Here is a 57,671-nt window from a genome sequence, read left to right as displayed (position 1 = left end):
ATATTTTCTGATGACTTTAAGCAATACAAGAAAAAGCTATAATGAATCTTGACTAATGATTGCGATGTGAGTTAAATGTATTTGTGCTGATTGCCAAAATAAGTCTTTAATGTTAAAAGCATATTACGGTCCTGAGTATAACATTTAGTATTGAACCTATAGCGTATATATTTAAGTTAAGTTAGTTATCGTAGGGTGTTTTTGAGTAATCACAATGAATTACAAAAGATTTCTATTTTGATTACCAATTAAAAATTAGATTCTATATCTAGAATTAACCTAAAGTATAGATCTGTAAATCTATACAATGTACTTCGCAATTCATGCTCAATGTTTATCAAACAGGTCAATAGATACTTATCTATAAAATAAGTAAGATTTAACATCTTACATAAAATAACAGTATATAAAGTATATTATCATCTATATAACGCATAACATTACACACCATGGTTATTTCAGCAGATACGCTTATAAGTTATAGAATATCACGTATAGAATACTTATAGCATTTTTAGATAATAATCATTTTACAAAACTATGACTATACTATGTAGTTACACGATTCGAGCAGTTGTGCGATTATAGTGGTGCGATTATAAATGAAGATTCTGGGCTTATTAGGTATATTTATTCATGGAATAACTGATATTAGGTCACTATCATTATAGATCTATTTCTATATATCTTTTGCTATCTCGATTATAAGAGATATAACAGTCTGGGATGTGTCATCCATCATCATAAAGATAAAATTGTATATCCTGTATGTATTATGCGTATCTTGTGTTTTTAAAATTATAACGGTTTCAGATTAGCGAGAGGCGTTAAAATATCAGAGATACAGAATATAGGAGATACAGAGAAATACTGGTATATAATTTAATAATTAGATATAAAAATCGTTGGTATACTACACAAGGCGTAACTAGTACTTTTTGTTATAGATGATATTCAATTTAGTTAAAAGTAATGATATAGAAGTTCGTTCATAATACTAGTGAGGTTGAATAACTGTACAACTATTGAATCACTGTATAACTATATGATCAGTTATAAGTTATTAGTTATATAGTGATAAGTTATATAGTGATAAGTGATAAGTGATAAGTGATAGTTAGAATTATTATTACTATGTAATAATATACAATTATACAATTATGCAATGATACAATGTAGACATTTATGCAATGCTACAATGTAGATATTGTCTCAGAAAAGGGATCTCTAAAAACTTTCAAGATCGATTACATCGATTTGTTATACATACGAAATTATGATTTTTTCGTATAAACGATTCATATGTTTTAGTATGACCATGATGTCTTTCTGGGTATGAAATTATGGCGAATCATGAACAGCGTTATAAACAATGAACTTTCTCAATATAAGTTGAAAGAGAAAATCGGTTAAATTATAGGATAAAAATCCTTTGATTAGCAAGTAAGCCTGCTTAAATATATATTGGTTTTATAACCATTATACTTTAATGTACTGATGAGAGAAATATAAGAATATTACATGTAGAATTAAAAATCTTATTGGTTTTTGCAGTGCACAGAGGTAAAATCAAGCGTCACTTGAACTCGAACAGAAGAAAGTGAGAGAGGTATAGAATGAAGCGGGCTGTGATTACTGGTCTTGGAGTTGTTTCTAGTATTGGTAACAACCAATACGAAGTTTTAGCATCCTTACGTGCAGGGCACTCCGGGATTACTTTCTCACAAGAATTAAAAAATTCCGGTATGCGTAGTCATGTGTGGGGGAATATAAAATTATCTAAAAACGACATTGCATCACGCATTGAGCGAAAGACACTACGTTTTATGAGTGACGCATCTATATATGCTTTTATCTCTATGCAGGAAGCCATTCAAGATTCTGGTCTAACTAAAGAACAATATCAGAACAATGCACGTGTTGGGCTAGTAGCTGGATCCGGTGGAGGTTCTCCATTTTATCAAGTTGCGAGTGTTGACGGTATGCGGGCTAAAGGTCTAAGAGGGGTGGGTCCATATATGGTGACAAAGGCAATGGCTTCAGGTGTTTCAGCATGCCTAGCAACCCCATTTAAAATTTATGGTGTTAATTATTCTATAAGTTCTGCTTGTGCTACATCTGCACATTGTATCGGTCATGCTGTTGAGCAGATTCAGTTAGGCAAACAAGATATTGTGTTTGCAGGTGGCGGAGAAGAGTTATGCTGGGAAATGTCTTGCGAATTTGATGCTATGGGAGCATTATCAACTAAATACAATCATATACCAGAAAAAGCATCACGTACTTATGATGTAGGTCGTGATGGTTTTGTTATTGCTGGTGGTGGAGGTATGGTAGTGGTTGAAGAATTAAATCATGCTATCATTCGAAATGCACATATCTATGCTGAGATCGTAGGTTATGGAGCAACGTCTGATGGCATGGATATGGTAGCTCCATCCGGAGAAGGCGCAATGCGTTGCATGCGAATGGCAATGAAAGACGTTCATAAGCCTATTGACTACCTGAATACTCACGGGACCTCAACATTAATTGGTGATTTAAAGGAGCTAGGTGCTATTCGTACCGTATTCTCTGAGTATCAGCCAGCAATCTCAGCTACAAAGTCAATGACTGGTCATTCACTAGGCGCAGCAGGAGTACAAGAGGCGATTTATGCATTATTAATGATGGAACATAGTTTTATAGCACCAAGCATTAATATTGATATACTAGACCCAGAAGCTAGGGGTTTTAATATTGTTACTGCATATTCAGAGCGGGAATTGAATACGGTTATGTCTAATAGTTTTGGCTTTGGAGGTACCAACGCCACACTAATCATGAGCAAGCTAGATCTATATAGTAGGTAGGTTTAATGCAAAACACTAAAAACTGGTAAGAATTATTGATATAAGCTCGCAAGAACCATAGATGGTACGTAATATTGTGCACGTTTGATAACTATTTTAAGACACTGTAATGTATGTATTGGCAATGCAGGCAATGCACGAAATCGACCGATCAGTTATCAAATAGACTTGTAATTATTTCTTAGGTGCTTTGGTCATGGATATACGCAGATAGTCTTTACCTGTATAAAATTCTTATTACTTAATCAATCTCTTATCTGTGCCAATAGATAAACAAATCCGTCCTTCACTGAAACTACTTTTATTTCACAGACTGAAATTTCTTAATTTTTTCTCTCATAGACAATCAGCTGTAGTATGTTTAATCTCATTTTAAGAACTACCGAGGTCTCCGGTTTGTATTGGATATTTTAATATCACACTAACTTTGTCTTATAATTGAATAACAAGACAATATTTAGTCGCCCATATTTTCTGATGTGACATCTTATTTATATATTAATATTGTTATATGTTAATATTGTGTTGATATATATTTTTATTTTCTCCGCATAGTTAAGTGCTATGGGGTTGATATGTCTACAGTTAATACTGTTACAACCAGATAAGCTATACAATTATTAGATTATTAGATTTTGAAAGACTAACGATTTTTAGAGATAATAGGTATGTCATTTTATTAATGATATCCTGTTATTTCGATACAGATATCTTTGTGAGTAATACTACTAAAAGTAGTATTACTACGCGTATGAAATCTGTAATAGTCAAAAGTTCCTGAATGGTTTACAACGCGCTGAATACAAAAAAATAGCGATCGCGCCTGTTAAGATTCAGGCGAAATATATTCTACAATAAGAGTATATCTTCTTTCAATACACAATCTATACTTATAAAAATATTGATATGCATTAGGCATATGACTATATAATTTTTACAAAAATATAGATTTTATAATAAAGAAAATATATAAGTTGTATTATTTAATTAATATTGCTTGTTTCATCGGTAGGGATATCGATGTAAAAACTATTACTGCTCTAAAAGCATAAGCAAGCAATCTTTTTATGTTAAAAAAATGGAGTTATTATCTTAGAATGAAAGGATAAGATCAGATGCTTGCTGTATTACGTACTGTTATAGTGATAATATATTCGATATTTGTGTGTTTTTTTGGTTGTATATATTGCTTACTTAAGCCAAGAGATCCACGTCATGTAGCTATTTTTAGTCGTTTATTTGGCAGACTTGCTCCAATATTTGGTCTTCAGGTTCAATTACGCAAACCAAAAGGGGCTGAACATTATCCGAATGCAATTTATATATGTAATCATCAAAACAACTTTGATATGATTACTGCAGCTAATATGTTGCAGTCAACTACTGTGACAGTTGGTAAAACTAGCCTGCTATGGATACCGTTCTTTGGTCTTCTCTATTGGCTTAGCGGTAATTTTTTAATTGATAGAAGAAATGGCACTAAAGCATATAATACCATAGTCGACTTAGTTTCTCAGTGTAAAACAAAGAAAATTTCTTTTTGGATTTTTCCAGAAGGCACGCGTAGCTATGGTCGTGGTCTGCTGCCTTTTAAAATAGGTGCATTTTATGCTGCTATAGAGGCCGGTGTACCCATTATTCCAATAGTAGTATCCAATACTCATCAGAAAATTAAGCTGAATAGACTTAGTAATGGTTTGTCGATCGTTGAAATGCTTACCCCAATTGATACACGTTACTATACTAACCAATCTGTGCGAAAACTAGCTAATGATTGCCGTGATGTAATGCTAAAAAAGTTAGATGAATTGAATACTGAGGTTGAAATGCAAGAAAATCGATTGAGGAAAATTCGTAAAATTAGCTAATTTTCAATTTTAACTAACGCCTTATGAGTGTTTATAAAATTTACTCTACAAAAATTTATTATATCTGCTAATACTCGGATATTTGTGATACGCAATGAAACATGCTCTCCGATGATTTTATCAAAATAAATACAAGCATCTTAAGATGTATAGTAATAATTATACTAATGAATAATGATAATTATCATAAATTATTAATATTTTTCTATGAAATCGCATGTCTCTTTCGCAACCTATTTAAGTCAAGAAATTGAACTCTATAGTCATATTGCTATAACAGTTTTACTGTGAAGGTAATGTATTATCACATTAGCATATCTCTGAGCATTGAGCGCTTTTTAAGAATCATATAAAGTGTCTTATCATTAGTTAAAGTATCTTGCTGAATTTTAATAGAATCTTGTAGATGGATGTTTGATTTGCAATGCTCATGACAAGCATCGCTTAATACAAATTATTCCATAATATCTGTACAGATTTATAGTTAAAATTTTTTAAATAAAAATATTAGTTACTGCATGTTATGATAGCTTGAATGTCTAAAGGAGTTTGTTACAAACTTATAGAGTAGCCCTGCATATGCAGATTGAAGTTCCTATATACAAGTATATGCGTAGCCTTGCTCAGTCTCAATGTGATACTTGCTCTTACATGGTACAATCGAATTGCTCTATGATTCATACGAGCTTTATGTGTTACTGCTAAGACAAACTATGCTGTATTACTTCTGGACGGGCAGAAGCGTGCATGATTTTAGAATATTAGAAAAGCATCATACACATACCATACATTGCATGACTGAAAGATAACACATGTTTGTCATAACATCTATCTCTAGCTTTATTGAAAAATTATTTAGTATTGGATCCATAGGTAATGGAATTTTTATAAATATCTAAGGAATAGTTTTTATGGCACCTTCATCGTATTTTGATTACGCATAGAGCAGTAAAATAGGTCTTCGTTTAATTAAGTAATGTTTTGTTGTTTTTTAAAAGTCTTTAAGAGTCGTAAGAGTCTACTTTATTCGGAAGATATTTAGGATTATTGTTTCAGCTTTTATATGTTAGTTTTTTGGTGTTAACAATAGTTTTGTGTAGCTTAAAATTTTTCTTGCAGCTGTAAATCCAGGGGGTTTATAGAAGTTTACTGACATGTACCTAAGTATTTTAAAAAATTTTAACGTGCATTATTAGCGATTGATTAACGGAAGTAGTTCAGTAACAAAAGCGCTGACACTATTTTGTCAAGACAATTTTTTTTCTAATATTATGTTGCTAATTTTCTCTAGCAGAACATATGAGTTTATCGACATACAAAAGATTCTTGTTAAGTAAACAATATACTCTAATAATAGTATATTGAGATGTTAGATAATATTTTCTTATAAATTACCGATTTATATAGTGTATCATAGGCATGCGATCTATATTTTATCTATCTTATGAAATAGATAAAAAGTATTAAATCAAACAACATACTAACTATATAGGTTTCTTATAACCGCATGTGATCAGTATAAACATAAAGATAATAGTTGGGGTTTTTAAAAATATAGAGTTTTATAGTACCGTGCTGCGCTATTCCTGTTGTTATAAAACAAACCTTGATAGTAAGGGGAATCTTGTTATAATATATATGAATAGATATCAGTTTGTAGTGCAATCATTCCCGAAAATGTTTATGACAATTCTGAACATCTAAGATTATTATAAATCTTTATTAATAGATAGGTTAAAGTATTATTAATAGTTCTCCTCATATCATTAAAATATAGAGTAGCCTTGATATAGATAAAATAATAGCTTGAATTCCTATTTAGCTCCTGGATTCATCATTCGTTATCCATTCCTTATAAGTTATAAAGATAGTGTATTACACTATAACGCTTTTAGTAAAAGGAGTGAGGATTTTCATCGTAACGATCTGTGTATTTTAGATAAAACCTCAAATATCATCAACTAAATTTGTATTAGATGAATCATTCCAAATCCTGAATCCGTAATACTGATAGTGGTAATCTCACAAATAAATAGTTGATCTCAATATAACCTTTAATTAGATGGTAAGTTAATACTTTTAACTATTCTAAGAAGATTATCTTTGAACAGTGACAATTTTTGTCCAATAATTCATTGTGACTGAGTGTATTTGAAAGATTCAATTAGATGTACTGATTATATTCTGTATAAATAGATATATCTTATATAGTACAGAAACTACACATCCTATTTAGTTATTATCTGATTATAGATTATACATGATCTATTTATTTGGATAAATGTAAAGACTATATAGTTATACTGATTTTGTAAATAACGTTTTTATCTTATGAAATATATTGAGATTCAAGTTATTTTTAAAATGCAGATCATATTTATCATATTGAGCTCAACCTAAGTTTAACGGTACAAGTAGTAATCAATAGTTTATTGTGCTGAACTGAATACACTATTCTTCAATGATTAGGTTGCTAGTAGCCAGATAGCAATCTGCTATAATTATAGAAATGATATCTCTATATAATCCTCTTGGAGAAAAAGTATAGTTAACATTAGTAACATGCAGTATAGGCGTATCTATATAAATATCAAATGACAGTAGGTGTATTTTACAATAAAACACATAATTAATGGAGTGATCTTAACACCTGAAGATTTTCTAGCATTGATGCTAGAGTTTGGGCTATTATGTGCTCTTCGATATTTTACTTACCTTGTTGTTATCTGAATGGTAAAGATAAAATCTTTTAATTACATTATAATGAGGATATAACGCACACATCTGATTTTGGTTTAAATTGAGCTATGTCTGTAGAGTTGTAATAGGCCGCATATAGAGACATAACTATTCTTCATAATAAGAAATGGCTTATTATTATAATATTCATTATATCATGATAATATCTGAAATATATATACTTCATTATAAGGAACGTAAGTGATATGACACAGTATCGCCCTATACGTCGAGCATTGCTTAGTGTGTCTGATAAAGTTGGCATTCTTGAATTTGCTAAAGCGTTATTGCAGAGAGGTATTGAGATATTTTCTACTGGAGGTACTGCTCGTTTCTTATCTGGTTCTGGTTTATCTGTTACTGAAGTATCCGATTATACTGGAGTACCAGAAATGATGGGTGGGCGTCTCAAAACACTTCATCCTAAAGTACATGGTGGCATCCTAGGTCGTCGTGATCAAGATAATAGTCTAATGATATCATCGGGCATCTTACCTATTGATATGGTTGTTGTGAATCTATATCCATTTTCTCAAGTGACATCTAACGGTAGTACACTAGACTCTGCCATTGAAAACATTGATGTCGGTGGTGTAGCGATGGTACGGTCTGCTGCTAAAAATCATAAAGATGTAGCCATTGTAATAGAAAGCAGCGAATATAGAGATATTCTCAGAGAATTAGAGATACATAATAACTCACTTACGAAGGATACTCGATTTCGTTTAGCAATAAAAGCATTTGAGTATACTGCAGAGTATGATAGTAAAATTGCTGATTTTTTTAAAAGACTCGCAGCACAATGTAATAACAAGATTGTACAACCACCTGATCGCTTTCCAAATATTTTGAATTTAAGTTTTATCAAAAAACAGGATATGCGTTATGGCGAGAATAGTCATCAATTATCAGCTTTTTATGTAAAAAACATAAACACAGACCCGTCAGTAGCTACTGCGCAACAAGTACAGGGCAAAGCGCTTTCCTATAACAATGTCAGTGATGCTGATTCTGCTCTGGAATGTGTCAAATCCTTCGAGCAACCAGCTTGTGTCATTGTCAAACATGCTAATCCTTGTGGTGTGGCATTAGGTGATACCATTGCTGATGCCTATATACACGCTTATAAAACTGATCCAAATTCTGCTTTTGGGGGGGTTATTGCTTTCAATCGTACTCTGGACGCCATCACTGCGCGGGAAATTATTAATCGACAATTTGTAGAAGTTATCATTGCTCCATTTGCGAACGCTGATGCTTTAAAAATCACCGCCATTAAAACAAACCTTCGTGTTCTAATATGTGGGCAATGGCATGCTCAAAAAACAGCTTTAGATTTTAAAAGTGTACAGGGTGGTTTGTTAGTTCAAGACCGTGATGTTGAATTAATTAATAAGCACCAATTACGTACTGTTAGTCAGCGCATGGCTACCCAGCAGGAGTTAAGTGATGCACTGTTTTGCTGGAAGGTAGTAAAGTTTGTTAAGTCTAATGCCATTGTCTATGGGCGTAATAATAGGACCATCGGTATCGGATCTGGTCAGACGAGCCGTGTTTATTCAGTAAAAATTGCTGCAATGAAGGCTGCAGAAGCAGGTTTCAAAATAGCAGGATCGGTTATAGCATCTGATGCTTTTTTTCCGTTTCGTGATAGCATTGATATTGCTGCTGCTCAAGGCGTACATTGTGTGATTCAGCCAGGGGGTTCTGTCAATGACAATAAAATCATAGCTGCAGCTGATGCATATGGTATGGCTATGATATTTACTGATATGCGTAATTTTCGTCATTAATTATCACTATTTGAATTAGTGATAGTATTAAGAATTGATAATAAAATGATATTTTGATAATTGTTATCATTATCCATGCTTACTTATAAAGTAAGCAGAAGTCTATAGTCGATTTTTATATACTTATATTTAATTTTAATTATTAAATATAAGTTTCATGTAAAATGGCCATTTTATTTTTCAAATATAAGGTCATTTTTACGAAAAACGCACTGCATGAGTAACCAATATTTTGCAGGCTTTGATATGAAAACAATATCAACATAGAGTAGAAAATATATATCTAGTATCGATTTTATGGTGTGATTCAGAAGCATTTTATGAACATTACACATGACATTTTAATTGCTCTCGTAAATTAGATACATACACTATAAATTGTAATCTCAGCTATTGTATCAAGAAATTTCTAACTATAGAGTAATTATGAGTAAAAACCGTTATTAATAACACTATTAATTGGATATTGTTATAATATTTAGCAATTTAACTTATGTTGAGATGTATCTTATTTTATTATCTGCAATCTAAAGTTTAAAAAAGCACAGATATATGTTTAATGGTGTTATTATTAAAAGCGCATATCCAGCAGATAGGAATAAAAATCTTTTACCCCGTCAAGTTTCTCTGAAAAAAAATTATTTTCAGCGATTAAAATATTGAATTTACTCTACAGTGCTGTAGAGACAGAACGAGTTAAAGATGAAAATTTTAGTAATCGGTAGTGGTGCGCGTGAGCACGCATTGGCATGGAAAATATCGCAATCCAAATTAGTAACTAAAATATTTGTTGCACCAGGTAATGCCGGAACTTTATTAGAACCTATGCTACACAATATACCTATTCAGTCTACTAATCTGAAACAATTATTATCTTTTGCGATTACGGAAGAGATTGACCTCACAATTGTTGGTCCTGAAGCACCTTTATTGCTCGGTATAGTAGATATATTTTCTAGGTCCGGTCTCAAAATCTTTGGCCCTACGCAGGAAGCAGCTTTATTAGAGGGGTCAAAAGTATTTTCTAAGAACTTTTTGGTTCGTCATGGTATTCCAACAGCTGCATATAATTATTTTACTGAGGTTTCGCCGGCGCTGCAGTATGTGCGTGAAAGAGGGGTACCTATTGTAATTAAAGTTAATGGATTAGCTTCTGGTAAAGGAGTGATTATTGCTAATACATTAAACAATGCAGAAGCAGCAATAAAGAACATTCTATGTAAGAACGCATTTGGCCCAGCGGGAAACTGTATCTTAGTAGAGGAATTTCTTGAAGGTGAAGAAGTCAGTTTTATTGTCATGGTAGACGGTAAAAATATTTTACCAATGGCCACTACTCAAGATTATAAGCGAGTAGGTAATAACAATACTGGCCTAAACACTGGTGGAATGGGGGCGTATTCTCCAGTACCAGAGGTGACGGATGCAATGCATCAGCGCATTATGACCGAGATCATCCGTCCTACTATACATGGCATGATGTCGGAAGGCACGCCTTATACAGGATTTTTATATGCCGGTTTAATGATTGATCGGGATCATCAGATCAAAGTTATTGAGTTTAACTGTCGTTTAGGTGATCCAGAAAGCCAGCCTATCATGCTACGTTTAAAATCTGATTTACTAGACTTGTGTCTTGCGGCAATAAATAGAGAACTAGACCAGAGATATGCGATTTGGGATTCTCGTCCATCAGTTGGAGTGGTTCTTGCTTCTGGCGGTTATCCTGGAGAATACGTTAAAGGTTATAGGATCAATGGTCTGCCCCGCTCAGAGACTTTAGGTTGCAAAGTTTTTCATGCTGGTACTGCATTTCAGGATGGTGCTATAGTTACCGATGGGGGTCGTGTGTTATGCGTAACGTCATTAGGGGAAAATATTTCTGTAGCCAGGCATCATGCTTATCAAATAGCGGATATGATTTTTTGGAAAGATAAATTTTGCCGTACAGATATTGCCTCTCGAGCTATAGAAGAGGTAACTCTAAAAACAAACAACAAGGGTTGCTTTCTATAGCTTGTGTGTGTAGTTAAGCGGTGATTTTTCAAAAAATAGTTCCACTAAATTTTATTTACAATACAATATTAAGACGATAATAATTAAGAGTTATGCCATATCTAGGCAGTGCATGTATCAGGGGTCAAGAAATATCTAACAAACACTAATTGATCTAGATTATTTTAAGTTTTTTTGCTTATCTATTCAACATAGCCATGATTAGAGTAGTTCATGTACTATTGTATAGTTACTATGCTTTATAATGACAGTACTATAAATACAAACGTATTTTTATATATATCTGCAAACATTAGTAATCTAGTTATTTAGATATCACCTATTATTAGCAATCATAATAGATATTAGTACTTACGACCTTTAGAGAGAGAACAATTTTAATAATTTTACATTCCTAAAATAAAAAACATGCTAATCTAATTATTAGATAAGAAAATAGAAAAATATTGGATTTTATTTTATTGGCTTTATATAGTATCTTACTATCAATTTCTATACATGATATGTCTATCATAATAGATAAATGATCTTACGATAATTCTATTTTAATACAATTTATAATTTTATATTTTTGCATCGTACGCTGTTCTAAAATACAACCAAAATCTTGCATTAAATCTTTTATGTAATAGCATTTTTAGAGATTATATCTGGCGTGTCCGCGTGTTAATCGAATATCAATACTAATATAGAATATATACTAAATTTTAAAAGATTGAGATAGACTAAGAATATATCAATCCACTCTTTTTTTTAAAAAATTAGCTCGAAATGGATTGCATTTAAAGAACTGTTCTTAATATATTCAGTGTATTCAAAAAAACTTTGACAGAATAATCAGTTTTGTAGAGCGCTTAAGAAAGCGCGCACTATTTGATGCCTATGTGATTGCTAAAAGCAATGCTGAGATAGTGCTATGAATGACTGTAGTTATTATTCATATGATTTTTTAGGTTTTATGCGGTTCAGGCTAGTTAAATGATTTTTAATACTCAAGATAGGTGTGAGTAAGAAGCTGGATTTTCATCTCTATTTTTATGGTGTTCTGAATCAAACTAGAATCGTAATAAGGCGAAAATATTAAAATTACAAAGATAACTATCGTGAGTATCTAACATACTATCACTATTAAAATTATCTTCTCATCTTTTACTGGTATATACGTAGATATGATAGTTGTATTTCTACATGAATTAATATTCAACACTAAACGATCCCAGATATCAAGAATAAAATGAGAATTTTATTCTTCTAGTCTTAGATAAGACAGGATGATTTTAGTAAGCAGGTTAGGATCATGATATACATGAGACATACATCTTAGTACTTGAGATATGAATACATTCATACCTATTATTTATGACTCATAGTTCAATGATACAATAATTGTGAATTTAGTGGTATGTAGTAAAATAACTATTAATAGAATCTTCTGATAATCTTCCAATGAAAGTTAACTAACGGAGATACTCTTAGGTAATAACTTATTAAAAGTAAAGCCAGTATATAATATTTTATATACTGGTTTTATAAATTATCAATGAGTCATTTAACCACTGATTATTACTATAGATTGATGAATATTGATGAATAAATATTATTATATATAATATCAGCACAAAAAAATAATACATTTTATAATAAAATATTGTAATGATGAGTGTTGCAATACAAGAGCGTGTTTTGATTTAAATTAGTGAATGAGTGTATAACCTTGATAGGTCTTCTTGTTAGAAAGTAACACAAAATGTATTATGAAGAATCGCTGACACTTTAGCTAATAGATGGAATATTCTGACCATAATAGATTTCTCTCATCTCTTTCCATAGTAGATTAGTAATCCGTTTATGCTCTTGCGCGCCTAAGTCTTCTAGTTTAGAATTAAAAAGATAATGCCTAAGATCAAATTTTTTTAAAAGCATCTTAGTATGAAATATATTTTCTTGATAAACATTTACATCCATCATATCATGCATGGCTTTCATGTCTTCTGACATGAAATTTTGTATTGAGTTAATTTCATGATCCATAAAGTGCTTGATTCCATTTATATCACGAGTAAAACCACGAACCCGATAATCTATAGTAACAATATCAGATTCAAGTTTGTGAATTAAGTAATTTAAGGCCTTTAATGGTGAAATGACCCCGCAAGTAGATACTTCAATATCAGCACGAAAAGTACATAAACCTCCTGCCGGATGACTTTCCGGATAAGTATGAACACATATATGACTTGTATCAAGATGTGCAATTAGCGAGCTTGGCAGGGGACCGGGGTGCTCAGATGTATCAATATCACGTGGGTCAATCAATTCCTCGCTTACCAACATAGTAACACTAGCGCCTTGTGGTTCATAATCCTGACGCGCAATACTTAGTATGCTAGCACCAATAATTGAGCAGGTTTTACTAAGAATTTCAGTTAATCGATTAGCATTGTATTGCTCATCAATATATGCAATATACCCGTCACGTTCTGCTTTGGTATTGGCATAACAAATATCATAGATACAAAAACTTAGACTTTTTGTTAGGTTATTAAAGCCATGTAGTTTTAACTTTTGCAAGTTATTTTCCTTAAAATACTAACTAGTATTAAAGCATATTTAATAAATATTGTGGAAGAGCAAAGCTATTAAAATGGATTGCCGGATTATAATATCGACAATGGATACCTGATTTTGTATATCGATTTATTAAGGTATGCATCTTGATCTGACGTAGTGCAGAGTGATTGCTTGCCCAAGAAAAAATCATGATACCGCCATAATAGGTTGGGATAGTAGCCTGATAGAAGCTAACATCACTAAAATAATTTTTAAGTTTTTTATAACTCTCAATTGCAGTCTTGTGTTGTAAAAAACAGACACCATTTTGTGCCACAAAAATACCACCATCATTTAAGTTATTGCGACATCCTTGATAAAAATCAGTGGTATAGAGGTTTTTTCCTGGTCCAATCGGATCGGTAGAATCAGAGATAATGATATCAAATTTTTCATTGCTTGTTTGAAGAAAATGAGCCCCATCATCAATGATAAGTTTTAACCGACAATCCTTATAAGCACCAGCATTATGCTTCGGCAAATACTGTTTGCATACTTCTACCACACTGTGATCTATTTCAACCATTGTAATTTGTTTGATATTTTTATAGCGGCTGACTTCACGTAGTATAGCTCCATCCCCACCGCCGATAATTAATACATTACGTGGTGCAGCATGAGCAAGCAAAGGGACATGCGACATCATTTCATGATATACAAATTCATCATATTCAGTAGTTTGTACTATACCATTGAGCACCATAACACGACCTAGGGTCATGTTTTTAAAAATCATTAAATCTTGATAATTAGTTTTCTCATGATAGAGGGTTTTATTAATAGAAAAGTGCTGTCCTATTCCAGAGTAAAGCGTTTCACACCATATATTATTAGCATTCATAACAGGTTGCCCTCTATTACCAAAAGAATATGTATAGAATATCTATATATCAGTCTAGGTAAGAGTTAGTAGATATGCGCTACGCAGAAGTAGTGCGCGCCTAGAAAACTTTTATATTGTATAATATAAACCTCCTAATCAGGCTAAGTCCTAAGATCTGTATAAAGATTTTAAGCGCATTTTAGTGTAATCATTCCATTATAGAATATTTTTCTAGTATGATAGCTTGATATACAATATTTTTGTCATAGCATCATCAATAAAAAACTATTCTTTGTGATGACTCTAATTGAGCTTGTTTACTATACAGATATAACGAAGCCTGATCTATAATGATGCTGATAATTAACAGCTCTTATTTTTAGAATGGGATAAGCATGTTATTAAACTAGTGTTATAAACTCGTAATACTATTAAAAATAATAGACACTATATATGTCTCTGTTGCAAAACTAGCCCAGTTAGAAAGCTAAAACACTAATAGTATCGATATTGTAATACAAAGAGACAGCGATCCATGAGATATAACAATTCATATTATCGGAATGCTTTAGAATATTAGATGTATTATATTGTATAATAGATATATCATTAATAATGATAGAGAGTTTAGGTGTATGATGCAACGATCTAATTAATCGTTTCTGAGTTCTTTAAGTCGTACAAGGTGCGTTATACATTAGGTATATTATCATTCCATATTATTTAGGAAAATTCTTGCAGATAGATTTGCGTTTATAGAAGAATTCAGAACACATGTCTGGTTAAAAAACCAAGCACTAGTCTGTAATCCTTAAGAGTTTCCAAAAAGATCAAGGTCTTAATATTATTAAGATGGTTTATAATTGAGGTTAACTGTAAAAATTTACATAATACCTACAGAGACCTTATTTTTATCTAATCTTCTCTTTGAGAAAACACAGCGATTGATGCTAATGCACAGCCTTTTGTATCAAAATACCAATTATCAGTATAGATATACTACGCTTCTTGATGAGTATTAATCATGGATGTTTTGGCGCTGGACGTGCAATAATGTTACGAGTGTTTATTCTTACTGCTACAATCACAACCTCTATAATATCGGTTACGCGGTAAAGTGTTATACTGTTATTTTTTACATGGCCATGAATATGACTGAAAATCAGTCCATCATGTTCTTCTGAAAGAAATGAAGAAGGAATGAAGGCCACTGCACCGTTATCTCGCAAGCGAATACGTATACCACCTTTTAATACATCAATCACTTCAGCAGTGAATCTTTTAGTGCTACCAGCTGATTTTTGTAAAAAACGTGAGTAAAGTAAATCACTTATGTCTCTCTCGGCCATACGATTTTGCCGGCGACGCTCAGACATTTTTGTTGTGAGAGAGGTGCTAGGGCGAACGCCATTTTCACCTTTAATAATAGCCTTGAGTAAGCGATGGTTGACCATATCTCCATATTTTCGAATAGGAGATGTCCAGGTGGCATAAACATCTAGTCCTAGGCCAAAGTGGGGACCGGGGGTAGTCTTAATTTCAGATAACAGCTGGAAGCGTCTAATACGAGTATGAAGAAACTGGTTTGGTTGAGTATCTAGTTGTCGGCGTAGTACACGAAATCCGTTTAATGTAGCTATTTCTACTGGATGAGCGTTTATACCATAACTAGCTAGTACTCTGGCTGCTTGCTCTCTATGGGTTGGATCAAATCCAAGATGAACATTATATATACCAAAACCAAATGTATCACGTAGCAAGTTAGCGGCACAAATATTTACAAGGATCATTGATTCTTCAATAATACGGTTTGCAATACGTCTATGCTCAGCAACAATATCTATAACGCCACCTGTTTTGTCTAATAAAAAACGAAAGTCTGGACGATCCGGAAATAAAAGCGCATGTTCTTTTCGCCATTGGTTACGTGCTAGACGCAGTCGATTTAGTAGACTTATTTGTTTAGAAATAATCGCATTTTTTGGTTGCCAGTTGCTTTGTTGAGGATTCTCTAACCAATCAGAAACATTGTTATAGATCAGTTGAGCTTGGGAGGTAATCCAAGCAGCAAAGAACTGAACATCGTTATTAGGTTCCCCATCAGGAGAAATCGTAACTCGGCAAGCTAGAACTGGTCGTCTCTTGTTTGGGCGTAAAGAACAGACATCATGTGATAAGTGGCGCGGTAGCATTGCAATATTCAAACCAGGTAGGTAGTTGGTAAATGATCTCTCAGAAGCTGCTGCGTCGATTGCGCTACCAACAGATACATAAGCGGTTGGATCAGCAATAGCAACAATAAGTTTGAGATTACCCCGTCCGATATCTTCTATGTATAATGCATCATCGATATCCTCAGTGTTGGCGCTATCGATAGTGATAAAAGGCATTTTGGTAAGATCTAGACGCTCTAGAGCTTCATCTAGCATTTCTGTTGGGGATTCTATATTAGGCGATTCACGCTCAAGATTATGACGCGCTAGAGTAACCCACCATGGAGCTAGGTTGTTTTTTTCATTGGTTATGAATTCAATAATCTCAGCGAAAAAATTGTGGCTTCCTGTGAGTGGATGATGTAGCATCTCTGCTACTGTCCAATCACCTTCCTGGAAAGTATGTTTCATAAAATGTATATTTGGTTTACACTGGATCGCTTGCTTTAGCAGGAAGCACTCCGGTATAATAAATAGGTAGTTATTTTTTTTCTCTATTCGTCCAATAAAACGTTTAAGAAAAGGTTGTATCAGTTTTTCTGGATAAGCAATAAGACGATCTTTTTCGTTCTTAATGCTCGCTATGATGCGGTCGCCATGCATAACTTTTTTCATATATGGTGGCGGAATAAAGTAACTTTTTTGTGGCTTGACCTCTAAAAAGCCAAAACCTTTTGAAGTGCCTTTTACTACACCCTCTACATACCTAAGTTTTGATTGGAATGTGTTTTTTAGCTGTACTAATAGTGGGTTATCTTGTAGCATGATTAAATAGATTTAATGGGTTTTTACAAGCACATAAGATATCATAGGAGATAGCTTTTTTAAAGCACGATTCGATAAAATAATATACAGTATATTTTACTGTTTAGATTTAACGATGGAATGTCTGTAAGAAGGGTACTGGAATATTTTTATACATTACCATAGTCTTACAACTAGCCTTACAAGCTATTATACTGTAGAGTAACCAAGTAAGTATAGCAATTACAAATGTAAGTATGCTATTCAAGTGAGCATGCTATTCAAGTATATTAGATAAGTCTTAAAGTCTTACGTTTAACTATATTTTTAACTATGTTAAATTTTTTTAATAGATCATATCATTCAGCCCAATATGCACCATATGGTGTTTTTCACATGGTTTTAAAGATTTTTATGCGTTAATATGTTCTTTTTGTTGCCCTTGAACAATGTGCAAGATTATTTAGAGAAGTATATTCTGTTAATCATTTACGTTTCTATTGCTAAGTGCCTAAGAAGGACATATATAATTGTATATACTGACTGTATTTGCTGCGATATTCGTCGAAATAGTAGTTGCTTATCTGATAGGTTATGGCTGATAACATGAATAAAAAATGCAGAATAACATAGGCGATTGATAAAACGGCGATTGATAAAACTTAGGTTATTTAAAATAAATAAAAAAGCAACAGCGAGGTAAAAAGCAAGTATGTTGTTAAAGAATCATCCCAGTCTATTTTATTATATACATAAGGAATTGATTTTTTCGTAATTGCTCGTTAGTGGGCTTTTACATTCATATTTTATGCATATCACATATCGTATAGATTCCTGTGTGTAGAGAATAACTACAATGAATACAAGTTAATTGTAGTTATTAAAAATATAGATTAAAGGTTGAAGCTTATTATTCATAACTTGTGATATGCTACAATTATCAGTCTTTTTAATCAACTTACAGGCAAGTAGTGAAAATAATTTTATTATTAGCGACAAACTAATACTTATGAGATGTATCTAGTACAAAGAGATGCATGTAAAGATAGATACATAATTTACAGATTAATTAGACTATATTCTATACTCGTAATGTTGCTAACCCTGTTCCTTGTTTCTCTATTGAGGTCGCAGTCGACCTTGCGAGGCTGAAAAATCTATATAAGGAGCTATTTTATGCGTCATTATGAAATTGTTTTCATGGTGCATCCTGATCAAAGTGAACAAGTACCCGGCATGATTGAGAGATACTCTAATCTTATTAACGCAGTTAAAGGCACTGTGCATCGATTAGAAGATTGGGGGCGTCGTCAGCTGGCTTACCCAATCTATAAATTACAAAAAGCTCATTATGTTTTAATGAACATAGAAGTGACACAAGAAGTTGTTGATCAGTTAGAGAGTCAATTTAGATTTAATGATTTTATTATTCGAGCCATGGTTATACGTATGAAAAAAGCAGTTACTGAAGCATCTCAAATGGTTAGAATTAAAGATGACCGCCGAGAGAACCGCAACGATAGCGCCAATGAAATAGCTCATGATATAGAAATCAGGCATACTGAAGGGTAATCATGGTAGGTACAGATAATTTGGTGATTTTGTCTGGAACTGTGTACAAGGAACCCAGGAGATCAGTTAGTCCTTCAGGGGTACCGCATTGTCAATTTGTGCTTGAACATCGTTCAAGACATATAGAAGCTGATTGTAGTCGGCGAGTTTGGTGCTGGCTGCCAATAGTTATTAGTGGTCAGATCCAAAAAAATATAACCCAATGCATAATAATGGGTGTATTGTTGAATGTTCAGGGCTTTCTTTGCTCTCATAAAGGGCGTCATGGATTGTATAAAATTGTATTACATGCTAAAAAGATTGAACTCATAGAGTCTGGAGACTAGCTATATGGCACGTTATTTTCGTCGTCGTAAGTTCTGCCGTTTCACTGCCGAAGGGATAAAAGAGATTGATTATAAGGATATTGCTGTGTTAAAAAATTATATTACAGAAAGTGGTAAGCTTGTACCAAGTCGAATCACTGGTACACGTGCAAAATATCAACGTCAGCTAGCTCGCGCAGTAAAACGAGCTCGTTATTTGTCCTTACTGCCATATACTGATCACCATCAGTAAATAACATAACTATTTATTCAGTACTTGGAAGAGGCTATAGGTTATGCAAGTGATTTTACTCGATCAAATAGTGAATTTAGGTAGTTTTGGGGAGCAGGTCAATGTTAAATCGGGATATGCTCGTAACTTCTTAATTCCACATACCAAGGCTGTACCTGCCACAAAAAAAAATATTGAATTTTTTAAAACTCAGCGTGTAGAATTAGAAGCAAAGGTTACCAGGATTCTTTCTATAGCTCATCAACGCGCTAAGAAAATTAATGAATTAAAAATAGTGACACTCATGTCTAAAGCAGGTAGCGAAGGTAAATTGTTTGGATCTGTTGGTATTCGTGATATCGCTGAAGTTGTCACAAGAGCCGGCGTAGAAGTTGTAAAAAGTGAAGTTCGTTTACCACATGGTGTATTGCGCACAATTGGTGAACACGTAGTGCACTTTCAGGTGCATAGCGAAGTCTTTGCTAAACTTATTGTTAATATAATACCTAAAGTTTAAAAATAATTATTTTTATTTCAGTTTTATTGAAAAATTTAATTTTTGATTTGTCTCTTTATTAAAAACAGAACAACCTAAGGGAGGTAGCTTCTGATTAATAAGATATTCTCTCTTTCACTCAAAGAAAAGATTTTATTGTATATATTATAATAACTGTCTGCTAGACTAGGGGTTGTTATCATTGTACAGATAAGATATATCTGTAATGTAAAACAAAAATTAAAATTTTCAGAAGTATCTTATGTATTTTTCTCAAGACGCAATCGTTGATCTATACAGTGTTGAGCCTTAGACTTGCCTTTATATTTTTATAAAATTTCACATCAGAGCCTGCCCGTATCTCTTTTAGATACGGTTTTAGATACGGTCAGGCTCTGATGTGAAATTTTATAATCCTAAGCTAATTTGATCATCCTGAGCTAAAATAGATGGTTATTACAGATAGCAATGCTTTATGGATGGCTGGTTCTTAACAATGGCGGAACGGACGGGACTCGAACCCGCGACCCCCTGCGTGACAGGCAGGTATTCTAACCAACTGAACTACCGCTCCGTGTTATTTAACACATCGATTAAATCTTCTATGTATCATAATAAAATGGATTAGAATATTCGTCAATAATTTTATATAGACAAATAGCGATATGTTATCATTTTTTTATAATGGAATTAAGATTCCACAGACAGATTCCACCTTTTTCTTTTACTAAATTTAGGCGCTCTGTATGAGCGATTACTTCATCCGGAGTCGCATGAATTACGCAAAGCTTAATAGAACGAAGAGGCTCTTTAGGATTATGCTTACTATTTTTTCTTGAATGACATGCTTCTTGTATGGATAAAGGTAGCGCTGTCTGACCCCCGGTCATCATCAAAAACACTTCTGCTAAAATCTCTGCGTCAAGCAACGCACCATGTAGTGTACGTTTGCTATTGTCTATCGCATAACGTGTACAGAGCGCATTTAGATTATTTCGCTTGCCAGGAAATAACTTGCGAGCTATGGATAAGCTATCTGTGATTTTACAGAAGGTTTCAGTCTTCGGGATCTCTCGCTGCAATCGAGAAAACTCATAATCAATAAAACCAATATCAAATGAAGCGTTATGGATCACTAGCTCCCCACCTTTAATATAAGTTAAAAAATTATCAGCAATCTGTGCAAAAGTTGGTTTATCCTGTAGAAAATCATCAGAAATCCCATGTATACGAAATGCTTCTGGCTCTACTAAACGATCTGGTTTTATATAAACATGAAAGTTGTTTCCGGTTAGGCGTCGGTTAATTATTTCTACGGCTCCAATCTCAACAATGCGATGCCCATCATGAGGGGGACCAATGATATTCATACCAGTAGTTTCAGTATCAAGTATAATTTGACGCATGGAATCTATTCTCTGTATTAGGCTTATTTATGTTAGGCCTTGCATTATACTATAACGGAGTCTTCCGGCAATGCTTAAAAAGGTAGAAGTTTTTACTGATGGTTCATGCTTGGGCAATCCAGGTCAGGGGGGTTATTGTGCGATCATACGTTATGGAAGGCATGAAAAAACCTTTAGTGGTGGTTTTTATCTAACAACCAATAATCGCATGGAAATTATGGCAGCAATAGCAGGATTAGAGGCATTAACTAAACCTTGTATCGTCATGCTTAGCACGGATAGTCAATATGTAAAACAAGGTATTACTCTTTGGATATGTAATTGGAAAAAACGGGGATGGAAAACTGTCGACAACCATAAAGTAAAAAATATTGACCTTTGGCAGCGCTTGGAAAAGGCAATAACTCAGCATCATATGACCTGGAAATGGGTAAAAGGGCACATTGGTCATATAGATAATGAGCGCTGTGACGAAATGGCTAGAACTGCAGCAGGAAATCCAACCTTATATGATTTTGGCTATCAACTGCAATCTAGATCCTCTGCATTAGATATTAGCATGGATAATGATATTATATAAATATTCTATAGAGTGGTTTACTATAGATAGTGGTATTAATCATGCATATGCGCATAATATACCTAGCATATTGTAAAGATATTATATTATATATAATAATTCATTCTATCAAACGCTAGCGTTAAGATAATACGTTATTTTCAGATAAAAGGTGAATTTTATTGACAATGCATGGAGAGACATTCCAGGTTAGATGATACTGAACTAAAATACAGAGCTTATAGTAAGAATAAAGTAGAATTTACATTCTACTTTATTAGTCATAGGCTGGTTTTGTAGACTAACAGAATTTATGTGATTATAAATTCTGAGATACTATGATTTTAAAAAAATAATTTTGATTAAATTGGGCTTGATTTTTTGTAAAAGTTAGAGCTGATGAAGTGATAAAGGTCATTGATTACAAGACAGTGTATATCTTTATAATATAAACTGTCTTAGTATGCAGGGTTACTATACGCAGTATAACTCCATGAACTATAACTCTTGTTATATCTATGATAATTTTTGAGTATTTCATGATTATGATAATAATTAAGATTAAGAAATCATAATAATGTCTATTATCATGACTATTAGTCACACTGCGGTCACTGATTTTTATCAGGTAGGTGATAGCAATAATATTAATATAAAATTTAAATATAAATAATCAATATCTACACCTACATCATTGCTCAGTGAAGATATGCTCAGTCTTTAAAAGATTTATTGGATGTATTTATTTACATGGATTTTAGATATGAAAATTCATATGGGATAATTTTTTATGGTGTAGTATGGAATCACAAAATATAATTTTAACAAGCGTTATGGCTTTCCGGGATAATTATATCTGGATTTTAAATAACGATGCAGATCAATGTCTTATTGTTGACCCAGGTGATGCTACGCCTGTGGTGGAATTAATGACAAAAAAACATTGGCAGCCTCAAGCTATCCTATTGACACATCACCACTATGATCATGTGGGTGGTGTCTTAAGACTATTAACTATTTATCCTAATCTGGTTGTATTTGGGCCCTTTGAGACTCACCAGCATGGGTCTAACATGCTTGTTAAGAATGGAGATAGAATTAATATTCTAGACATGAATTTTAGAGTGATTAGCACACCGGGTCATACTTTAGGGCATGTGTCTTATTTTTGCTATCCTTACTTATTTTGTGGCGATACGTTATTCTCTGCAGGGTGCGGAAAAATCTTTGAAGGGACCTCACAGCAAATGTTTGAGTCTGTAAGCAATCTTAATCGATTACCAGATGACACATTAATATGTAGCTCGCATGAATATACTTTATCAAATCTAATGTTTTCGCATGAACTATACCCAGACGATCCTGAAATCAGGCGGTATTATTGTCGCGTACAAGGATTACGCGCCAAGAATATAAGCACCTTACCAACTACACTAGCACATGAGAGAAAAATAAATCTTTTTCTCAGAACTCAAGAGAGTGGAGTACAAAAAATAGTTAACATGGGTGGTTTGCAATTAGATGACAGTCAGGTATTTAAACTATTGCGTTATAAAAAAGATCGGTTTCAAGAATGCATATAAGTATTAGATTCAGACGACCTTATTATTATGGACGTTTTATCATTTATCTATTCAGATGGATACATAAACTGTTCTGTTCATTTTTTAAAAGTATGATGTATGATCATCAATATGCTTATTGCAAGAGGATATGTAAAGTCTTTACTGAAAAAATAAAATCGAATCAGCTGGTTGGGTATGCAGATAACTGACTTGTTTAGCAAAAACACAGCCTTTGATTATATAAAGAAAGATAATTTGATATTAACTCACTCCCTTTTTATGATATACTAAGATCAGTTTGTACGTTTTATGTCATACGTGTTACACGTATATATTCTTCAGTATATATTACTTCAGTATATATATACTATCCTTTTGAGCTTGATTAATACAGACCTAACGTTGTGTGTTTAATATGGCAGGACAAAAATTTTCTTATCCGCACCAGGAGTCTTTGTTTAGTCATCTAGTAAGTTCAGAAAAATATGCGATTAATAAATGTGAACAACAAATATATAGTACATATTATCTGTAGATAAAACTGGCTTTTTTATTCTCACTCTTGAGTGCCTAACAGAACTGATGTCACCAGTATAGTTTATATTATAGATCATCATAATTTTACTATCATAGAGTGGGCTGATGCAGCGCTCAATATCATTGAATTTTTACAAACATCTCTAATTATCTTGTTTTCATATAACATGAGAATAAAGATTTAAGATAATTATGTCAAAATCAAGCCAGTTGTCCTGCTTTTCTGGGCGTATTTTAACATATATTGTATAATGTGCATTATATATGATTTTTTTTAAAAAGACTAAAATTAATATAATTACTGTTACTGAATATGCTCAACAAGTCTTAACGTAAAACTTAATTTTTTTATTAGCATTGTATGCTTTTATATTAAAAATATGGGTATTAATAACTATATGAAATATCACGATCCTAAGAGAAATTGATATCTTTAAGCTATAAAGAGACTCTACTTTAGAATGATTGATCAACATACACACGATACTTTTTTATCCAAACCTATTCTAGAGCTGGATCATTAGACATGCAATGATCAAGTGTCTGAAGTATTTTCTGATATGATTAAACGTTCTGTACCAGAAGCATAATTTCATATCAATGATTGGAATTTTAGCTAGGCGTTGTGTTAAAAAATTACACTCAGATGTATAACCTGGGGGTGTTCCCTAGGTACAGTTACTATCGAAATTCAGAAGGACATTCGTAGAAAAGGCTATAACATTATTGCTGTAGATAACTTGGCAAGTATGATTGAGCACTTCCGTATTGACATTCAGGTTCTCTGTGCTACTGAAACTGATATTGAAGTACGCAAAGATGATGCTCAGAACATGCCAATGTATAATGCTTCATTAGTGGTTTTAAATTTTATCTACAGTTTTTCAGATAGCAGAACGCCAAAACTTACTAAATACTATATGGCATGGGCTGAATCCATATGGTGCATTAGTCTTAATCTGAGTGGTTGAGTTTTTCTGATATAAATTTTGATGAGCTCTTATTAGACATGCACCTTGATTTGAAGCGCATGAGTGGTTACAGCAATGTAGAAATTTATCAAAAACCTTGTGTGTTGGATAAGGTCATGTTAACTAAGCATCCCTCCACTCATATTCAACAGCTACAGAATGCTGGTTGTAAACACTATACGCTCTGCTTTCAGTGCTTTAATTTTTCTTCTTTAGTAAATTTAAATCAGATTTTCCTCGTGATGGATTTTCATAATGTTTTGATTATATCTCTCTAAGACCCCTCTAAGGAACTGGTTAAGAACCTTACCTGCGCTTATGGCTTCCTGGCAGCATGCATTACTCTATAATCCTTTTCAAGTATTGGTAACGTTCGATACAACAGTTGCCTAGTTTAACGCAAGAATCCTTAGATTGATTACATGGTGTTGTAGCGGACACAGAGACACTAACAGAACGTCAGCGTTCAGGAATTGCATGGTGATTACAACATGTTATACCATGGTGTAAAGGTTCTTTTAAATTATAGAAGGTTTACATTAATAGTGAATGGCGATCAGATTTGAACTGGATAGAGTTTTCCTTGTGTTTTCTCCTCTTTCTGGACGTCGTTGCGCTAGATGTAGGTTGCACCAGTGGTTATGATATGTGACGCATGCTTGGGCATGGTGCCAATTTAGTGGTAAAGCTTAATCCAGTACCTCTTTTTCTATATCAGTTCGAAGTAGTAGAAAAGTCACTAGGTAACGAAAAGAGCGCATGTCATCCCTCTGGGTATAGAATAGTTGCCTCCTCTTACGGCATGTAATACAGCGTTTTCTATGCGTGTGCTTTATCATGGTTGTTCTCCGTTAGATCACTTATTGCAATTGAAATCACGGTTAGTAAAAGGCAGGGGCTTAGTCCTAGACAGATTAGTCATAGAAGGCGATGTTTTCAGCGTTCTAGTACCTAAGAAACATTTTTCCCAGATGCGCATGTGTATTTTATTCCATCAAATAAGGCGATTGAGATTTGGATAGAACAGTGTGGTTTTTTAAATGTACGTATTGTTTCTAATGCTATAACAAGTATTGAGCAGTAAAGGAGTGCTAATTGGATGCCTAGAGTACCTGTGTCTAAGTTTCTTGATTCACACAATAAAACAAAAACAATAGAAGACTACCCTGCTGCTGCAACGCGCTATATTAATTGTAGCGGTAGGTTGTTCAAGAGAATCACGTAGGGTTATTTATTCATCAGAAGAATTTTTATATTTTATCATTAAGAGATAGCGAATCTACCACCATACCGATGGTGTAATCTATATTTCTAATAATATTTAAATTTATGTTATATTAATGAGTGGGGGATATGTACAATCAAAGAGACTTTCATAGCATATTACTTAGAATTAAGTAAAAAATTTTTACCTTGGGATGGGTTTAGCTTCAGTCGGTTTACATGCTATCTTCAGTAAAGTATTTTTCTCAATATTTACATAGTAGGTTATATTTTGTAAATATTTTATAATCAGTATTCAATTAACATTGTATCTCAATACAGTCAAATAAATCAGACATGCTTATGATGTGCTACATCTATCAGATGCAGACTTTTTATTTTAAATTAATAAATGACATTGCAAATCAAATTCAGACTCACCTTTCGTTTTTTAGCAAACCGAAAACTTATGAATTTTAAATATTATAAGGTAGCTTATTGATTTTGAATTGACTCTCCTGATCGCCATACGCACGAAATAGAGTAGTATCTGTAAGGTTTTTATTTAATACTGCTTGCACCCAGACTATGTTTTGGTCGATCTGGCATGCAGCAAGCACGCTACCCGAGCATCTCCAATGATTACCGATTTTTACTTCTAATTTATCATTAGATGCTAAAATCTTACTAGAGGTTCCCGATAGCCAATATAACGCGCGTTGATTAGAATTACGAAATTTAGTGCGTGCCACCACTTCCTGTCCTATATAGCATCCTTTGTTAAAACTGATAGCATTTAATGCGTGTAGATTCAGAGCTTGAGGAATAAATTGACCACTTGTATTATTATCAATAATCGGTACACCTGCTTCAATATCTAGAGCCAACCATTGTAGACTGTTATTGAAGCGCACTTTATCCTTAGCATGTTTAATGAATATATCTGCTTTTTCTATTGTAGTTACCAAGATAAATCGCTCTGTTGGTTTTTCAAACCATAGAAGCGTGCTCTGATCTTGCTGCATAACCGGTGATAAAATATTGGGTAGGGTATCAAAAAAACCATCTAATGCGCTCTTAGCTTGTATACCAGCTATACCTAATAGTATAGATTGTTCATCTGCAACTAATATGATTTTAGAAAATATTGCATATTTTTTTAACTGATTTAATTGTTGATTCAGTAAGCTACGATGTACGATGTATGTTAATTGAGCACCTCGGTGGAATAAACACAGATTACTCCATGTTTTTCCATGCGGACTGCAGTGAGCGGCATAGCGATGCTGATCTGGACGAACAGAGGCCACATCTAGTGTCAACTGACTTTGTAGATAGTTTATACGTTCATCACCAATAACATTTATCACAGCCCACTGCTCTAATGATATTACAGTCAGTGGAAGTTTTTCTGCAGGCAGTAGCGGTTGAGGTAAAAAAGGAGTTTTTAACATTATACAAGCCTTTGTTAATCCAGGTCGTCTTACAGGTATTGATATAATTCACATTCGTTAACATGAGCGCTACTGCAACATTCTCTTTGTGATATACCACTTTCTTACAATAATAGGGAGCGAAAATCAAATCATACTGTTTTGATGAAAGTGAATATTAGAGAACACTCATCTTCCGTGAATGTAATTCTTTGAAAAGTTACTCAGAAGGAGCATAAAATTAGAAACCTTGTGATGATGTACTGATGTATCTATATGCTTTAGCAGGCATATAGAAACATTCACTATATAATATTTTATTAATAGAAAACCTTACGGGTATGTAAAGACTCAAACATCATTAGGCATCTGATTGTGTAATTAACTGATATGTTCTCTCTGGAGGAGAGCATTATCTCTTGTATTGTATACAAGATAAAGGTTTATGCATGAAATATTTTAAATTAAATAGCAGTATATGTCTAAAATTAACTATTTTGATTTTTATTTGTAGAAAAACAGTTCTTGAAAATCATTTCTATTATATCATATCTAATTTTGAAAATTTTAATGTAAAATAAAAAATCGTATATAATAAATTATATACTATTTACATTAAACCAAGATTGGGTCTCTAACTTTGGATATATATAATGCTAGGTATTCTTAGAATGATTAATGATATCTGAGAGTAATTGTTAGCAAATAGACTATTTTGAGGTTTTTATTTTAAATGTTATAGCATTTCTCTAGTTTGTTTATGTATTACAGTATTATGTATTTAATTATGGAGATAAGTTTAGGGTTACTATTTTGTCATTATCCTTAGAGTAGATTGCACTCGCATAGCTTGATATCTTTTCAATGTTCAGGTTACATCCTGTATACAATGCACAAAATAAGTTATCATATATACAATATCACTATGTACTTTATTTTATTAAATTTTCAAAGAGCGTAGAACTTTAAATAAAGTATCATAACTTGATTATATGTCTTGGTCTTAGCATAAAGGCGATCCCCTGCTTACCTGGATATACATTGCTTTTGTAATCTGTAATTCCCATGAGAAATATGATTAAAAGTGTACTTAAGGTAAATGTTTCTAATATCAATTTAAAGATAGCAAATCTTTCGAGTTTTACACTGTATACCAAAATCTTTAAAAATAGATAAATAAATTGTATCATATAATGATGTGTATGGCCTCCTTAATGCAAAAAGATATGATTTTTAGGGGTTTTATTTTTTATTTTTTTGATACTTACGATAAAAGAAAGATTTTGATTTTTCTGAATATGGATTTTTTGCTTCTTTAAATTGAATACGAATAGGTGATCCCTTGATATTTAAAGAGCGTCTGAAATAGTTGATTAAGTACCGTTTATAAGACGTTGGTAGGTTTTTAACTTGATTGCCGTGTATCACCACAACAGGAGGATTATATCCACCAATATGAGCATACTTTAGCTTAGAGCGCCGGGTAGTCACTAATGGTGGTTGGTTTTCTTTAGTTGCCTGATGCATAATACGAGTGAGCATAGATGTATGGATTCGCCGTGTTGCACAGTCATAAGCTTCAGTAATGGAGTTGAATAGATGTGAGATTCCACTTCCATTCATAGCGGAAACAAAGTGAATTCTTGCATAGTCAATAAAGCCCATGCGATAATCTATCATATTTTTTATTTCATGACGAACGGAGTCTGACAGAACATCCCACTTATTGATTGTAATGATTACAGATCGTCCACTCTCAATAATAAACCTAAGAATTGAAAGGTCTTGATCTGATACGCCCTCCTGTGCATTCAGCACCAGGAGAACTACGTTGGCATTTTCAATTGCCTGAAGTGTTTTAATAACGGAAAATTTTTCTATGGCTTCCGTTAATTTTCTGCGTTGACGTACTCCGGCCGTATCAATTAAGATATAGTGACGGTTTTTATGCGTCATTGGGATATAGACGCTATCACGTGTAGTGCCTGGAAGATTCCAAACAATCACTCGTTTTTCACCTAAAAGAGCATTAGTGAGTGTTGATTTACCTACATTAGGTCTACCAACAATTGCTATTTTAATGGGCAGCTGCATAGGATTTGAATGACTAGATGTTTCTTGTGCAGCTGAAAAATATCTATAGTTATTAGTTTTGTAATCTTTAAAATTAGGTGAATTAATTAAGTTTGTTTTTATTATCCTGTTATATTGTCCATCTTTTGACGTTTGGTCAATGCCATCCATAAGAGGTACAAGCGCTAACTCTATAAGATTTGTAATACCTGTTCCATGAGAAGCATCAATAGGATATACATCTCCAAACCCAAGTGACCAGAATTCTGCTATTGCAGATGGTACGTTAAGACCTGATACCTTGTTAGCAACAATAAGAGTTGATTTTTGGCTCAAACGTAAATACTGAGCAATAATCATATCTTCTGGCATCAGCCCGGCACGAGCATCAACTAAAAAAAGTATTATATTAGCTTCTGTAATTGCTATTCTTGATTGTTGCAGCATGTGAACTGATAGATCTTTTTGCCTATCATCAATACCACTTGTGTCAATGCAAATAAAAGCATGTCCTGAGATATAAGAATGACCATATTGACGATCCCTAGTAACTCCAGGAAAATTTGCTACCAGAGCATCTCTTCTGCGCGTTAAACGGTTAAAAAGGGTAGATTTTCCTACATTAGGTCGCCCAATCAATGCCACTACAGGTACTATGTGGATCATCTCATTGCTCATGATAAATTCCTAATTATTGCGCCAACACGATGCCACAAAAGCAACATTATTTTAATTGTTACTTAGGTATAGCGGTATATTACTAGATTAGTATATCGCACTGAACGAACACTAAGGTATTAAAAAGTATTAGCATTTATTATAGCTGAAAATAAGAGGCGTATAATACCAAGATGATAATCTTGTCATATCTTACGATATTTCATAGTCAAATTTGCTAATAGAATCAAATTAAATATAATTTTGCACTAAATATTCTCTGGCTAATCACAGCACGAATTAATATGAATTAGAATACATCCTGGCAAAAATCACTGGATTAAACAATAATGTCATTTTATATTAGTTTTTGATAAAATATGAGTGTTGTTCTATTTTTATCAGGAATATGTTATATATTTTATTTTTATCAGGGATATGCTATATATTTTTCTATCTGAGTTAAAAATAAAGTAATCTCAACACTTGAGATTATTGTGCTCTGTTAATATTTGTAATTTTAATATATTGAAGTTATTGAGACATATTAATGCTAGTTGGTGGCGTTGTTTGATTATAAAAGGGTATGACTTATTTTTTAGATAAAATATTTTCTGGCAAATTAATAATTTTATTCGTATTTTAAGGATGAACCGCTGTAGATAGAGTATTAATTGATTAGTGATTTACTGACGTAAATAAGCTCTGATAATATCAAAGATATTGGATTAAGGTGGTAACACTTCCATTACAATAGCATAGTCTATTGTAATTCATGTCTGATGATACAATCTGATGCATTAAAGATGCCAGAAGGCGTGAGAGAAGCCAGATATATAAATGGGTATAAGAAGCTGTGCAAGTATTTTAAATATAATCATCTATCACAGAGCAACTGTAGTTAACTTATCGGATAAATTGTGTATGATAAAGATTTGTTAAATCAATAGCTTCTTAAGCTCGTTAGCCGCTATTAGTTATGTAGGTAGTTTAAGTTCTCTAGACAAACCTCCTGAGATAAGACAGATTGATTTTTCTAGGAATACAAACATCTTGCAGAAGTTTTAGTAAGGAGAGCTTATTATACAATGTATGATGAGAATCAGGTTTTTTAAAAACTCTTTTAAGGAGTATACATGTTAATCACGGCAAGCGCTCTATACCGTGACACGGGAAATTTTTTGCGACATCAGTTAGTCAATATTGTATTAATAGTATTTTTTACATCATGTGTGATGGCAGTTATTAGTAAAGTTTTTATGCCATCTATTGAGGAGGTCCAGCTTCTTGGTGAAGAAGCATTGTCAGGCGCTACAAGAGGTGTGATAGAGATAGTACAAAATATGTCACCGGATCAGCAGAAGGTGCTGTTACAGCTCTCAGCAGCTGGGACTCTTTCTTCTTTGATCGGTCATGCGCTATTGCTAGGTGGGATGCTAAGCTTAATTTCAATTGCTTCATCTGGCAAACCGGTTACTGCGTTACATGCATTAGGCTCATCATGTCCAAATCTTTTACGTCTATTATCTCTTACTTTTTTGATGATGCTTAGTATACAAATTGGATTTATGTCTTTAGTGGTACCAGGAGTGCTTCTATCTATTACTCTAGCTTTAGCACCAATGATTATAACTACGGAGAGGGTTGGGCTTGTAAGTGCAATATATACTAGTGGTCAACTCGGTTGGAGTCACATTAGGCTAATAGCACCGGTTGTTAGTTTTTGGATTCTTGCAAAACTTCTAGTTCTTTTAATAGCTTCAAAACTTGTTATACTACCTCCAGATTTAGCTATAGTCTTTTTAGATATATTGAGTAATTTTTTTTCTTCTATACTTATTATTTATTTATCGCGTTTATACATGCTATTAAAGTCATAAAATGAATCTGTAGCAATGATTATTGATTGGGGCTATGATCTGGATAACTGTTATGAAGCAATGTCTTGATTTCTTACCACTACTGGTTTTTTTTATAATTTATAAGATATATAATATTTTTATCGCATCTAGCGCATTAATCGGTGTTTCAGCGGTTGTGTTATTTTTAAAGTGGTTGTTGTATCGCACATTAGATAAAATGTCACTACTAACTTTTTTTTTAGTTGCTATTTTAGGTGGTCTAACTATTACTTTGCATAACCCTGATTTCATCAAGTGGAAAGTCACAATTATTGACGGTATTTTTTCTATCGCGTTATTATTTAGTCACTTTTGTATGCCGCAATCATTAATGCAAAAAATGCTAAGTACAAATATTCAACTACCAGAAGTTATTTGGCGTCGTTTAAATCTTGCATGGGCACTATTCTTCTTATGTTGTAGTGTAGGTAATATCTATGGGATATTTTATTTATCCCAAGATGCCTGGATAAATTTTAAGGTTTTTGGGTTAAGTGGGTTAACATTGGTTTTTACACTACTGAGCGGGATATATATATTTCGTATTGTTTCTAAAGAAAATCATTAGTAGTATACTAGATATACTTTATGTGAATCTTTTGCTAAATTTATATGTACGCTACTCATAATATTACTACCAAACTAATTAAGAGTATTTCATGAGTAAAGATTTAAGACAACCATTAGGTAAAATCGTTTTACAAACCCTTGCTATGCCAGCAGATACTAATGCTAATGGGGATATTTTTGGTGGATGGCTTATGTCACAAATGGACATGGGGGGTGCAATTTTAGCCAAAGAAATAGCAGGAGGACGTGTAGTTACCGTTCGTGTTGATGGCATGATTTTTTTAATGCCAGTCACAGTAGGTGATGTTGTGACGTGTTACTCAAACTGCATAAAAACTGGTAAAAGTTCTATCACTGTTCAAGTGGAATTATGGATCAAGAAAGTCTCATCAGAACCCATTGGTCAGTATTACTGTGTCACCGAAGCAACATTTATATACGTTGCAGTTGATCAGGATGGTACTTCACGACCTTTACTAAAAGATAAACAGAACTTTACACTGGACGTTAACTGAAGAAAATAAATTGTTGTGAGTTTTTAGGGATGGTGTAGAGGTCAGAAAATTAGAAAAAATACAAATGATATTTATCATATATCATTTGTCCTTAATAGGATGCTTCGATAGCGATTGGATGTAAAATTACATTACACTGTATTTAAAATGATATTGCACTAATTAAATGCTTTGACGTAAGAGTATCCACAGATTTTATCTATAGCCAGAATTGTCTAGTCTTAGATCTTAGATTTTTTTAAATTAATTCAATGTTTAATATTAGTGTTACTAAAAATAATCTGTAGATATTATCTAATATATTTTAGCTCAGACTACGGATGTTTACGAAATATCATTCGTATATTTAATGATAGCTCATATTATTGTTTCCATCTGGAGATGCATGTCACGATAATTAATTAGAATGATGATTAACTCTATTAATTATAGGTTGAATAGAATTTTACTGCTAAAAACAGAGTTGTTACGGACTGACTATTCGCCAGTATCCTATGGACCATTATTGTACTTTTTGCTCAGTTTGAATTAAGATAAAATCAATAGATCGTTTTTTAGAACCATCTTAGTCACTCTGTAGTATTTTTACTTTTATGGATTGCAGTAAACTCATTGTGCTAGTTAGAGGTCGAAAAATCTTGATAGATAACCTGCTTTATCATGTAATGACGATTTTTACAACGAATAAATGGGTTGGATGCTTATTTAGCCCCATTAAGTAAGGACTGTATATAAATCAATAAATGAATGGATTCATACTCAAGCAGATCAAATTACCCCCGATGATCGCGATAATACTAATTGTTGTGGTTTTATATGGATCATAAATAAACAAAATATCATATTACGTAAAAATGTTATGATGACAGAAGGTATTGGCTGGTTCGCCCGATAATAATGTTGATATATTAGTATAATTATACGCTTATAAAAATGTTCGTTATTTATTGATCATTAGATGCGCTACACAATTATCAATACCAAGATCTATGTTTTTTATTTTTGTGAATGCAGTCAATATATGTTTTTGATCAGACAATAAATATTTTATCAATTGTCAATATCTATTTTGTTACTAAGTGACATATTACTATGATTATAGAGTATATTGTAAAATTATCATCTGCTAAGTTTTAATTGAGACTGTCTATGATATATTTGTCTATGACATATAGAGATATATCGAAAGCTATAATATATGGATTAGGTATAACATAAAAAGATAATACATAAGAAATTACCGATTCATAGATGAACAATAATTAATGCTATAAACTTGATATACTTAATTTGTTCGATATCCCAAAAGAGATAAGACTGGACTGTGAACATGTCTTATTCGCGACAGAGACCTGCCAGATGTCAAGAAATATACGTAGTGATTTTGGCATAATACAGATTGGTTATTGAGATTCATCTTTTCAATAGAGAATATAAAATTTTCTGCAGGATTCTGTAATAGCTTAAGATATGTTATAAACACAACTATGACTGATATACATGAGTATTAATGCATGTGCATTGTATTTGCATTAGATTACATCTAATATGGGCCATCTTGTTATAGGTATAATAAATTGTATGTATATGTATACTAGGGCAGTACAGTCTGTTTTAAATTACGTGTAACGATACTAAATATCACTCTTTTATATTATATAGTAGAGTCAATGAAAGAAGTACTCCATATGACAGAAAAAGATAACATTGCTGAGCAGCGATATATTCTGGAAAAAATAGTAAGAAACACACTTCAGTTGGCTCAACCTAATTATGACGGAATGGAGGTTACGCTCCTAAAAATGAGCGGGATAAGTATTAGGACTAATTATGGATCTATAGAAAATATTACATTTAATAATGATTCTGCATTTTATGTAACGATTTATCATAACCATTGTATGGGCACAGTTTCCTCCACAGACTTGCATCCAGAGGCCATCCAACAGGCTGTGCGCTCCGCTTTCAATATAGCACAGTATACTTCGCAAGATCTATATCGTGGTTTAGCAGATCGTGAGTTATTGGCTTTTAATAGCCCCGATTTAGACTTATACCACCCTACAGCACTCGATACAGATCATTTCATCAATTTAGCATCTCGGGCAGAAATGGCGGCGCTACAATTAGATCAACGCATCATTAACACCGAGGGCGGCCATTTTGACAGTCGAATTGGCATTAAAGTTTTTGGTAACACGCACGACATGGTTCAGAGTTATTGCAGTAGCTGGTATTCATTAGCTAGTTATGTTATCGCAGAACAGAATGGCAGTATGGAACAGGATTGTGCATACACTGTTAGCCGAGAGATAGAAGATCTGAAACTACCAGAAGATATCGGTAAGGAGTGCGCTCTGCGCACATTGTCACGTTTAGCCCCGCGGAGACTATCTACAATAAAATCACCCGTGATCTTTTCGTCAGAAGTTGCTACAGGTCTTTTTTCGTCATTAGCCATAGCCATTAGCGGTAGACAAATCTATCGTAAATCTACGTTTTTATTAAACAGTATGGGTCAACAAATTTTACCTGAGTGGCTTAGTATCGAAGAACATCCGCACTTATTAAAAGGACTAGGTTCATCGCCATTCGATAGCGAAGGTGTCAGAACTAAGCGATGTGAGATTGTTAAGGATGGCGTATTGCAAAGCTGGCTTCTCAGCAGTTATTCGGCACGTAGATTAGGATTACAAAGCACTGGACACTCAGATGGTATCTATAATTGGGTTTTTCTTGGTCATAAAATAAATTTTAATGATATGTTAGAAAAAATGGGCACAGGCCTTTTGGTTAATCAATTGATGGGTCAAGGCGTGAACGAGATGACCGGAGATTATTCACGTGGTGCATCAGGATTTTGGATAGAAAACGGTATTGTGCAATACCCAGTCAGTAAAATCACTATCGCTGGAAACCTAAAAGACATGTGGCGAAATATAATCTCCATGGGTAATGATATCGAAAAACGAAGTAACATTCAGTGTGGATCTGTATTGCTATCCAGAATGCAGGTATCTGGAGAGTAATACGTCGTGTATAGGCCTATACAGTATCACAATTATGACTTTTGCTAGATGAATATCATATCTTATTCTTTACATATCTAAAAAGATTTGATATGCATTAATTACTTGTCTATGCTGCATGTATGTACGAAAGACACTATCTAAAAATAGCATAACTCACTAATTCAGAATCATAGCGTTCTGTATATGGTGTTAAATTTTATTGTAAAACCCGGGAATAGCATTAGTCTGTAATGACTAAAAGTCGGTGCTTGAAAAACACAAGAGACGCGTCATATTGATCGATTATTAGATATATTAAATGGGATTAGTTATCAATAATATCTATTGATATTGATTATTAGCATTAATAGAATGATTAACTTATGATAAATGTTAAATTATTAACTCAAAGTATTACACTTTACATAGTAAATAATATGCAGAAAAAGATCAACCTTATTTATTTACTAGCCGTAATCTTTGTAAAATTTAAAAACCTTTGCATCAAGTAAAAATGATTAATAAAAGATTACTCATACAAATTGTCGAGTCCCTTGAAAGAATACAATTTCTTGAATAAGTGTTATTTAAGTGATGTCTAAGGGCAGATAATCTTCTAAATAGAAAGATTATTCTACTTTGTGCTATACATGAGTCCATTATATTGCACTATATTATACAATAATGGAAAAAGACATATTTTCTTAAGTACAGAAGAGAAAAATAAATTAATTGTTTTTGTAGTTACTTATCTTATCATCAGTTTTAAACATAGATTAAATAATCTTTAGATTCATATAATTTTAAGGAAAATATATACTATTTTAATGTGTTATAAATGCATCCACGCATATATAAATTATATTGATTAGATCATGTATGAATTATGCCTTTAGTATATTTTATGAAAATGCATAAATTTAAGCATTTACCGCTGTTCTGCTCGAAGAGCTGCGGTGATCTTTATTATGACACGACATATAAAGATGAGGTTTCTATAGATTGTCCGGTTATGCTATGGAGCATTATCACAATAATAATCTTCTATTATGAATAATAGCGCAATACATTCATAATATATGTTCTGATAAATAATATCTGTATATAGAAATGAAAGAGTAACAAAAATGATGTCTAAAATAACCTGGCGTGATATTTTGTCCAGTGAAAAAGAAAAACTCTATTTTAAAAATATTATAGATATGATATCTCGTGAGCGATCCGCTGGTAAGATTATTTATCCCCCCACTTATTCTGTGTTTAATGCTTTTTCTTTAACAGAATTATGGGAGGTAAAAATAGTTATTCTAGGTCAGGATCCCTATCATGGACCTCATCAAGCACATGGGTTAGCTTTTTCTGTACCACCTCATATTGCGATTCCTCCGTCTCTTCGTAACATATATAAAGAATTACTTACTGATATTCCAGGATTTCGAGTGCCATCCCACGGTTTTCTAAAGAGCTGGGCACGTCAGGGAGTGTTATTATTGAATACTATTTTAACTGTAGAATCTGGAAAGCCCCGCTCGCATATGCATTTTGGTTGGGAGGTTTTTACTAATAGAGTCATTTCAGTTATCAATGAATACTGTGAGAACATCATCTTTCTGTTGTGGGGCTCTGATGCTCAAAAAAGAGTTAGCTTAATCAATGATAAACGTCATTATATACTGATGGCATCACATCCTTCTCCATTATCTGCACATCGCGGATTTTTTGGTTGTTCTCATTTCTCTAAGGCGAATCAATGGCTGAATGACATAGGAAAAATGACTATTAATTGGTTTCCAGAACTACTACTATAATAATGGTTCTATTTTTAATATCTATAGCTTATTATTGTAATAATATTACTGCGGGGTGATAAGTTAATATGTGCATAAAGTCATTACTTTAGAGTATATAAGTTATGCATTTTATAAAAACAGTAGCTATGAAATGCAGCTACTGTTTTTATAAATTATCTATATTATGCAACCTCTATTGTCTGAGTACTAATCAGGACGGATGGTTTTCTCTCTTAGAAACGGCTACCATGGCAGGACGCAGAAGACGACTGTTCAGTGTGTAACCCTTTTGCATTACCATGATCACATGATTTGGTTCTACGTCTGTAGAGTCTACTATGGTCATAGCTTGGTGCACTTCTGGGTTAAATAGTACATTAGTTGCGCTAATGACTTCTACCCCAAATTTTTTAACTACATTTAGTAGGGACTTCATTGTTAGTTCAATACCTTCAATCATGACGATTAGTTCAGGATTAGCTTTATCTGCTATTTCTAGTGCTCTTTCAAGATTGTCAATCACAGGCAATAGTTCGCTGATAAATCTTTCTAGAGCAAACTTATGTGTTTTTTCTATATCTAATTTCGTTCGGCGTCGAATATTTTCAATTTCAGCTTGAGCACGAAGCTGAATATCACGCGTACTACTTTTAGATTCAGCTAACTGTGCCTCTAATTCAGTAAGACGTTTATCACGCTCATCTATTACTTCTGTAGCCTTATCTTTGATCTTTGTTTCTATTTCTTCAGTCTCAATGGTCTCTGAGACTGGTATATTAGGCATGTTATGTTCTTGACTACTCATGAATTTCTCCGCGTTTGTGCATATTCATTGCGCTGCTTCGTTTATTATGGGGGGTTTGCATCGCACTTTCAAGAGAAGTGCCAGTATTAGAGACATTTACTTCGAGGAATATAAATAAAATGAATCCGCCCTTTAATTGCGTTGGCATTGTCGGATATCCGCGTTATCCCGCTATGCTTGGTACTTATAATATACTCTATCATTGGTTACGAGATGCAGGTTATCAGGTTATTATTGAGCATCAGATTGCAAATAAGTTAAATATATTGGAAGGAATGGTAACAGGTACGTTATCAGAGATTGGTTGTGCTGCTGACCTTGCAATAGTAGTAGGTGGTGACGGTAGCATGTTAGGTGCCGCGCGTGATTTAGCACAATATGACATTAAAGTGATAGGGATAAATCGCGGAAAGCTTGGATTTCTTACTGACCTTGACCCAGATCATTTGCAAAAACAGCTCTCAGAAGTTTTAGAAGGACATTATGAAATTGAAAGACGTTTTTTACTGGAAGCTCATGTATTCAGTCAATTAGGATCACCTTATATTGGCACCGCTATGAATGAAGTAGTACTTCACCCCGGTACAGTAGCGCACATGATTGAATTTGAAGTATATATAGATGACGTGTTTGCTTTTTCAGAGCGTTCCGATGGTCTTATCATCTCTACACCTACAGGATCTACGGCTTATGCGCTCTCTGCCGGGGGGCCTATTCTGACACCATCACTAGATGCTATAGCTCTTGTACCAATGTTTCCGCATACATTGTCAGCGCGCCCACTGGTAATTAATAACAATAGTAGTATTCGTTTGCGTTTTTCATATATATGTACTGACCTAAAAATTAGTTTTGACGGACAAATAGCTATGCCTGTGCAAAATAATAAAAATATTCTGATTCGTCGTAGCAATTATTTTCTTAACTTGATTCATCCTAAAAATTATAACTATTTTAGTATACTGAGTTCTAAACTTGGATGGTCAAAAAAATTTTTTTAAATATTGCTCTATATTACGCTCTTTAAAATTTTTATAGAATATAGGCACTATTTGTGTCATGTGCGATATAAATAGGTTATTAGCTAGAAGGGTGAGCTTTAGTTTGTAATGGGTAGATACATAAACTCCTGGAAGGTTGTGTGTTTTTCAATGACTTGTGCTCTATCTAGGATAGCTTCCACGGCTTGATCTTCTAGATCAGCATTGCATATGTTTTGCATTAATTCGGTATTAGCCTGATACTGAGCTATGACGGTTTTTGAATTTTCATAAGCAGAGGCTATTTCTTCTATTAATACTCTAACACGATCTTTATTAGCTGTAATGTTATAGGTATGGATAACCTGATTAAAAAGCAGACTTGCTAGTATATGATGCTTGATCTCTTTAACAGGCATTATATGAGTATTATTCAAATTTTTTTGGATGTTATTATTAACACTATGTTCTGTTTGGTTTTTCCAAAGAGCCGCTTTGCTATGTACTAGCGCATCGGGAATATCTACGTGGTTTTCTTGCACTAACCCAGTAAGAACCTGTGATTTAATAAAACGACGTACAGCGTTTTTTAGTTCACGTTGCATGTTTTGACGGACTTCTTTACGTAGTGCCTCAAGAGAACCCTCTTTCACACCGAATTGTTTAATAAACTCTGTGGTGATCTCTGGAAGAGTAGATACTTCTACTTTCTTTAGTAGAATCTCAAATTCTATCGTTTGACCCTGTAACTCGCGATTGTTGTAATTCTGTGGAAAACTAACTTCACTTGTAAAGTGCTCGCCTGCTTTATGTCCAATGATACCTTCTTCAAAAGCAGAAATCATCTGACCATCGCCGATAATCAATACAAGATTTGATTCCTGAAGGTGTGGTGATGCATTATTTTTTTTTGAGCTACTAAAGTCAATTGTGACGCGATCTTTTGTTCTAACAGCGGTATTAGTCTCCTTCCAGATAGCTTTCTGTTGACGAAGCACCTGTATCATTGCATCAACATCAGATTGAGTAATTGTTATAACCGGTTTTTCAATTTTTATGTTTTTAACCCCCTGTATCTCAATAGTTGGATATACATTAAATTTAACAGAGAAGGTGACATCTTTATCATCATCATTCTCAAGAATGATGTACATTGGACTGCCATACGGATTAAGTTGATTTTTTATCATTATATCCATAAAGTAACTTTGCATTAATTCGTCAATCACATCTTGTCTAACAGAGTGACCATAACGTTGCTTTATAATATATAATGGAGCCTTGCCTGGACGAAAACCATCTATTTGTAATTTTTTTGCTATTGTGACTAGTTTTTTTTTCACTGCTTTTTCAACCACTACTTTGTCAATAGTAAGTGTTATACAGTTATTCAGATCCTGCGCGTTGTCCGTTAAAGCTTTCATTTTTACCTCCAAATAACGTACTGCGTTTATTTTAGAGAGAGCATTTTGTATCGTTAACAGTATAATACTAATATCAGGATATTGTGTTAACTCCTTACTTTCAAAGTCTATATAGATAGAATGAATTACATTATAATAAATAGATCACAGCAATCAGGTGCTCTCTATAGAGCATTCTCATAGATTGTATTGAGAATAATTAATAATCAATTATACTATTTTAGTTGTTTGCATGAGCTTTGCATGATGATAGAATAGTGATATCGTATGAGAATAAATGTTCTTTTCATAAGGTAATCACTAATTCTGGAAGAAATAAAAATTTTTCTTTAGAGCAATTCTACCATATAACGCTAATTCATATGAATAATACGCATAAAATAATATATTATTAGTTGTATGGACAATAATCGTATATTGTTTACTGAATGTTATATGTGATCCTAAGACTTATGTTGTCCTAATACTTATTATGAGGAGACTTATAACGATAACGTAACTACATTTTACTTTTTAAAAATATCTCGGATATGATGCATATATCATACTACCTTTTTTTATCATTTTTAATGTAAACATACTCAGTATGTATCTTATATTTATGTTATGTTATAATCATATGTTGTGAGCAGTTGCTAAGGTACAGACCAAGCATACGATCTCATAAATACTTATCTCATCACATCATCACCTTCTGTGGTTTAGAAACACCTCAACTATCATTTATTATACAATATAGACACACGAAGATTCCTAGCCATACGTTAATTTTTAGATCAAGTATTGTGCTAATACACACGATGTGTATGCTGTACATTGTAGGCTATATACACATTTTTCGAAGAAAAATTTTTACGATTATTTACAATGTAACATCAGTGAGTCATTCATTTGTAATGGCTTGCATGCATAGTGCACCTTTCAGTAATACGGTATCATGTAATGATATAATTTTGCGTAGACTATTTATATATACCCCTAATGCAGGGGTATATATAAGTATGTTGCTTGATTAAATTATTGCTTTTCAATATCTTGAATATCTTTAACTTCAATCTCTACACGTCGGTCTGGTGCCAAACAAACAATCAACTCTTGTCGGTTATGGACCTCGTCGCAAGTATTCGTAGAAACGGGGTTAGCACTTCCTTCACCATGTGAAGAAATCTGATCCATAGGTATACCTTTTTCTACTAAATAGTCTACGACTGCTTGAGTTCGCTTTTCAGATAGTTTTTGATTATATTGTTTTGACCCAATGCGATCACTATAACCTACTACTACTATGGAAGCGTCTTTGGTATCTAGATTGCTAACCTGAGTATATAGTTGATCTAAGATCTTCTGACCATCTACATTAAGATTAGCCTGGTTAAATCCAAATAAGACATCAGATTTCAAAGTAAAATGATTATTCTCTGGGGCAGCAGGTGATAAAGGCACAAGACTTCCTTCTTTATCCTGTCCAAAATGATAAGCAATACCTATATTAATTAAACTATTGTCAGGACGTGTACCAATAGTACTAGTATTTCCAATATTATCTATCCATTGGTAATCTAACCGTGTAGACCAATTTTTATTAATAGCATATTCCATCCCTAATGCTATTAGCGGTGATACACCGGTATCCTTAGCGTTCAGCCTAGTATGCGTCACATTAGTCTGAACTGTATCTGCATGCCAAATCATACTACCTAAACGAGTATATGCGTTAAGATTATCAGAAATTGGATAGTTAATTTTTGCTGCCAGTTGGACTCCTTGTGCCTTAAAGGAACCATGAACGGTCGTACCCTTATGTGGCATGCGACCCAACCAGTCATATCCCAAATCAAAACTCAGATACGGATTGGCTTGATAACCAAAAAATACACCAGAACCTAATTGGCTCCGATGGCTAGGGCCATCATTTTTTTTATAATTACTATTATAATAACCGGTATCATCGTAATGAGACCAGCCCAATTTAACACCACTATACCAAGTGTTATCTTTAGGAGTGGCTCGCGCTACTGTAGCAAAACTAGCCAATGCCACTGCAATTGCGATAGCTGTTTTTTTCATTTTTTTAGGCCTCGTTATCATTTAAAATAAGCAATGAGCATACGTTAGCTCTTTCGGGTAATCTCTTGCCAAGTTATTCAGGTGATTTATTACTTTGCCATAATATAGAAGAAGTTGGTACTGCAATTCACTAAAGTCTACAATGTACTAAAAAACTTACAAGTATGTTGTTACATAGCTTCATAAATAATAAGCTCAAATATAAACTATAACAAAACTTCTGTGTTTGAGGAATGAGCACAAGATCATAATATATTAATTCAGACTAATAGGTTGTAATGTTTAAGATTTAATTACAATTTAGAACAGTTAATCGTATTGTGTGGTATTAGTAATGCTATCAGGTCATTCTGCGTGACGTGATAAGATAGACATCTTACAAAACATTTTTAGTGTATATACCATATTATATATGGCGTTAGTAGTAATCTGCGCTGTACTATTCGCTTATCTCCAGGTCAGTGAATCAGAAGTGTGTAATGATTATAATATAATCTAGTCTAAATTGAGTAATATTTTAAATATTATATCAGATAAGTCTTTCTAGATCTGCATAGATAGCTGTAATGTTTTTTTAAAATTAAAAAACATGAATGATATGTATAACATACATGGTTCTATTAAGACCAGGCTTTCTGATGTTATATATGATCAAGGCGCTACCTGGATAAATTTAATAACTACAGTGTTTCATATGAGTGTATATATACTGTATAAAAACCATAATTTTTTCAGAGTAAGTAATAGATTCAGACAACCGATACAGTTATGAGCATTAACATGAATAGACGACATATTTAAGAGATATTAGATGCTATAATAAATAATAAATATAATACAGATCAAAGGTATACTTTAGGTGTTCAATTGATCTGAGGTTGTTAACACAACGTCATTAAATCTTTACCTCTAGTGTTCGCTATGATACTAAAAGATCAAGAAATAGTTTTCTTTGAGCGGCTTTTGCGTAGCATAAAAGTGAATCAGTGTGCATGATGAATGAGATATGCATGAATGATATTTAAGAAGACGAGAGCGGTATGCGCAATGATCATGAGGTATTGTTATATTATTGTTAAGATCTCTAAGCAAGAAACACGATTCATTAGTGTATTGATACTAGATTCACCATTTCATTCATCAGGATCAGAAAAGATATAAATATATAGATATATCAATAGGGTATACATTTTATGTATAAATATGCATTAAATAAAGACTATTGATAATGTGTAACTATAGTAAGCTAATAATTTAGCTAATATTGTGAACTCACACTGAGATCTGATTCGGGTTTTTGATAAGTTACATAACTCATAGAGACCTGTTCTCTGGATTGATGGTAGAGCTAGAAAGTGCAGTGATTCTAGTTAACATGCACGGGATGGCATAAAATCTATTACGTGTTTCGATATCATGATTTCATGATGGATACTTAGAACAGGCTTTGAATAGCATAAGGTTATATATGATACATTCTGATTTACTGCATCAAGCTGTGTTAAGCTATTTACCTAATGCACTACCTTAACTTGAGAAGACAGCTATGTTGAATGCATTTAAACTAGAGAACAGTCGTCTACGTCGACTGGTGTTAGAGGATCCTAATACTAGCGACAATCTTAGTGAGTCAATTTGGGTAGATCTCGTTGGACCAGAAGAAACACAACGTGCTCGCGTACGTAGCGTATTAGGTCAAGTTTTAGCTACTAGTCCAGAATTGGAAGATATAGAGGCTTCAGCGCGCTTTTTCGAAGATAAGGATGGTTTGCATATCCATTCCTTTTTTCTATACGAAGACATAGATGATCACGCGGGAAACTCAACGGTAGCTTTTACTATTCGGGGGGGTCGTCTGTATACCTTACGTGAACGAGAGCTGCCGGCTTTTCGCTTGTATCGTATGCGAGCACGCAATCAAGTGTTAATTGATGGTAATGCCTATGAGCTTTTGCTGGATTTGTTTGAAACAAAAATTGAACAATTAGCTGATGAAATAGAAAATATCTCTAGTAATCTAGAAGAATTTAGTAGAGTGATTATGAAAGGTCAGCAGGGAGATGAGTTTGATCATGCTCTCTTAGCTTTGGCAGGTCAAGAGGATATAGGTTGGAAAGTACGCCTTTGCTTAATGGATACTCAGAGAGCATTAAATTTCTTAGTACGCAAAACTCGGTTACCTGGTAATCAGTTAGAGCAGGCGCGTGAAATTCTGCGTGATGTTGAATCGTTATTACCTCATACCGAATCGCTTTTTCAGAAGGTAAATTTTTTAATGCAGGCCGCAATGGGTTTTATTAACATTGAACAGAGTCGTATCATTAAAATTTTTTCGGTAGTATCAGTAGTGTTTTTACCACCAACTCTAGTAGCATCTAGCTATGGGATGAATTTTTCGTTTATGCCAGAGCTGCAATGGGGCTTAGGGTATCCATCAGCAATACTTTTAATGATCTTAGCAGGTCTAGCTCCGTATGCTTATTTTAAACGAAAAAAATGGCTATAAGTTACTTGTTAGTTTTTTAAGCGCTATGGAGATAATAAGCGCTCATTAGGATGCTTCTTAAGAAGAAGAAAGCGTCTGTATTATTGACAGAGTATGACCGTTACGTTTTTTATAATGAGCCATAGATTTTGAAACACTGAAAATAATTTATGTGTATATCTGGATCGTATGTCAGCGTAAGTTTCGATCGAATGAAGTTTTAGTTTTTGTGTTGCAACTCTTTGGGCATCTTAAATATTATATTCTCTTTACGCCCATGCAGCTCTAAGCTGTGGGTGGCGCCGAGCTCCATAAGTTTTTTAACGATCTGTGTCACAAGAACATCTGGCGCGGATGCTCCAGCAGTGACACCAACACAATTGATACTTTGTAGCCATTCGTCCTTAATATCCTTCTCAGAGTCAATTAAATATGTTGGACATCCTAATTTCTTAGAAATTTCTACTAAACGGTTAGAATTAGAGGAATTTTTTGAACCAACTACCAATATCAGATCGGCGTGACGCGCAAGATCTTTAACTGCTTTTTGTCGATTGGTTGTCGCATAACAGATATCATTTTTACGTGATCCGATAATCTTAGGAAAACGAGAATATAAGGCATGTATAATTTTCTGACTATCATCAACCGATAGAGTAGTCTGCATCATAAATCTCAGATTATCTTCATTTTTTACTTTTAGATTAAATACATCATTTTGTGTCCTAACTAAATATATGCCACCACGTGGGTTTGTGTATTGCCCCATGGTGCCTTCTACCTCTGGGTGACCTGCATGGCCAATCAAAATAGCTTCTATACCTTGCTGACTAGCGCGCGATACCTCTAGGTGAACCTTTTTTACTAATGGACAGGTAGCATCATATACCATTAAAAGATCTCGTTCTATTGTTTTACTAGAGACTAATTTAGAGACACCATGAGCAGAAAAGATGACAATAGATCTATCTGGAATCTGATCTATCTCTTCAATAAAAACAACTCCTCGATTTTGAAAGTGATTTACAACATAGCGATTATGTACTATTTCATGACGCACGTAAATTGGTGCACTATATACGTCTAAGATACGTTCAACAATACTAATTGCTCGATCAACACCGGCACAGAAACCGCGTGGATTAGCTAACAAGATTTTCATCACTGACCTCCAATAACGATCAGATTATATTGCTTAACATTAATCAGGGGTATACTTGCCTAATACCTAGGAAGAGGAATAGGGTGATGATAGGTTTTTTGGAAAGACATTTTACCATGCTAAAGTGACTTTTATTAGATTTTTCTCTAATTGTTGTTGCAGTACTCATCAGACTCTAGGAATTTTTTATGTTAGTATATTAGCACAATTGTTAATTTTTCCCTTTGTATTAAAAATTAAGATACCTGTCACTAACACGTACAGTCTTTTTAAGACAATTATTTTAGTCTAAATATTGATGCCATAATTAGCACATCAGAGTTAATTGATATATTCTTAGTTTGTCGTATACAGTGTATAGGTAGATATATCTTCGATGCTTCTATTAAGAATATAAGCGTATTCGAGAAGCATAACATTATGGGTTATGCTTGTTATTCTCTACAAAGAGCGCGCATTGCTTATCTGATCTTTGAAAAATCACACCCTTATCTCGTAATATATCATACATATTAATATTTTTGATATTCAGTCTTCACTGTATATTCTGCTTGAGAGGTAGGTTATTAGGTTATTTATAAACTCTCATTATAGATATAATCCTATATCTTGCTTACCAAGAAGCCGGTGATCTTGCAGGTTTTATATCGAGATAACCTTTAATATCATATTTGAAAAATTTTGTAAGATCGATTTGAATTTTATCTTAAAACTGCAAGTTTCAGACTTTTTTTAAAAGATGTTTTTAACAGAATTAAAGAATCGAGTATCAAGGATACTTAAACGAGACTGCTTGTGACATCATCGTGAATGATTCTATTTGTAATGCTTTATTATTTTACTTAGTATAATGAGTACAGAGCCCATACATATTGCACTATCTGCAATATTAAATGTTGCAAAATGCCACGTATTAATATGAAAGTCAATAAAATCAATGACAAAGCCACGGCACATTCGATCATAGAGATTACCCAATGCACCGCCTACGATTAAAGTATAGAAAAAATTATTTATCTTATCATTAGTATAGTTAAAATGTATTTTTACTAATAAGATGATTACTAAAATGCTAGTTACACCAGATAACAACCAGCGTTGCCAGCCGCTCTGACTAGACAAAAAGCTAAATGCTGCACCAAGATTTTGGGTGTGGTACAGGTTTAAGCAAGGTATGATTGATACGGACTGATGCAGCAGCATATGATGAATAATCCATTCTTTGCTACTTAAATCTATTATCACTATAGCAAGTGCCACCGATATCCAGCGCAACTTATGGAAGTACAAATTAAAATTTATCACGCAAATCTACGCCTTTCACCATCACCTATGATATTGGTGATGCAACGCTTGCAAATATCAGTATATATTGTATGTTGACCAATATCATCTGTGTGATGCCAGCATCTTGAACATTTTTTATTGCTTGATTTCTGTAGTACGATCTTAAGACCCTTTAATAGCGTACTCTGGTGAGCATTAAGCGGTGCATGATTTATATCTAAGACTACCGCTTGAGATGTAAGTAAGATAAAACGCAATTCTTCGTGTAGACAGAGCAATTTATCTGATAACTCTGGATCTGCATAGAGTATTATGTTCACTTCTAGTGAATTTTTTATAAGTTTATCAATACGAGCTTGTTCTATAATCTTATTCACTGTACCACGTACTTTCAGGATTTGCTCCCAATATATATTATTCATTATCGCGTGATCAGACAAAGTGAATAAATTATCAAACCATTCTTCAGTAAAGACATATTTTTTCCGCTCACCAGGTAAGTGCTGCCATATTTCGTCTGCAGTAAAGGATAGAATAGGTGCTATCCAACGCACTAAAGCTTCAGAAATATACCATAATGCTGTTTGGCAACTTCGTCGAGCTATGCTATCAGATTTAGTGGTATATTGACGATCCTTTATGACATCTAGATAGAAAGCTCCCATTTCAACAGAGCAAAAGTGTACGATACGTTGCACTACTTCATGAAATTGATATGCCTCATATGAGGCAATAATAGCATTTTGCGCTGCTAAGGCACGACCTACTGCCCACTGATCTAAGATTAACATCTTTTCCTGGTTTACCGTGTCCTTTATTGGGGAAAATCCTGTGAGGTTAGCCAGTAGAAAACGCGCGGTATTACGAATCCGACGATAGCTGTCGGAAGACCCTTGTAAAATTTGATTGGAAAAGGCAATTTCTCCTGCATAATTAGTTGATGCCGTCCAAAGACGCAGAATATCCGCGCCAAGTGTATTAATAATATCTAGCGGTCTTACAGAATTACCCTCAGATTTTGACATTTTTCGACCTTGGCCATCTACGGTAAATCCATGGGTTATCACTCGTCGATATGGTGCCGCCCCTTTTAGAGCTGTAGATATCAATAAAGAAGACATAAACCATCCACGGTGCTGGTCTGAACCCTCTAGATATATATCTGGCGTATGACCGTCATACTCAGGATATTGATCAATAACTGAATGGATAGTTGACCCTGAGTCAAACCAAACATCTAACGTATCAGATATTTTGATATAATGCTCTGCATCAACATCGAGCACCTCGCAGTTTCTTAAATCCCACCAAGCTTGAATACCGCTCTTCTCTACGTGTTTAGCAACTTTTTCCATTATCTCCAGTGAGTTAGGGTGCAGTTTATTCGTCTCTTTATGCACAAAGAGTGGTATAGGTACACCCCAAGTTCTCTGACGGGAGATACACCAGTCTGGACGATCAGATAGCATGTGATGAATTCTTGTCTGGCCCCAACTTGGTGTCCAATATACTGATTGAATGTTCTGTAAAGACTGCGCACGTAATCCTTTCTGATCCATACTAATAAACCATTGTGGAGTCGCGCGAAAAATAATTGGAGTTCTATGGCGCCAACAGTGTGGATAACTATGGTTAATAGCTTCTGTATGTAGTAAGGCACTTCTTTCATCTAGTGCTTTAAGGATTATATCGTTGGCTTGAAAAACATGTATACCATCTAGTTTTGACCAAATACCGGGTAGGTAGCAACCATCTGGTCCTATTGGATTAATGGTTTGAATAGAATATTTTTGACTTACGGCATAGTCTTCTAACCCATGGTCAGGGGCAATATGTACTGAACCAGTACCAGTGTCTAATGCAACATGTTTACTAAGAATGACAGGAGAGACATGATCTAGGAATGGGTGCTGAAATTCCATCATTTCTAGAAAATTGCCTTGCAAGGTGCCTAGTATAGTCCACTGAGTTACTCCAATACGAGCCATGACCGCATCGATCATATCCGTGGCAAGTATAAGCGCCCTATCCATGATTTGGATGAGCTGATAGCTAAATTCTGGGTTTACTGCAATAGCACGGTTTGCAGGCAAAGTCCATGGTGTTGTGGTCCATATTACTAGAGAAATCGGACCCTGAACGTAAGTAGAAGTGAATTTTATCTGTACCGCTTTTTTATCTACAGCATTAAATATAACAGTTATAGACGGAGACCTTTTATCTAGGTATTCAATTTCAGCATCTGCCATAGCGGATCGACAATCTAAACACCATTGCACCGGTTTAATACCTTTATATACATGACCATTTTCAATCATTTTTCTCAGTGTGCGGATAATATTAGCTTCCGTTTGAAAATTCATGGTCTGATAAGGATTATCCCAGTCCCCTAAGACGCCAAGCCGAATAAAATCAGCTTTTTGTGCATTTATTTGTTTATTAGCGTATTTTCTGCAAGCTATTCGAAATTTCGCCTGGCTAATGTTGTCACCAGGTTTACCAAATAGCTTCTCAACTTGATGCTCAATTGGTAGACCATGACAGTCCCAACCAGGAATATAAGGTGCGTTGTAGCCCGATAGGCTTTTTGATTTTAAAATAATATCCTTTAAAATTTTATTTACTGCATGACCAATATGAATATTACCATTAGCATAAGGAGGCCCGTCGTGTAGCAAAAAGGTTTTTTGTCCTATTTTTGCTGCTCGAATTATATTGTATAGCTTATCATCACACCAACGTTTTAGGATATGCCGTTCGTTTTTTGCTAAATGACCTCTCATTGGAAAATTTGTTATTGGCAAATTCAAGGTAGTTTTATAGTCAATCATTAAGATTCTCTATTTCATCTTTGTCAGTTGTATTAATACATAAATATTAACTAATGTTAATATCACCTGGGGGTGTAGTAATTAATGCAAGTTCTGTATGATATGTTTTTTATGTTATATTGCTCTTTTGTATTTTTTTAAGCGGCTGATGTACAATCGAAGATAACAGATGTTTTATAGTCATATGGTGCTTCTGTATGCTGAATGAAGTTAAAATATATTACATTTATTTTTAAAAAATATAAAATGTGATGCTTATAAGGAATCTTGTTTCATAATTGCCTATAATTATTTTAGAAGATTGTAAGCTCTAGGATTAGAGTAGATATTGGTCTGGGTGCAACAATCACAACTAACATTTACCTTTTTATAACATTATAAATGTTAACTATGTGAAGACTACATGGTTCTAGTTATTCTAGTTATAAGATATTAGATGTTTCGTACAGCAAGTACGACAGTTTATAACTTATTGTCATAACAATATGGGCATATAATAAAGAAAAAATACTACTAATTAAAATAGTTAAAAAATTTTCTTAGCTTGTGAGTATATTACCATGAGTATCGTAACATAAGTTAAATGATTTAGGTCTATAACTGTCTATCTATACTATCTGTGCTATCGGTCTGTTGAATATAGATTTATGCATAATGATGTATTTTCTAAAATATCTAATTATATTTATCCGGATGATATTTGTTGATTTTTGTCTTACAAAACTTATTGACAATGATTAGAGTAAAGATAATACTCTAAAGTGTTAGCCTTTAAATATTAGAAACACTGTTTAGTTACTATTTTAGTTTAGGAGTAGAATTTTGGCTAATATTCAATCATCTAAGAAACGAATTATAACATCTGAAAGATGTCGTAAGCATAATGCAAGTCGTCGATCTATGATACGTACTTTTATTAAAAAAGTACATGCAGCGATTGCTACTGGTGATCAGAAAATCGCACTCAATGCATTTAGTGTTATGCAGCCACTTGTAGATCGTCAGGCTGCTAAAGGTTTAATTCATAAAAATAAGGCCGCACGCCATAAATCCAATCTAATTGCAAAGATTAAGGTAATGTCTGAATCTAAAGTTAATATAGAATGATTTGTATATTATGTGCTATATAGCACATAATATACAAATAAGAAAAATAAAATATCTATATTATTATATAGATCACCGCAATTTGAGGCTCAAACTGCAATAGTATCTGAGATACTGCCCTACGGGCAGTATCATGATTTTACTAAACATAGTTCTTGTATGACTACATAATAGTAATTATGTCCTTCAAGTGCTCTTAAAGCCATGTCATTCTGAACTTTTAGAACGCACTAAGATTTTGCTGTTAAGCTATCTCTACGGTGCATCATCTAATACAGTTTCATATGTGATTTTAGCTTAGAGAGATTGAACTGGGTAGTAAAGTATTCTTATGAGATTGAGATTCTGCATAAAACTCATTTTTTCATAAAAAAAGAACTTTACTTGGAATACAGATTAGGGCATTAAACCTGATATTTTTTATGTTTGTTTATGTAAAAAGTATCAACTCTCTATAATATATATTATACATATTATGTAGAGAGTTTATATAGATGTAGAGAGTTTATACTAAATTGTCACTTGTATATATCGTTACTTATATATAAGCATTTAAGTTAGGTTTTTATATTTTATACAAGTATTTACATTAGATTTTTCTGCGAAATTTTAGAGAAAATAGGCATGTACTCATCAATGACAATACACCCCATCATAATACAACTAGAAATTAAAAAACTATAAAAAACATGCACATGTAATAAAGAAAATCCTTCTAATCATATTTTAGATTTACATCTATGGTTAGTGATTCGCTCAGTCTTCTTTCTTCATTTAACCATTCTCCTAAATCAATTAACTGGCAGCGTTTACTGCAAAATGGACGCCATTTACTGAATTTATGCCACGTTATTTTTGTACTACAAATAGGACACTGCACTGTAGTTATATAGTTCATGATCTTTTATTTTGTGGATGTGTTGTGGACTATCCGTTATAAAACAGCAAAAATAACTGATTATGATCTGATTCTAGCTTTTATTAAAAAATATTAGCTGAATCTATAAAAATTTATCCACGCGGCGAATATTATTACGTGATAGTTTTGCGCATACCCTTTAAAAGTTAAAAGGTGGTAAGTGTTTTGAGTATTTAAGATATCACATAATATTTATGTGTATTTAATATTCTTTATAATTACGTTAGGTATTGTTACCGACTATCCTCTGTGTTTTCCTGATGTAGATATAGATAACGGATCATTGCCCTAATGCAGGATTACACCTATATAGTCAGATGCTTTTACATTTGTTAGGTTCTCTTTATCAGAGCTAGAACAATCATAATTATATGTATGTGCTTCCAAATCTTATATGTTATATATCACAACTATCTGCATTATTAAAAGTATAATTCATCATTTTTGAATACTATAGCGAACCTAGCTTATTAACATGAATTTATAGTTATAAACTAGTGATAAACTATAATATTAAGGACTCAAAGATATTGCATAATATCTCTCAAAAACATTAGAGGATGTTACATCTTTTACAGCGATTCTTCCAGACTATGTATGACCATTGCAAATTCAAATATCCACTCGATAGGTCTGTACTGTTCTTCCTGTTGATTTACCACATGTGTCTGAAAGTTGTATATTTTCTCCTACCGATGTAATTATGGATTCCTGAATTCAATGTAGAAAAAAAGCACTGAATGAAAGAGCTATCTCTTATTCTGCTGTTTTACTTAGAAAATATACACAGTGATAGAAGTATGGGTAAACCATATATAGCACTAATTCTGTATATTTTCTATATGTTCTGTAATAAAAAATTTTATTAACTGATTTTAAGATTAAGCCTATATACAAAATATATGAATATTACCTGTATCACTGGTAATACTTTACGTGATAGTGCTATATATTAGGTTGAAGAGTTTTTAAAGGCTAAAATTTATACGCCTGAAACGTACTTTATTTGGAGCGGGAAACGAGACTTGAACTCGCGACCCCGACCTTGGCAAGGTCGTGCTCTACCAACTGAGCTATTCCCGCTAATTATAAATATAATGATTTATTATACTATAATAACGCTGATTACACAACGATTATGTTTCTGTATCACGCTCTTTAATAATCTTTTTCTATGCGATTAGGTAAATCATGCTTAAAAATTGATAAAATAACCTCGTATGATCCATAGGGTGCACATGAATGATTACTGTTTACCATTCTAATCAATTGAAAATGCTTACAATGTTAGTTTGTCAGGAGATAAAAAACAACCCCCTCTATTATCCATTATCTCCTGAAGTGATGCTGGTCAATAGTCCTCATATGGTGCAATGGTTAAAATTTTCTTTTGCTGCAGAGTTTGGAGTAACTGCTAATATTAACTTTATGTCATCTGCTGACTTTATCTGGGAGATTTTAGCGCTAGGTCTACCGCATTATTCTAAAAAAAGAATATTTAGTAAATCAAGTATGCGTTGGAAACTTAGAGTTCTACTTCCAAAGTTGCGTCTAAAGAATGAGTTTAGCATGCTTCATGATTACCTGTGCGATGATAGCAATAATTATAAGCTATTCCAACTAACCGAATATATAGCAAATGTTTTTGAGCAGTACCTTTTGTACTGTCCACATTTGATTCATAAATGGGAAGAAGGGCGCGTAGAGGAAAAGTGTGGTGATGCTGAATTATGGCAAGGACCACTGTGGCTAGCATTAGTAGAATATACTAAATATTTAGGAGAACCGGTATGGAGTTTCTCTGCTATTTCTGAACGTCTTCTGTTTACCCTAAAAAATACTAATAAGAATTTACCAACTCTGCCAGAGCGTGTATTCGTTTTTGGTTTGTCAACGTTACCTAACTATTATCTTCAGGTTTTAGAAAAACACATGGATATACACATCCTTTTTACTAATCCATGTAAGTATTATTGGGGGAATATCCAGAGCCACTCTTTTTTAACGCAACTATTAAGTCGTCATCGTCATCACTATAAGGAAGACCGTTGGATCTCACAATTCCGTGATTCTGACGATGTTGCTAAATTATTTCGAACAGGGGGCGAAAAACAACAGCTATGCAATCCACTCCTAGACTCGTGGGGGCAATCAGAGAGAGAGAGTATATCTCTTTTAGCACAGAATACACCAAAAGAAGTATGTGCGTTTGTTGATGTTTTACCAAGTAACCTTCTATGCACAGTGCAGAAAGATATATTAGAATTAGAGGATCACTCAATAATTGGTCTCAGTGCAAGAAACTGGGATAATAGCTTAGAAAAGCGCGTTTTAGCGGTAAACGATCGCTCAATAGAGATTCATTTATGTCATAGCATATGCAGTGAAATTGAGGTGTTACACGATCAGTTGCTAGCTATGATGGCGGAGGATCCAGCGCTTTCTCCGCATGAGATTATTGTTGCAGCTGTAGATATTGATATTTATACACCATTTATTCAGGCTGTTTTTAGTACTGCGCCATCTAATCAAAATATACCATATTCTATCTCTAATAGTTGTATGGCCAAGAAAAATTTATCTATTACAACTTTTATCGCATTACTAAATCTATTAGATAGTCGTTTTATTGCGGAAGAGGTTTGGTCTGTTTTGGAGGTTCCTGTAGTTGCTAGCCGTTTTTCTATCAACGAGGAAGGACTAATTGTATTACATCGTTGGATAGCAGAATCTGGGATAAGATGGGGATTAGATGAGAATAATATAAGAGACCTTGACCTGCCTATGACTACTCAGAATACTTGGTGTTTTGGCTTAAATCGTATGTTGTTAGGTTATGCAATGGATAGTGCGTCGGGTGAGTGGAGAGGAATATTACCTTTTAATGAATCTAACGGGTTAAGCGCAGAATTAACAGGGCATCTATCTGAGTTTATACTTACTCTAAATAAATGGAGAGAACGTATACGTCAGCCGCATGACTTAAAAAGCTGGACGCCAATATGTCGTCTGATTCTAGATGATTTTTTTACAAGAAACTCAGATAACGAAACAGAGTTGGCACTAATTGAGGAGCGTTGGCATAACATGCTATATCATGGTATTCAAGTATCTTATAGAGATAATGTATCATTATCTCTTCTTAGAGAAGATTTATCATTTTATATCGAAGAGAGACATTTAAGAGATTACTACGTACCTGGATATGTAAATTTTTGCACTTTAATGCCAATGATGTTTGTACCAGTAAAAGTAGTATGTTTATTAGGAATGAATGAAGGTGTGTTTCCACGTGTTCAGGTGCCATTAAGTTTTAACTTAATTCATCAAAAGATGAAGCAGGATGGTGATTTCTATAATGAAAGTTACCTATTTTTAGAAGCTTTTAATGCAGCCCAAAAAAAATTTTATATTAGTTATATCTCCCAATCAATCCAAGATAATATCACACGTTATCCATCTATTATTGTAAATGAATTAACACAATATATTAGTCAAAGTTTTTGCCTGGCTACAGATAGAGACAAAAACGTTGACAGTAGTTCTCGATCTCTAGTTCAACATCTTGAGAACGTGCATGCTTTTACATCTATTTTAACCCTGAACCATTTTCGATCAAAAGCTAAGTCTCTGGATATTACTCCAGAATGGTCGCCTACTGTTCGTAAACAGGGTGTTTTTGCTTCACCTTTTGTAAATACATTACTTCAAAAACATGAAAAAAGTGTTAATTTAAATCAGTTTCTACGATTTTGGCGACACCCAGTACGTTATTTCTTTAAGTACGGGCTTGGCATTAGCTTTGAAGTAGAGCAAACTCTACTATTGGATGTAGAACCATTTGCTCTAGACGGACTAACTCGTTATAAGCTTGATCAAGATTTATTACAGGAACTTATAAATAAAAGAGGCGGAGAATTACTGTATAAACAGTATAGATCTGCAGGTATTCTACCACACGGAGTCTGGGGGGAGCTATGCTGGCAGGATAGAAAAATCGTATTAAGTAATCTTGCTGAACAGATTGTAGAACATCACTCGTCTACACAAAATAAAGAAATATTGTTAAATATTAGAGATATGATATTGACTGGTTCTCTTAATCAAGTTCAGAGCAATGGGTTATTACGCTGGCGCCCTGCTGTTCTTA

The 57,671-nt window shown here is 33.5% G+C and carries 32 protein-coding genes, 2 tRNA genes and 3 pseudogenes (1 of these 37 running past the window's edge); 22 read left to right on the top strand and 15 right to left on the bottom strand.

Going from position 1 to position 57,671, the window contains the following annotated elements; all coding sequences use genetic code 11:
• Positions 1-1,616: 1,616 nt before the first annotated feature.
• The 4 genes from fabB (at position 1,617) to purD (ending at position 11,268) form a co-directional block, all read left to right on the top strand.
• Complete coding sequence (gene fabB / locus CIPSTX3056_RS02510; protein ID WP_072666365.1) at positions 1,617-2,852, top strand: beta-ketoacyl-ACP synthase I; 1,236 nt, start codon at positions 1,617-1,619, stop codon at positions 2,850-2,852.
• A 1,115-nt stretch (positions 2,853-3,967) separates the two neighbouring features.
• Complete coding sequence (locus tag CIPSTX3056_RS02505; protein WP_072666364.1) at positions 3,968-4,720, top strand: 1-acylglycerol-3-phosphate O-acyltransferase; 753 nt, start codon at positions 3,968-3,970, stop codon at positions 4,718-4,720.
• Positions 4,721-7,665: 2,945 nt separating this feature from the next.
• Positions 7,666-9,252 carry a bifunctional phosphoribosylaminoimidazolecarboxamide formyltransferase/IMP cyclohydrolase gene (gene purH, locus CIPSTX3056_RS02500; protein WP_072666363.1) on the top strand — a complete coding sequence of 529 codons (1,587 nt, stop codon included), beginning with the start codon at positions 7,666-7,668 and terminating at the stop codon, positions 9,250-9,252.
• A 702-nt stretch (positions 9,253-9,954) separates the two neighbouring features.
• Positions 9,955-11,268: a phosphoribosylamine--glycine ligase gene (gene purD, locus CIPSTX3056_RS02495; RefSeq protein WP_072666362.1), complete on the top strand. Its 1,314-nt coding sequence runs from the start codon at positions 9,955-9,957 to the stop codon at positions 11,266-11,268.
• A gap of 1,773 nt (positions 11,269-13,041) precedes the next feature.
• On the opposite strand, the gene speD is transcribed toward purD, so the two are convergent.
• From speD to CIPSTX3056_RS02480, 3 genes are all read right to left on the bottom strand, one after another.
• Positions 13,042-13,839 (bottom strand): adenosylmethionine decarboxylase, encoded by a 798-nt coding sequence (gene speD, locus CIPSTX3056_RS02490; protein WP_072666361.1) that lies wholly within the window; start codon positions 13,837-13,839, stop codon positions 13,042-13,044.
• A gap of 28 nt (positions 13,840-13,867) precedes the next feature.
• Positions 13,868-14,719: a polyamine aminopropyltransferase gene (gene speE / locus CIPSTX3056_RS02485; RefSeq protein ID WP_072666360.1), complete on the bottom strand. Its 852-nt coding sequence runs from the start codon at positions 14,717-14,719 to the stop codon at positions 13,868-13,870.
• A gap of 1,004 nt (positions 14,720-15,723) precedes the next feature.
• Complete coding sequence (locus CIPSTX3056_RS02480; RefSeq protein ID WP_072666359.1) at positions 15,724-17,679, bottom strand: exoribonuclease II; 1,956 nt, start codon at positions 17,677-17,679, stop codon at positions 15,724-15,726.
• A gap of 1,155 nt (positions 17,680-18,834) precedes the next feature.
• Between CIPSTX3056_RS02480 and rpsF the strand changes: the two genes are divergently transcribed.
• The 4 genes from rpsF to rplI are packed head-to-tail and all read left to right on the top strand — an operon-like array spanning position 18,835 to position 20,284.
• Complete coding sequence (gene rpsF / locus CIPSTX3056_RS02475) at positions 18,835-19,230, top strand: 30S ribosomal protein S6 (protein ID WP_072666358.1); 396 nt, start codon at positions 18,835-18,837, stop codon at positions 19,228-19,230.
• A 2-nt stretch (positions 19,231-19,232) separates the two neighbouring features.
• The gene (priB, locus tag CIPSTX3056_RS02470; protein ID WP_072666357.1) at positions 19,233-19,556 is read left to right on the top strand and encodes a primosomal replication protein N; all 324 of its coding nucleotides are present in this window, start codon (positions 19,233-19,235) and stop codon (positions 19,554-19,556) included.
• A 4-nt stretch (positions 19,557-19,560) separates the two neighbouring features.
• Positions 19,561-19,788 carry a 30S ribosomal protein S18 gene (gene rpsR / locus CIPSTX3056_RS02465; protein ID WP_072666356.1) on the top strand — a complete coding sequence of 76 codons (228 nt, stop codon included), beginning with the start codon at positions 19,561-19,563 and terminating at the stop codon, positions 19,786-19,788.
• A 43-nt stretch (positions 19,789-19,831) separates the two neighbouring features.
• Complete coding sequence (gene rplI, locus CIPSTX3056_RS02460) at positions 19,832-20,284, top strand: 50S ribosomal protein L9 (RefSeq protein WP_072666355.1); 453 nt, start codon at positions 19,832-19,834, stop codon at positions 20,282-20,284.
• 476 nt (positions 20,285-20,760) lie between these two features.
• On the opposite strand, the gene CIPSTX3056_RS02455 is transcribed toward rplI, so the two are convergent.
• Both CIPSTX3056_RS02455 and dnaQ read right to left on the bottom strand, forming a co-directional pair.
• Positions 20,761-20,837, bottom strand: a tRNA-Asp gene (locus tag CIPSTX3056_RS02455).
• Between the two features lie 97 nt (positions 20,838-20,934).
• Complete coding sequence (dnaQ, locus tag CIPSTX3056_RS02450; RefSeq protein WP_414835987.1) at positions 20,935-21,633, bottom strand: DNA polymerase III subunit epsilon; 699 nt, start codon at positions 21,631-21,633, stop codon at positions 20,935-20,937.
• 106 nt (positions 21,634-21,739) lie between these two features.
• Here dnaQ and rnhA point away from each other — a divergent pair, with 106 nt between their 5' ends.
• The 5 genes and pseudogenes from rnhA to CIPSTX3056_RS03480 all read left to right on the top strand — a co-directional run bounded on the left by rnhA (position 21,740) and on the right by CIPSTX3056_RS03480 (position 26,385).
• The gene (gene rnhA, locus CIPSTX3056_RS02445) at positions 21,740-22,249 is read left to right on the top strand and encodes a ribonuclease HI (RefSeq protein ID WP_072666353.1); all 510 of its coding nucleotides are present in this window, start codon (positions 21,740-21,742) and stop codon (positions 22,247-22,249) included.
• 794 nt (positions 22,250-23,043) lie between these two features.
• Complete coding sequence (gene gloB / locus CIPSTX3056_RS02440) at positions 23,044-23,811, top strand: hydroxyacylglutathione hydrolase (RefSeq protein ID WP_072666535.1); 768 nt, start codon at positions 23,044-23,046, stop codon at positions 23,809-23,811.
• Between the two features lie 980 nt (positions 23,812-24,791).
• Positions 24,792-25,579, top strand: a pseudogene (gene cmoA / locus CIPSTX3056_RS02435) (carboxy-S-adenosyl-L-methionine synthase CmoA).
• A gap of 284 nt (positions 25,580-25,863) precedes the next feature.
• A pseudogene (locus CIPSTX3056_RS03485) lies at positions 25,864-26,109 on the top strand (DUF1698 domain-containing protein).
• A gap of 13 nt (positions 26,110-26,122) precedes the next feature.
• Positions 26,123-26,385 (top strand): annotated as a pseudogene (locus tag CIPSTX3056_RS03480) (DUF1698 domain-containing protein).
• 595 nt (positions 26,386-26,980) lie between these two features.
• On the opposite strand, the gene ygfZ reads toward CIPSTX3056_RS03480, so the two are convergent.
• Both ygfZ and der read right to left on the bottom strand, forming a co-directional pair.
• Complete coding sequence (gene ygfZ, locus CIPSTX3056_RS02425) at positions 26,981-27,958, bottom strand: tRNA-modifying protein YgfZ (protein WP_072666352.1); 978 nt, start codon at positions 27,956-27,958, stop codon at positions 26,981-26,983.
• A gap of 1,221 nt (positions 27,959-29,179) precedes the next feature.
• Positions 29,180-30,667, bottom strand: a complete 1,488-nt coding sequence (gene der / locus CIPSTX3056_RS02420) for a ribosome biogenesis GTPase Der (protein ID WP_072666534.1) — start codon at positions 30,665-30,667, stop codon at positions 29,180-29,182.
• Between the two features lie 1,136 nt (positions 30,668-31,803).
• Here der and CIPSTX3056_RS02415 point away from each other — a divergent pair.
• The 5 genes from CIPSTX3056_RS02415 (at position 31,804) to ung (ending at position 38,472) form a co-directional block, all read left to right on the top strand.
• Positions 31,804-32,547 (top strand): YciC family protein, encoded by a 744-nt coding sequence (locus CIPSTX3056_RS02415; protein ID WP_072666350.1) that lies wholly within the window; start codon positions 31,804-31,806, stop codon positions 32,545-32,547.
• Between the two features lie 52 nt (positions 32,548-32,599).
• Positions 32,600-33,136: a septation protein A gene (locus CIPSTX3056_RS02410; RefSeq protein ID WP_072666349.1), complete on the top strand. Its 537-nt coding sequence runs from the start codon at positions 32,600-32,602 to the stop codon at positions 33,134-33,136.
• Positions 33,137-33,227: 91 nt separating this feature from the next.
• On the top strand, positions 33,228-33,653 hold the full coding sequence (yciA, locus tag CIPSTX3056_RS02405) for an acyl-CoA thioester hydrolase YciA (RefSeq protein ID WP_072666348.1): 426 nt from the start codon (positions 33,228-33,230) through the stop codon (positions 33,651-33,653).
• A gap of 1,688 nt (positions 33,654-35,341) precedes the next feature.
• Entirely contained in the window at positions 35,342-36,682 is a 1,341-nt protein-coding gene (gene pmbA / locus CIPSTX3056_RS02400; RefSeq protein ID WP_072666533.1) for a metalloprotease PmbA, read from the top strand.
• Between the two features lie 1,109 nt (positions 36,683-37,791).
• The gene (gene ung, locus CIPSTX3056_RS02395) at positions 37,792-38,472 is read left to right on the top strand and encodes a uracil-DNA glycosylase (protein ID WP_072666347.1); all 681 of its coding nucleotides are present in this window, start codon (positions 37,792-37,794) and stop codon (positions 38,470-38,472) included.
• Between the two features lie 193 nt (positions 38,473-38,665).
• Here ung and grpE read toward each other — a convergent pair whose 3' ends face one another.
• Positions 38,666-39,259 carry a nucleotide exchange factor GrpE gene (gene grpE, locus CIPSTX3056_RS02390; RefSeq protein WP_072666346.1) on the bottom strand — a complete coding sequence of 198 codons (594 nt, stop codon included), beginning with the start codon at positions 39,257-39,259 and terminating at the stop codon, positions 38,666-38,668.
• A 119-nt stretch (positions 39,260-39,378) separates the two neighbouring features.
• Here grpE and nadK point away from each other — a divergent pair, with 119 nt between their 5' ends.
• Positions 39,379-40,260 carry an NAD(+) kinase gene (nadK, locus tag CIPSTX3056_RS02385; protein WP_072666345.1) on the top strand — a complete coding sequence of 294 codons (882 nt, stop codon included), beginning with the start codon at positions 39,379-39,381 and terminating at the stop codon, positions 40,258-40,260.
• 98 nt (positions 40,261-40,358) lie between these two features.
• On the opposite strand, the gene tig is transcribed toward nadK, so the two are convergent.
• Positions 40,359-41,663, bottom strand: coding sequence for a trigger factor (tig, locus tag CIPSTX3056_RS02380; RefSeq protein WP_072666344.1), 1,305 nt, complete (start codon positions 41,661-41,663; stop codon positions 40,359-40,361).
• Positions 41,664-42,680: 1,017 nt separating this feature from the next.
• A complete protein-coding gene (ompA, locus tag CIPSTX3056_RS02375; RefSeq protein WP_072666532.1) occupies positions 42,681-43,730 on the bottom strand; it encodes a porin OmpA in 1,050 nt (349 codons plus the stop codon).
• Positions 43,731-45,276: 1,546 nt separating this feature from the next.
• Here ompA and corA point away from each other — a divergent pair.
• Entirely contained in the window at positions 45,277-46,236 is a 960-nt protein-coding gene (corA, locus tag CIPSTX3056_RS02370; RefSeq protein WP_072666343.1) for a magnesium/cobalt transporter CorA, read from the top strand.
• 199 nt (positions 46,237-46,435) lie between these two features.
• Here the strand turns inward: corA and ispH are convergent, their stop codons facing one another.
• The 3 genes from ispH to ileS form a co-directional block, all read right to left on the bottom strand.
• On the bottom strand, positions 46,436-47,377 hold the full coding sequence (gene ispH, locus CIPSTX3056_RS02365; protein WP_072666342.1) for a 4-hydroxy-3-methylbut-2-enyl diphosphate reductase: 942 nt from the start codon (positions 47,375-47,377) through the stop codon (positions 46,436-46,438).
• A gap of 816 nt (positions 47,378-48,193) precedes the next feature.
• Positions 48,194-48,679 (bottom strand): signal peptidase II, encoded by a 486-nt coding sequence (gene lspA, locus CIPSTX3056_RS02360; RefSeq protein WP_083595518.1) that lies wholly within the window; start codon positions 48,677-48,679, stop codon positions 48,194-48,196.
• Positions 48,679-51,495, bottom strand: coding sequence for an isoleucine--tRNA ligase (gene ileS, locus CIPSTX3056_RS02355; RefSeq protein WP_072666340.1), 2,817 nt, complete (start codon positions 51,493-51,495; stop codon positions 48,679-48,681). Before ileS ends, lspA begins: the two co-directional genes overlap by 1 nt.
• Before the next feature lie 822 nt (positions 51,496-52,317).
• Between ileS and rpsT the strand changes: the two genes are divergently transcribed.
• Positions 52,318-52,602, top strand: a complete 285-nt coding sequence (gene rpsT / locus CIPSTX3056_RS02350) for a 30S ribosomal protein S20 (RefSeq protein WP_072666339.1) — start codon at positions 52,318-52,320, stop codon at positions 52,600-52,602.
• A 715-nt stretch (positions 52,603-53,317) separates the two neighbouring features.
• Here rpsT and yacG read toward each other — a convergent pair.
• Both yacG and CIPSTX3056_RS02340 read right to left on the bottom strand, forming a co-directional pair.
• Positions 53,318-53,500, bottom strand: coding sequence for a DNA gyrase inhibitor YacG (yacG, locus tag CIPSTX3056_RS02345; protein WP_072666338.1), 183 nt, complete (start codon positions 53,498-53,500; stop codon positions 53,318-53,320).
• A gap of 1,028 nt (positions 53,501-54,528) precedes the next feature.
• Positions 54,529-54,604, bottom strand: a tRNA-Gly gene (locus CIPSTX3056_RS02340).
• A gap of 159 nt (positions 54,605-54,763) precedes the next feature.
• Between CIPSTX3056_RS02340 and recC the strand changes: the two genes are divergently transcribed.
• On the top strand, positions 54,764-57,671 hold the 5' portion of the coding sequence (gene recC, locus CIPSTX3056_RS02335; RefSeq protein WP_072666337.1) for an exodeoxyribonuclease V subunit gamma. The gene runs 476 nt beyond the window's last position; only the first 2,908 of its 3,384 coding nucleotides appear in the window; its start codon is at positions 54,764-54,766; its stop codon lies off the right edge, out of view.

Origin of the sequence: Candidatus Erwinia haradaeae (assembly GCF_900698965.1) — a bacterium.
GTDB classification, from domain to species: domain Bacteria; phylum Pseudomonadota; class Gammaproteobacteria; order Enterobacterales; family Enterobacteriaceae; genus Erwinia_E; species Erwinia_E haradaeae_A.
The sequence above is the reverse complement of the archived record's forward strand: the minus strand, read 5'-3'. Positions and strand labels throughout refer to the sequence as shown.

Bases quoted from the DNA above. Each gene is read 5' to 3' on its own strand.
- ispH (WP_072666342.1), bottom strand. From the start codon at position 47,377: ATGAAAATCTTGTTAGCTAATCCACGCGGTTTCTGTGCCGGTGTTGAT.
- speE (WP_072666360.1), bottom strand. From the start codon at position 14,719: ATGAATGCTAATAATATATGGTGTGAAACGCTTTACTCTGGAATAGGA.
- ygfZ (WP_072666352.1), bottom strand. From the start codon at position 27,958: ATGTTAAAAACTCCTTTTTTACCTCAACCGCTACTGCCTGCAGAAAAA.
- ompA (WP_072666532.1), bottom strand. From the start codon at position 43,730: ATGAAAAAAACAGCTATCGCAATTGCAGTGGCATTGGCTAGTTTTGCT.
- purH (WP_072666363.1), top strand. From the start codon at position 7,666: ATGACACAGTATCGCCCTATACGTCGAGCATTGCTTAGTGTGTCTGAT.
- priB (WP_072666357.1), top strand. From the start codon at position 19,233: ATGGTAGGTACAGATAATTTGGTGATTTTGTCTGGAACTGTGTACAAG.
- rnhA (WP_072666353.1), top strand. From the start codon at position 21,740: ATGCTTAAAAAGGTAGAAGTTTTTACTGATGGTTCATGCTTGGGCAAT.
- fabB (WP_072666365.1), top strand. From the start codon at position 1,617: ATGAAGCGGGCTGTGATTACTGGTCTTGGAGTTGTTTCTAGTATTGGT.
- pmbA (WP_072666533.1), top strand. From the start codon at position 35,342: ATGACAGAAAAAGATAACATTGCTGAGCAGCGATATATTCTGGAAAAA.
- rpsF (WP_072666358.1), top strand. From the start codon at position 18,835: ATGCGTCATTATGAAATTGTTTTCATGGTGCATCCTGATCAAAGTGAA.
- yacG (WP_072666338.1), bottom strand. From the start codon at position 53,500: ATGAACTATATAACTACAGTGCAGTGTCCTATTTGTAGTACAAAAATA.
- ung (WP_072666347.1), top strand. From the start codon at position 37,792: ATGATGTCTAAAATAACCTGGCGTGATATTTTGTCCAGTGAAAAAGAA.
- CIPSTX3056_RS02415 (WP_072666350.1), top strand. From the start codon at position 31,804: ATGTTAATCACGGCAAGCGCTCTATACCGTGACACGGGAAATTTTTTG.
- CIPSTX3056_RS02505 (WP_072666364.1), top strand. From the start codon at position 3,968: ATGCTTGCTGTATTACGTACTGTTATAGTGATAATATATTCGATATTT.
- CIPSTX3056_RS02410 (WP_072666349.1), top strand. From the start codon at position 32,600: ATGAAGCAATGTCTTGATTTCTTACCACTACTGGTTTTTTTTATAATT.
- grpE (WP_072666346.1), bottom strand. From the start codon at position 39,259: ATGAGTAGTCAAGAACATAACATGCCTAATATACCAGTCTCAGAGACC.
- yciA (WP_072666348.1), top strand. From the start codon at position 33,228: ATGAGTAAAGATTTAAGACAACCATTAGGTAAAATCGTTTTACAAACC.
- purD (WP_072666362.1), top strand. From the start codon at position 9,955: ATGAAAATTTTAGTAATCGGTAGTGGTGCGCGTGAGCACGCATTGGCA.
- nadK (WP_072666345.1), top strand. From the start codon at position 39,379: ATGAATCCGCCCTTTAATTGCGTTGGCATTGTCGGATATCCGCGTTAT.
- CIPSTX3056_RS02480 (WP_072666359.1), bottom strand. From the start codon at position 17,679: ATGCTACAAGATAACCCACTATTAGTACAGCTAAAAAACACATTCCAA.
- ileS (WP_072666340.1), bottom strand. From the start codon at position 51,495: ATGATTGACTATAAAACTACCTTGAATTTGCCAATAACAAATTTTCCA.
- corA (WP_072666343.1), top strand. From the start codon at position 45,277: ATGTTGAATGCATTTAAACTAGAGAACAGTCGTCTACGTCGACTGGTG.
- dnaQ (WP_414835987.1), bottom strand. From the start codon at position 21,633: ATGAATATCATTGGTCCCCCTCATGATGGGCATCGCATTGTTGAGATT.
- rplI (WP_072666355.1), top strand. From the start codon at position 19,832: ATGCAAGTGATTTTACTCGATCAAATAGTGAATTTAGGTAGTTTTGGG.
- tig (WP_072666344.1), bottom strand. From the start codon at position 41,663: ATGAAAGCTTTAACGGACAACGCGCAGGATCTGAATAACTGTATAACA.
- rpsR (WP_072666356.1), top strand. From the start codon at position 19,561: ATGGCACGTTATTTTCGTCGTCGTAAGTTCTGCCGTTTCACTGCCGAA.